At 57.1% G+C, this 57,671-nt stretch carries 49 protein-coding genes, 1 tRNA gene and 1 pseudogene (1 of these 51 running past the window's edge); 22 read left to right on the top strand and 29 right to left on the bottom strand.

The window, feature by feature from the left end:
* The 7 genes from GOV38_RS09870 to GOV38_RS09840 form a co-directional block, all read left to right on the top strand.
* On the top strand, window positions 1–882 hold the 3' portion of the coding sequence (locus GOV38_RS09870; RefSeq protein ID WP_171209982.1) for a TraB/GumN family protein. 99 nt of this gene lie to the left of the window's left edge; 882 of the gene's 981 nt are visible here — the last part of the coding sequence; its start codon lies off the left edge, out of view; it ends in the stop codon at window positions 880–882.
* Between the two features lie 111 nt (window positions 883–993).
* Window positions 994–1,914 carry a manganese-dependent inorganic pyrophosphatase gene (locus GOV38_RS09865; RefSeq protein ID WP_171209983.1) on the top strand — a complete coding sequence of 307 codons (921 nt, stop codon included), beginning with the start codon at window positions 994–996 and terminating at the stop codon, window positions 1,912–1,914.
* A gap of 233 nt (window positions 1,915–2,147) precedes the next feature.
* A complete protein-coding gene (locus tag GOV38_RS09860; protein WP_171209984.1) occupies window positions 2,148–3,023 on the top strand; it encodes a TIGR01459 family HAD-type hydrolase in 876 nt (291 codons plus the stop codon).
* A 100-nt stretch (window positions 3,024–3,123) separates the two neighbouring features.
* Window positions 3,124–3,567, top strand: coding sequence for a MaoC family dehydratase (locus tag GOV38_RS09855; RefSeq protein ID WP_171209985.1), 444 nt, complete (start codon window positions 3,124–3,126; stop codon window positions 3,565–3,567).
* 59 nt (window positions 3,568–3,626) lie between these two features.
* Window positions 3,627–4,559 (top strand): bifunctional riboflavin kinase/FAD synthetase, encoded by a 933-nt coding sequence (locus GOV38_RS09850; RefSeq protein WP_171209986.1) that lies wholly within the window; start codon window positions 3,627–3,629, stop codon window positions 4,557–4,559.
* Entirely contained in the window at window positions 4,556–5,029 is a 474-nt protein-coding gene (locus GOV38_RS09845) for a YcgN family cysteine cluster protein (RefSeq protein ID WP_171209987.1), read from the top strand. The genes GOV38_RS09850 and GOV38_RS09845 overlap by 4 nt, the downstream gene beginning before the upstream one ends.
* A complete protein-coding gene (locus GOV38_RS09840; RefSeq protein ID WP_171209988.1) occupies window positions 5,029–6,075 on the top strand; it encodes a low specificity L-threonine aldolase in 1,047 nt (348 codons plus the stop codon). The genes GOV38_RS09845 and GOV38_RS09840 overlap by 1 nt, the downstream gene beginning before the upstream one ends.
* Window positions 6,076–6,085: 10 nt before the next feature.
* Here the strand turns inward: GOV38_RS09840 and GOV38_RS09835 are convergent, their stop codons facing one another.
* Window positions 6,086–6,685, bottom strand: coding sequence for a 2-hydroxychromene-2-carboxylate isomerase (locus GOV38_RS09835; protein ID WP_171209989.1), 600 nt, complete (start codon window positions 6,683–6,685; stop codon window positions 6,086–6,088).
* Window positions 6,686–6,793: 108 nt separating this feature from the next.
* On the opposite strand from GOV38_RS09835, the gene GOV38_RS09830 reads away from it, so the two are divergent.
* Both GOV38_RS09830 and rpiB read left to right on the top strand, forming a co-directional pair.
* A complete protein-coding gene (locus GOV38_RS09830) occupies window positions 6,794–7,813 on the top strand; it encodes a ribose-phosphate pyrophosphokinase (RefSeq protein WP_171133283.1) in 1,020 nt (339 codons plus the stop codon).
* Between the two features lie 59 nt (window positions 7,814–7,872).
* Window positions 7,873–8,322 carry a ribose 5-phosphate isomerase B gene (gene rpiB / locus GOV38_RS09825; RefSeq protein WP_171209990.1) on the top strand — a complete coding sequence of 150 codons (450 nt, stop codon included), beginning with the start codon at window positions 7,873–7,875 and terminating at the stop codon, window positions 8,320–8,322.
* A 30-nt stretch (window positions 8,323–8,352) separates the two neighbouring features.
* Here the strand turns inward: rpiB and GOV38_RS09820 are convergent, their stop codons facing one another.
* From GOV38_RS09820 to GOV38_RS09790, 7 genes are all read right to left on the bottom strand, one after another.
* On the bottom strand, window positions 8,353–8,703 hold the full coding sequence (locus GOV38_RS09820) for an H-type lectin domain-containing protein (RefSeq protein ID WP_171209991.1): 351 nt from the start codon (window positions 8,701–8,703) through the stop codon (window positions 8,353–8,355).
* A gap of 115 nt (window positions 8,704–8,818) precedes the next feature.
* Window positions 8,819–9,229 (bottom strand): F0F1 ATP synthase subunit epsilon, encoded by a 411-nt coding sequence (locus GOV38_RS09815; protein WP_171133285.1) that lies wholly within the window; start codon window positions 9,227–9,229, stop codon window positions 8,819–8,821.
* Window positions 9,230–9,241: 12 nt separating this feature from the next.
* On the bottom strand, window positions 9,242–10,666 hold the full coding sequence (gene atpD, locus GOV38_RS09810) for a F0F1 ATP synthase subunit beta (protein ID WP_171133286.1): 1,425 nt from the start codon (window positions 10,664–10,666) through the stop codon (window positions 9,242–9,244).
* 20 nt (window positions 10,667–10,686) lie between these two features.
* Entirely contained in the window at window positions 10,687–11,565 is an 879-nt protein-coding gene (locus GOV38_RS09805; RefSeq protein ID WP_171133287.1) for a F0F1 ATP synthase subunit gamma, read from the bottom strand.
* A 12-nt stretch (window positions 11,566–11,577) separates the two neighbouring features.
* Window positions 11,578–13,116 carry a F0F1 ATP synthase subunit alpha gene (gene atpA, locus GOV38_RS09800; RefSeq protein ID WP_171209992.1) on the bottom strand — a complete coding sequence of 513 codons (1,539 nt, stop codon included), beginning with the start codon at window positions 13,114–13,116 and terminating at the stop codon, window positions 11,578–11,580.
* The gene (locus GOV38_RS09795) at window positions 13,117–13,677 is read right to left on the bottom strand and encodes a F0F1 ATP synthase subunit delta (protein WP_171133288.1); all 561 of its coding nucleotides are present in this window, start codon (window positions 13,675–13,677) and stop codon (window positions 13,117–13,119) included.
* A 302-nt stretch (window positions 13,678–13,979) separates the two neighbouring features.
* Window positions 13,980–14,714, bottom strand: coding sequence for a class I SAM-dependent methyltransferase (locus GOV38_RS09790; protein WP_171101741.1), 735 nt, complete (start codon window positions 14,712–14,714; stop codon window positions 13,980–13,982).
* A 61-nt stretch (window positions 14,715–14,775) separates the two neighbouring features.
* Between GOV38_RS09790 and gloB the strand changes: the two genes are divergently transcribed.
* From gloB to GOV38_RS09775, 3 genes are all read left to right on the top strand, one after another.
* Window positions 14,776–15,543: a hydroxyacylglutathione hydrolase gene (gloB, locus tag GOV38_RS09785; protein ID WP_171209993.1), complete on the top strand. Its 768-nt coding sequence runs from the start codon at window positions 14,776–14,778 to the stop codon at window positions 15,541–15,543.
* 172 nt (window positions 15,544–15,715) lie between these two features.
* Entirely contained in the window at window positions 15,716–18,043 is a 2,328-nt protein-coding gene (clpA, locus tag GOV38_RS09780; protein ID WP_171209994.1) for an ATP-dependent Clp protease ATP-binding subunit ClpA, read from the top strand.
* Window positions 18,044–18,127: 84 nt separating this feature from the next.
* Window positions 18,128–18,736 (top strand): DJ-1/PfpI family protein, encoded by a 609-nt coding sequence (locus GOV38_RS09775; RefSeq protein ID WP_171209995.1) that lies wholly within the window; start codon window positions 18,128–18,130, stop codon window positions 18,734–18,736.
* 9 nt (window positions 18,737–18,745) lie between these two features.
* Here the strand turns inward: GOV38_RS09775 and GOV38_RS09770 are convergent, their stop codons facing one another.
* The 3 genes from GOV38_RS09770 to GOV38_RS09760 form a co-directional block, all read right to left on the bottom strand.
* Entirely contained in the window at window positions 18,746–20,446 is a 1,701-nt protein-coding gene (locus tag GOV38_RS09770) for a peptidoglycan -binding protein (protein ID WP_171209996.1), read from the bottom strand.
* A gap of 3 nt (window positions 20,447–20,449) precedes the next feature.
* Window positions 20,450–21,628 (bottom strand): biopolymer transporter ExbB, encoded by a 1,179-nt coding sequence (locus tag GOV38_RS09765; protein WP_171101736.1) that lies wholly within the window; start codon window positions 21,626–21,628, stop codon window positions 20,450–20,452.
* 68 nt (window positions 21,629–21,696) lie between these two features.
* Window positions 21,697–22,227 (bottom strand): gamma-glutamylcyclotransferase, encoded by a 531-nt coding sequence (locus tag GOV38_RS09760; protein ID WP_171209997.1) that lies wholly within the window; start codon window positions 22,225–22,227, stop codon window positions 21,697–21,699.
* Window positions 22,228–22,294: 67 nt separating this feature from the next.
* Here GOV38_RS09760 and GOV38_RS09755 point away from each other — a divergent pair, with 67 nt between their 5' ends.
* On the top strand, window positions 22,295–23,296 hold the full coding sequence (locus tag GOV38_RS09755) for a DUF2125 domain-containing protein (protein ID WP_171209998.1): 1,002 nt from the start codon (window positions 22,295–22,297) through the stop codon (window positions 23,294–23,296).
* On the opposite strand, the gene GOV38_RS09750 is transcribed toward GOV38_RS09755, so the two are convergent.
* From GOV38_RS09750 to GOV38_RS09735, 4 genes are all read right to left on the bottom strand, one after another.
* Window positions 23,293–24,012 carry an extensin family protein gene (locus GOV38_RS09750; RefSeq protein ID WP_254430636.1) on the bottom strand — a complete coding sequence of 240 codons (720 nt, stop codon included), beginning with the start codon at window positions 24,010–24,012 and terminating at the stop codon, window positions 23,293–23,295. The genes GOV38_RS09755 and GOV38_RS09750 overlap by 4 nt on opposite strands.
* A 4-nt stretch (window positions 24,013–24,016) precedes the next feature.
* Complete coding sequence (locus tag GOV38_RS09745) at window positions 24,017–24,934, bottom strand: prephenate/arogenate dehydrogenase family protein (RefSeq protein ID WP_171210000.1); 918 nt, start codon at window positions 24,932–24,934, stop codon at window positions 24,017–24,019.
* Window positions 24,931–26,016 (bottom strand): histidinol-phosphate transaminase, encoded by a 1,086-nt coding sequence (gene hisC, locus GOV38_RS09740; RefSeq protein ID WP_171210001.1) that lies wholly within the window; start codon window positions 26,014–26,016, stop codon window positions 24,931–24,933. Before hisC ends, GOV38_RS09745 begins: the two co-directional genes overlap by 4 nt.
* A 65-nt stretch (window positions 26,017–26,081) precedes the next feature.
* Window positions 26,082–27,497 carry an aminotransferase class V-fold PLP-dependent enzyme gene (locus GOV38_RS09735; protein ID WP_171210002.1) on the bottom strand — a complete coding sequence of 472 codons (1,416 nt, stop codon included), beginning with the start codon at window positions 27,495–27,497 and terminating at the stop codon, window positions 26,082–26,084.
* Window positions 27,498–27,599: 102 nt separating this feature from the next.
* Between GOV38_RS09735 and GOV38_RS09730 the strand changes: the two genes are divergently transcribed.
* Window positions 27,600–28,061, top strand: a complete 462-nt coding sequence (locus GOV38_RS09730) for an Lrp/AsnC family transcriptional regulator (RefSeq protein WP_171210003.1) — start codon at window positions 27,600–27,602, stop codon at window positions 28,059–28,061.
* Window positions 28,062–28,185: 124 nt separating this feature from the next.
* On the opposite strand, the gene rpsD is transcribed toward GOV38_RS09730, so the two are convergent.
* The 3 genes from rpsD to GOV38_RS09715 form a co-directional block, all read right to left on the bottom strand.
* Window positions 28,186–28,806, bottom strand: a complete 621-nt coding sequence (gene rpsD / locus GOV38_RS09725; RefSeq protein ID WP_170392466.1) for a 30S ribosomal protein S4 — start codon at window positions 28,804–28,806, stop codon at window positions 28,186–28,188.
* A gap of 206 nt (window positions 28,807–29,012) precedes the next feature.
* The gene (locus GOV38_RS09720; protein ID WP_171210004.1) at window positions 29,013–29,531 is read right to left on the bottom strand and encodes a hypothetical protein; all 519 of its coding nucleotides are present in this window, start codon (window positions 29,529–29,531) and stop codon (window positions 29,013–29,015) included.
* 320 nt (window positions 29,532–29,851) lie between these two features.
* The gene (locus GOV38_RS09715) at window positions 29,852–30,379 is read right to left on the bottom strand and encodes a DUF2796 domain-containing protein (RefSeq protein ID WP_171210005.1); all 528 of its coding nucleotides are present in this window, start codon (window positions 30,377–30,379) and stop codon (window positions 29,852–29,854) included.
* A 219-nt stretch (window positions 30,380–30,598) separates the two neighbouring features.
* Here GOV38_RS09715 and GOV38_RS09710 point away from each other — a divergent pair, with 219 nt between their 5' ends.
* From GOV38_RS09710 to GOV38_RS09695, 4 genes are read left to right on the top strand one after another with little or no spacing between them, the layout of a single operon-like run.
* The gene (locus GOV38_RS09710; protein ID WP_171210006.1) at window positions 30,599–31,867 is read left to right on the top strand and encodes an imelysin family protein; all 1,269 of its coding nucleotides are present in this window, start codon (window positions 30,599–30,601) and stop codon (window positions 31,865–31,867) included.
* A 60-nt stretch (window positions 31,868–31,927) separates the two neighbouring features.
* Window positions 31,928–33,490 carry a di-heme oxidoredictase family protein gene (locus GOV38_RS09705; protein WP_371808539.1) on the top strand — a complete coding sequence of 521 codons (1,563 nt, stop codon included), beginning with the start codon at window positions 31,928–31,930 and terminating at the stop codon, window positions 33,488–33,490.
* Between the two features lie 3 nt (window positions 33,491–33,493).
* Window positions 33,494–34,492, top strand: coding sequence for an imelysin family protein (locus GOV38_RS09700; RefSeq protein WP_171210007.1), 999 nt, complete (start codon window positions 33,494–33,496; stop codon window positions 34,490–34,492).
* Window positions 34,493–34,495: 3 nt separating this feature from the next.
* Complete coding sequence (locus GOV38_RS09695) at window positions 34,496–35,578, top strand: DUF1513 domain-containing protein (RefSeq protein WP_171210008.1); 1,083 nt, start codon at window positions 34,496–34,498, stop codon at window positions 35,576–35,578.
* A gap of 6 nt (window positions 35,579–35,584) precedes the next feature.
* On the opposite strand, the gene GOV38_RS09690 is transcribed toward GOV38_RS09695, so the two are convergent.
* From GOV38_RS09690 to GOV38_RS09660, 7 genes are all read right to left on the bottom strand, one after another.
* Window positions 35,585–36,175 (bottom strand): HD domain-containing protein, encoded by a 591-nt coding sequence (locus tag GOV38_RS09690; protein ID WP_171210009.1) that lies wholly within the window; start codon window positions 36,173–36,175, stop codon window positions 35,585–35,587.
* Window positions 36,176–36,268: 93 nt separating this feature from the next.
* Window positions 36,269–37,405, bottom strand: coding sequence for an LPS export ABC transporter permease LptF (gene lptF / locus GOV38_RS09685; RefSeq protein WP_171210010.1), 1,137 nt, complete (start codon window positions 37,403–37,405; stop codon window positions 36,269–36,271).
* A gap of 69 nt (window positions 37,406–37,474) precedes the next feature.
* Window positions 37,475–38,887 (bottom strand): NAD(P)/FAD-dependent oxidoreductase, encoded by a 1,413-nt coding sequence (locus tag GOV38_RS09680; protein WP_171210011.1) that lies wholly within the window; start codon window positions 38,885–38,887, stop codon window positions 37,475–37,477.
* Between the two features lie 9 nt (window positions 38,888–38,896).
* Window positions 38,897–40,207, bottom strand: coding sequence for a radical SAM/SPASM domain-containing protein (locus GOV38_RS09675; RefSeq protein ID WP_171210012.1), 1,311 nt, complete (start codon window positions 40,205–40,207; stop codon window positions 38,897–38,899).
* Entirely contained in the window at window positions 40,204–43,635 is a 3,432-nt protein-coding gene (locus GOV38_RS22290) for a ferritin-like domain-containing protein (RefSeq protein ID WP_254430637.1), read from the bottom strand. The genes GOV38_RS09675 and GOV38_RS22290 overlap by 4 nt, the downstream gene beginning before the upstream one ends.
* Before the next feature lie 42 nt (window positions 43,636–43,677).
* Complete coding sequence (locus GOV38_RS09665; RefSeq protein ID WP_171210013.1) at window positions 43,678–45,237, bottom strand: FAD-binding oxidoreductase; 1,560 nt, start codon at window positions 45,235–45,237, stop codon at window positions 43,678–43,680.
* A gap of 123 nt (window positions 45,238–45,360) precedes the next feature.
* On the bottom strand, window positions 45,361–48,669 hold the full coding sequence (locus GOV38_RS09660; RefSeq protein WP_171210014.1) for an adenylate/guanylate cyclase domain-containing protein: 3,309 nt from the start codon (window positions 48,667–48,669) through the stop codon (window positions 45,361–45,363).
* A gap of 1,392 nt (window positions 48,670–50,061) precedes the next feature.
* Between GOV38_RS09660 and GOV38_RS09650 the strand changes: the two genes are divergently transcribed.
* Genes GOV38_RS09650 through GOV38_RS09640 form a run of 3 tightly spaced genes read left to right on the top strand, consistent with a single transcriptional unit; the run spans window position 50,062 to window position 53,146 of the window.
* Entirely contained in the window at window positions 50,062–50,292 is a 231-nt protein-coding gene (locus GOV38_RS09650) for a hypothetical protein (protein ID WP_254430638.1), read from the top strand.
* Window positions 50,292–51,689, top strand: a complete 1,398-nt coding sequence (locus tag GOV38_RS09645; RefSeq protein ID WP_171213002.1) for a sulfotransferase — start codon at window positions 50,292–50,294, stop codon at window positions 51,687–51,689. Before GOV38_RS09650 ends, GOV38_RS09645 begins: the two co-directional genes overlap by 1 nt.
* 59 nt (window positions 51,690–51,748) lie before the next feature.
* Window positions 51,749–53,146 (top strand): arylsulfotransferase family protein, encoded by a 1,398-nt coding sequence (locus GOV38_RS09640; protein WP_171210017.1) that lies wholly within the window; start codon window positions 51,749–51,751, stop codon window positions 53,144–53,146.
* Window positions 53,147–53,540: 394 nt separating this feature from the next.
* Here GOV38_RS09640 and GOV38_RS09635 read toward each other — a convergent pair.
* Window positions 53,541–53,616, bottom strand: a tRNA-Trp gene (locus GOV38_RS09635).
* 131 nt (window positions 53,617–53,747) lie between these two features.
* Here GOV38_RS09635 and GOV38_RS09630 point away from each other — a divergent pair.
* Entirely contained in the window at window positions 53,748–54,455 is a 708-nt protein-coding gene (locus GOV38_RS09630; protein ID WP_171210018.1) for a lysophospholipid acyltransferase family protein, read from the top strand.
* 22 nt (window positions 54,456–54,477) lie between these two features.
* Here the strand turns inward: GOV38_RS09630 and GOV38_RS09625 are convergent, their stop codons facing one another.
* The 3 genes and pseudogenes from GOV38_RS09625 to tuf all read right to left on the bottom strand — a co-directional run.
* Window positions 54,478–56,403: a DUF3604 domain-containing protein gene (locus tag GOV38_RS09625; protein WP_171210019.1), complete on the bottom strand. Its 1,926-nt coding sequence runs from the start codon at window positions 56,401–56,403 to the stop codon at window positions 54,478–54,480.
* Between the two features lie 259 nt (window positions 56,404–56,662).
* Window positions 56,663–57,367, bottom strand: a complete 705-nt coding sequence (locus tag GOV38_RS09620) for a hypothetical protein (RefSeq protein ID WP_171210020.1) — start codon at window positions 57,365–57,367, stop codon at window positions 56,663–56,665.
* A 158-nt stretch (window positions 57,368–57,525) separates the two neighbouring features.
* Window positions 57,526–57,671: pseudogene (tuf, locus tag GOV38_RS09615) on the bottom strand (elongation factor Tu); the annotation flags it as partial.

Below are 57,671 nucleotides of genomic sequence, written 5' to 3'. Positions count from 1 at the left end.
AAAGCTGAATTCGATGCCACATTGGCCACCCTACCCTTCCCGGAAGGGAACCACTGGATTGCCACCAAAGATCAGACGACACTGCATATCATAGGCACCCTGCACCTCAATTTTCCCCAGATGGACGCAATCGTCGACCGTCTGGCCCCGACCCTCAAACACGCTGACGCTTTCTATTTCGAAGTCACAAAAGACGAACTTGATGCCTGGGAAAAACGCCTGGCTGCGGATCCAAGCCCGGTTCTGATCACCTCGGGGCCCACACTGGTTGACCTGTTGCCAGAAGAGGACTGGGCCGATCTGTCCGCCATATTGGCCGAACGGGGCATCCCCTCCTGGATGGCGGCAAAGATGCGCCCGTGGTTTCTGGGCATGATGCTGGCACTTCCGACCTGCATCTTGCAAACTCCGCAACCGGAATTCGGCCTCGACACCCGGCTGACCGCGCTGGCCAAAGAACATGGGATTGCGCAACACTCACTCGAAAGCATCGATGACCTGATGCGCTTGTTTAACCGGTACCCTTTGGAAGATCAGGCGAAATCCCTGGCCCGCATGACAGCCACTTTCCAGCAAGGTGAAGATCAGATCACCACGATGGCAAACTCTTATTTCAACGAAAGGCACGCCGAGGTGCTTCTGTTCGGCCGCCTGTTCGGGCGAGAGCTTGCGGGCCTGCCCGAAGACGAGTTTGAAGAGGAATGGGTCAAGATCGAACAAAGCCTGCTGGTCGAACGGAACAACAGCTGGATGCAACGCATTCTGGCCATCGAGGACCAAACCGCCGTCATCGCCGTGGGTGCCGCTCATTTGGGTGATACTTATGGCCTGCTGAACCAGCTGCAGACTGCAGGCTACACCCTCACGCGCGCTCCGTTCTAGGCGCTGGTCAAGCAAACCCAGACCAACCGTCGCATTCGGCACAGGACGGCGTGACAAGCGTGCAGCACCACCCTATAAGGCGCGCAAATATACAATCCTCAGGACGCTGACATGACAACCCTTGTATTTGGCCACAAATCCCCCGACACAGATTCCACCGGCTCTCCGATCCTGTGGGCCTGGTATCTGAACGAAGTGAAAGGCGAGAGCGCCGAGCCCGTTCTGCTTGGTGAGCCCAACACCGAAGCAGCTTTCATGCTGCAGCGCTGGGACCTGCCCAAACCGCGCATCATCGGCGATGTCGAAGCGGATGCTCCGGTCGTTATCGTAGACACCAACAACCCCGCCGAACTGCCCGCCAGCGTCAACGGAGCTGATATCCGCGCCATCATCGATCACCACAAACTGGTCGGTGGGCTGGAAACCAAAGGCCCGATCGACATCACCGTGCGCCCTCTGGCCTGCACCGCCACAATCATGCTTGACCTGATCGGGGACGACGCAGCCCGTATGCCCGACGCGGTGAAAGGCGCCGCGCTCACTTGCATCCTTTCCGACACGCTGGAGTTCCGCTCGCCTACCACCACCCCGCATGACCGTGCCGTGGCCGAGAAACTGGCAGCCGATCTGGGCCTGGACGTATCGGCCTATGCGGCTGAAATGTTTTCGGCAAAGTCGGATGTCTCGTCCTTCTCGGACGCCGAACTGATCCGCATGGACAGCAAGGAATACGAGGTCGACGGCACCAAATTCCGCGTCTCGGTACTGGAAACAACCGCGCCGGGCGTTGTTCTGGACCGCAAAGACAGCCTCGCCGCTTCGATGGTTGACGTCGCCAGCGAGGACGGAGTGGACCAGGTATTGCTGTTTGTTGTCGATATCCTGAATGAAGAGGCCACGTTGCTGGTGCCAAACGACCTGGTAAAAACCGTTGCCGAAAAAAGCTTTGATGCGCAGGTCGATGGGGATGCCGTGGTTCTGCCTGGCATCATGAGCCGCAAAAAGCAGATTATTCCAAATCTCAAGGTCTGATCACCGACCTGAAGGCGCCCCAAACGGGCGCCTTTTTGCTTTATTGCGAGGCTCTGCCTCGCGCTCCGAGGTATTTGGAAACAGAAGAAGCAGAGGATCCATTCTTCTTCTGTTTGAAAGTACCTCGGGGGAGTCGCGGCCTGCCGCGGCGGGGGCAGAGCCCCCTCTGGCCAAACCGACCTGCCTCTGCCATAGGCTGAACCACCCTGTCATTCGCCCGGAAAGTAAGCTCCATGACCCAAATCGTCTCATCGCTGGCTGAAATTTCTGACCGATACAAAGCCCTGTTCGTCGATCTTTGGGGCTGTGTTCACAATGGCATCACCGCTTATCCTGAAGCTGTGGCCGCACTTCAAGCCTATCGCCAGCGGGGCGGTGTTGTTGTGTTGGTCACGAACTCTCCCAAACCGCGCGCTGGCGTGAGAGAACAATTGGTGCAATTTAACGTACCGATTGATGCCTATGACACCATCGCCACTAGTGGGGATTCGGCACGTTCCGCGATGTACCGGGGCGCAGTGGGTGAGAAGGTCTATTTCATGGGAGAATGGCAGCGGGATGCGGGCTTTTTTGAGCCGCTTAAACTGTTGCATCATCCGATCCATATCGAACGCGTTCCGTTGGACGAGGCGGAAGGGATTGTCTGCTGCGGCCCGTTTGATCCAATGGCGGATCCTGACGTTAATCGGCCCGACTTTCTCTATGCCAAGCAAAAGGGCCTCAAGCTGCTCTGCGCCAATCCCGATATCGTAGTGGACCGTGGTGAAGTGCGCGAATGGTGTGCAGGCGCCTTGGCGAAGCTTTACACCGAAATGGGTGGCGAGAGCCTTTATTTCGGCAAGCCCCACCCTCCGATCTACGATCTGGCGCGACGCCGGTTGCAGGAGTTGGGGCATGACATCCCCGACAGCGACATTCTGGTCATCGGCGATGGACCGCATACCGACATTCTGGGCGGGATGGGCGAAGGGATTGATTCCCTATTCATTTCAGGTGGATTGGCCGCGGCTGAAACAAAAACCGAGCACCATCCGCACCACGAATCCCTAACCGATTATATTGCAAGGGAAAACATCAACCCGACCTACACGATTGGTCGGTTGCGCTAGTCAGAAAAAGCTTGATTTTCTGCAGTTGCGAAGTAATAAAGTTGCCAAACTTGGGCATCTGCAGAATTTTTGTTGCCCGCCAAACTCGCATGAGGGTGACATGTTGGACAATCTTCCACGCGGTACGATCTGTATCGAAGACATCGAAATGGGCATAAGCCGGCATCTGCGCAAAGTGGTGACGGACGAGGATATCGAAATGTTTGCCCAGGTCTCAACCGACCGGAACCCGGTGCATCTGGACGATGACTATGCCCGGGATACGATCTTTGAAGGCCGGATCGCCCATGGCATGCTGACTGCCGGTCTGATCTCGGCCGTGATCGGTGAGCAGCTTCCGGGTCACGGCACAGTCTATATGGGGCAATCGCTCAAGTTTCTTGCCCCCGTGCGCCCGGGCGACATGGTTTATGCCGAGGTCAAGGTGATCGACATCGACTTTGCCAAGCGCCGGGTCAAGCTGGATTGTCATTGCGCGGTAGACGGCAAAAAGGTTCTGGTCGGTGAGGCAATGGTTTTGGCACCGTCTCGTAAATTCGACTGATCACGCCTTGCCCCGAACTGCTGCTTGAACCCGCTTGGAACTCCCGCTAGGCAAGCGTCATGCAGATCATTCGGGATTTCCAATTCGTTGAACCTGAAAACCGGGGCGCCAGCGTAGCCATCGGGAATTTTGATGGCGTCCATCTGGGTCACCAATCGGTTATTGAACTGGCCCGGTCTGCGGCCCCGGACCATGCGTTGGGCGTTCTGACATTCGAGCCTCATCCACGCGAATACTTTGCACCGGACGCCGCTGCGTTTCGGTTGATGCGCAGTGCGACGCGCGCGCATCGATTGGAAAAGCTGGGCGTTGAAAAGCTCTATGAGCTGCCCTTCAACGCGGCGCTGGCCGGACTGACGCCGGAAGAATTTGCACGGAATGTGATCCACAAGGGCTTGGGCCTGTCCCATGTGGTTGTGGGGGCCGATTTCTGCTTTGGCAAAGGTCGGTCAGGCACAGCCAGCGACATGCTGCGCTTTGGGCAAGAGATGGGCTTTGGCGTCACCATTGCACCGTTGATGGAAAAGTCAGAAAATGTGGTGTCCTCGACTGCTATACGCACCGCGCTGAGCGACGGACGTCCCCGAGATGCGGCCGAGATGCTGGGACATTGGCATCGGATCGAAGGCGAAGTGATCGGCGGCGAACAGCGGGGGCGCGAACTGGGCTATCCCACCGCCAATATGTCAATCGAAGGGCTGCATCCTCCTAAATTCGGGGTCTATGCCACTTTGGTTGATGTTCTGGATGGTCCGCACAAAGGCAGCTATTGCGGCGCCTCGTCGATTGGGACCCGCCCTATGTTCGATGGTGAACTGCCAAATATCGAAACCTTCCTGTTTGATTTCTCGGGTGACTTATACGGCGCGACCCTGTCCGTAGGACTTGTCCAATACCTCCGGCCGGAACTGACCTTTGATGGTCTTGACGGGCTGATCGCTCAGATGGACGCGGATTGCGCGAAAGCGCGCGAGATTTTGGCGGCTGTATGAGCGTCGATCCGATTGATCGCTCCGGGCTGTCGCCAAAGTTCTGGGAGCGCAAGCCGCTTCAGAAAATGAACCAGCACGAGTGGGAAGCGCTGTGTGATGGATGCGGCAAATGCTGTTTGAACAAGCTGGAAGACGAGGACACGGGCGAAGTTGCGTTGACCTGCGTGGCCTGTCGCCTGCTGGATGACGAGAGCTGCCGCTGCACCCAATATGACATTCGGCATCAATTTGTGCCGGAATGTATCGTCTTGACACCGCAGAATATTGACCAGCATGCCTATTGGCTGCCGCAGACCTGTGCCTATCGCCTGTTGTGGGAAGAAAAACCTCTTTACGACTGGCATCCGTTGATATCCGGTACACCGGACAGCGTGCATGCCGCAGGTGTCTCGGTGCAAGGGCGCACGGTGTCAGAGTTTGAAACCCCCATGGAAGAGTGGGAAGACCACATCATCGAGGAGCCATTGTAATGCATTTCGCCTCTGACAATTCCGGGCCGGTTCATCCCGAAGTTCTTGCCGTTTTGGCCGAGGCCAATGAGGGCTATCAGATGGCCTATGGGGCCGACACGTTGATGGACGAGGTGCGTGACCGCATCCGTGACATCTTTGAAGCACCCGAGGCCGCGGTTTATCTGGTGGCAACGGGCACTGCGGCAAATGCCCTGGCGCTGGCGACACTGTCGCAACCATGGGAGACGATCTTTTGCGCGCCGATGGCCCATATCCAGGAAGATGAGTGCAACGCGCCCGAGTTCTACAGCGGGGCTAAGCTGACCCTGGTCCCCGGTGGCGACAAGATGGCCCCCGAAGCGCTGCGCCAGGCGATCGAGAATGAAGAAACTCGAGGCGTGCATGGCCCGCAGCGTGGTCCGGTGTCGATCACACAAGTGACCGAGCGGGGATCGGTCTATTCCTTGGAAGAGCTGCAAGCCTTGGGCGCGGTCGCCAAAGAATTTGATCTGCCTGTCCACCTGGACGGTGCACGGTTTACCAATGCGCTGGTTGCCCTGAACTGTTCACCCGCGGAAATGACTTGGAAGGCAGGCGTTGATGTGGTCAGCTTTGGCGGCACCAAAAACGGGTTGATGGGGGTCGAGGCGGTGATCCTGTTCGATGCCCAGAAAGCCTTTGAGTTCGAGCTGCGTCGCAAGCGCGGGGCCCATCTGTTTTCCAAGCACCGGTACTTGTCGGCGCAGATGGCGGCCTATTTGCGCGACGATCTGTGGTTGCGCTCGGCCCGGCAAGCCAACGACAATTGCGCGCGCTTGGCTGATGGGCTGCGGGCCGCGGGCGCCAGTTTTGCTCATGAACCACAGGCCAATATGATCTTTGCCAACCTGCCGCGCAAGCAGCACAGGCGTCTGCACGATGCTGGCGTTGCCTATCACCTGTGGGGGTCCAACCTGGAAGGATCCGATGAGGATGAACTTTTGACCTGTCGGCTGGTCTGCGACTGGTCGATCAAACCCGAAGAGATCGACCGGTTTCTGGCCCTTCTGCAAAGGGCCAGATAGGGGCGAACCCCTATTTCAAAGTCGCCAGATGGCGGTCCAGATCCTCAAGCCGGTCCTGTCCCCAGAACCGTTGATCGTCGGGCGTGATATAGAACGGTGCTCCGAACACACCGCGCTCAACGGCTTCTTCCAGATTGGCAGCATAGGTCTCGGCCCCGGTCAGCAGCCCGCTATCGGCCAGGCTTGGATCGAACCCTGCTTTCTCGAGGCAATCACGCACAACCTCGTCTTCGGCAATGTCCTTTTCCTCGGCCCAAACGGCGCGCAAAAACGAATGGCACAGTTGACCAACATTCCCTGACCCGTCCTGAGCAGCCGCAATGATTGCATAAGAGGACGGGGCCGCATTGGTCGGCCAATGGGCGGGTTTCAAGTTGAAGTCCATCCCAAGTTTGCTGGACTGACGCAGCAATTCCTGCGCCCGGTATTCAACGCGTGAGATGTGTCGATCCTTGGGTGGCGTCCCCCCGGTCCGCGCGAACAGGCCCATGATATCCAGAGGCTTGTAGTTTATCGTCGCCCCGTGTTTTGCCGCCACTTCCTCAAGCCGTGTCCCAGCCAGATAGGCATAGGGCGAGAGTGTCGCAAAAAAGTAGTCGATTTGGGTCATATTCACTTTCTCCGCTGCGTTACCTTTGCGCGACGGTAAGGCCATGCTAAGCGGTGTCAACATCACGAATCTGTCACATTGCTCTTGCTGCCCGGGGAAAATCAGCCGATGCCGACACTCAACGAACCCAAGCTTATCGCTGGGAACGCAAACCTTCCGCTTGCCAAAACCATTGCCCGCCGTATGAGCCTGTATCGCGGTGTGGATCAGGGCCTGGTCGATGCCCGGGTCGAGCGGTTCAATGACGGTGAGATCTTTGTCGAAGTGTTCGAGAACGTGCGGGGTGAGGATATGTTCATCATCCAGCCCACATCGAACCCGGCCAATGACAACCTTATGGAATTGCTGATCATCGCTGATGCTCTGCGCCGATCATCCGCGCAGCGTATCACCGCCGTGATCCCCTATTTCGGCTACGCCCGACAGGACCGCCGCACCAAGGCCCGAACACCCATCAGCGCCAAGCTTGTCGCCAATATGCTGGTTGGTGCAGGGATCGAGAGGGTCCTGACAATGGACCTGCACGCCGCACAGATTCAGGGCTTTTTTGATATCCCCGTGGACAACCTCTATGCCTCGCCCATCTTTGCGCTGGATGTGAAAACCCAGTTCAAGGATCAACTGGACGAGATCATGGTGGTGTCACCCGATGTGGGTGGCGTCGCCCGCGCGCGCGAATTGGCCAAGCGCATCAACGCCCCTCTATCGATTGTCGACAAGCGCCGTGAGAAAGCCGGTGAAGTGGCCGAGATGACGGTGATCGGTGAGGTACAGGATAAGATCTGCCTGATCGTGGACGATATGTGCGACACCGCTGGAACACTGTGCAAAGCGGCCCAGGTTCTGATGGATAACGGCGCTAGAGAAGTACATTCCTATATCACCCACGGTGTCATGAGCGGCCCTGCCGTCGAGCGCGTGACCAATTCGGTGATGAAATCTCTGGTGCTGACGGATTCGATCCAGCCCACGAAAGAGGTCGCAGCCGCGAAAAATATCCGCATCGTTCCAACCGCCCCGATCTTTACACAGGCGATCCTGAACATATGGAACGGCACCTCTGTGTCCTCACTCTTTGAGGATAAGACCCTGACGCCGATTTACGAGTCCATGTACCATATGGACTGATCAGAACGGGCGACCTTCGGTCGTCCTTTTTTGTGATACCAACAAGGCAGGAGCTTTCCGTGACCGCCCCCAAACGCATTATTCTTTCCAGCGACCACGCCGCCATCGATTTGCGCCAGGCCATCGCCGACCATATCTCGGCCCAAGGCTGGGAGGTCGTGGATATCGGCCCCAAAACACCAGAAAGCACCCATTACCCGATCCACGGCAAGGCCGCTGCTGAGGCAGTCGCCTCTGGGGACTGCACTTTGGGGATCATCCTCTGCGGCACCGGGCAAGGGATCATGATGGCCGCGAACAAAGTGCCCGGCATCCGCTGTGGTGTCTGTTCCGATACCTTCTCTGCTCGGATGATCCGACAGCACAACAATGCCAACATGCTTGCGATTGGTGCGAGGGTGGTGGGCGAAGGAACCGCCCTGGACATTGTCGACGCGTTTCTGGGGGCCGAGTTCGAAGCTGGCCGACATGCGACCCGAGTGGACATGATCGAGGTTCAAGACGCCTGATCTTCGGTCTCAATCTACTTTGAACCGGAATTAGGATATCTGCCAATCATCCGCGTGCGCAACCTCGCCCATGGCGATCCAGGCCACGCGGATACGGGCAATTCGGGTATCGGACCATGTACGGAACACGGCGACAAAACCGTCACAGGTAATATCCGACGTCGTCACCTCGGCGCGCAGGGCAGATGAATTGTCAACGTCCCACAGGGAAATACCAAGCTGAACAACTGGTGGCGATCGGAACCGTTCGGCAAATTGGATCTCGGTGCGCCGCTCTCGGGGGCCTTCACCGGTCCACATCTCGCCACCGTTTCCAAATTCGGAAAACAGCACCTCTTCGCCCTGATCAATGCCGATGGGGTGAGTTAGAAATTTCTTCATACTTCCATCTGTTTTGTTGAATATGTGCTACTTACTCTGGCTTTTGGGCAAAAGCACGACAAAAAACGGCCCCGCTGCAAAGCGAGGCCGTCCAAATCTCGGAATGTAGACCGTTCTATAGGCTCATATGGGTGCCAAGGGCTTCCATATCCGCCAGCAGCTTGGCCGCCTCATCCACGATTGTCTGATCATCGCCGTCCTTGGCGGCCTCGTGCGAGGCACGGGCTTCTGCGATCAGGTCATCCAGATGCGCGCGGGTCACTTCGGCCACCGGAATGGCCTTTTCAGCCAGAACCGACATGCTGTCGCCGTTGATCTGAGCAAACCCGCCGGTAACCAGATATTCGCTGGCGCCTGCGGGGGCCTCGACCTTCAGCAGACCCGGACGCAGCGTGGTGATGGTGGGGGCATGATCGGGCATCGCCGTCATGTCCCCGTCCGCGCCGGGTATTTGGACCGCAGTGGCCTCAAGCGAAGCAAGGCTCCGCTCGGGGCTGACCAGGTCAAATTGCATTGTGTTTGCCATCAGGGATACTCCTTAGGCGGCTTCTGCGGCCATCTTTTCCGCTTTGGCGATCACTTCGTCGATGCCGCCAACCATCAGGAAGGCCGCCTCGGGCAGGTGATCGTATTCGCCAGCCACAACAGCTTTGAACGATGCGATGGTCACGTCCAGAGGCACCTGAACGCCCGGCGAACCGGTAAAGACTTCGGCCACGTCGAACGGCTGAGACAGGAAGCGTTCGATCTTACGCGCGCGGGCAACGGTCAGTTTGTCTTCTTCCGACAGTTCGTCCATGCCGAGGATGGCGATGATGTCCTGCAGCGACTTGTAGCGCTGGAGGATCTGCTGAACGTCAGTCGCAACCGCGTAATGCTCTTCACCCACGATGGCCGGGTCCAGCAGACGCGACGACGAGTCGAGCGGGTCAACAGCCGGGTAGATACCCTTTTCCGAGATCGCACGGTTCAGAACGGTGGTTGCATCCAAGTGTGCGAACGATGTTGCCGGCGCGGGGTCGGTCAAGTCGTCGGCAGGAACATAGATCGCTTGCACCGAAGTGATCGAGCCCGATTTGGTCGAGGTGATGCGTTCCTGCAGGGCACCCATGTCGGTGGCCAGTGTCGGCTGATAGCCCACAGCCGAAGGAATACGACCCAGCAGAGCCGAAACCTCGGAACCCGCCTGTGTAAAGCGGAAGATGTTGTCGACGAAGAACAGAACGTCGGTCCCGGACTGGTCGCGGAACTGCTCGGCCAGTGTCAGACCGGTCAGAGCAACACGCGCGCGCGCTCCCGGAGGTTCGTTCATCTGACCGTAAACCAGGGCAACCTGCGATTCTTCCAGATTGTCCGGCTTGATCACGTTCGATTCGATCATCTCGTGATACAGGTCGTTGCCTTCACGGGTCCGTTCGCCAACACCCGCAAACACCGAGAAACCCGAGTGCACTTTTGCGATGTTGTTGATCAGTTCCATGATGAGAACGGTTTTGCCAACGCCCGCACCGCCAAAGAGGCCAATCTTACCGCCTTTGGCGTAGGGGGCCAGCAGGTCCACAACCTTGATGCCGGTCACCAGGATTTCCGACTCGGTCGACTGCTCGTCGAACTCGGGCGCGGGCTGGTGGATGGCGCGGGTTTCCGACGACTTCACGTCGCCTTTTTCGTCAATCGGCTCGCCGACAACGTTCAGGATGCGGCCCAGGGTGGCGTTGCCAACCGGAACCGAGATCGGTGCTCCAGTGTCGGTGACCGCTTCGCCACGGACCAGACCTTCGGTCGCGTCCATCGCGATGGTACGGACGGTGTTTTCGCCCAGGTGCTGCGCAACTTCCAACACAAGGCGCTTGCCGTTGTTGGTGGTTTCCAGCGCGTTCAGAATTTCAGGCAGCTGATCTTCGAACTGCACGTCAACGACGGCCCCGATGATCTGAGTGACTTTGCCTTTTGCATTCGCCATGTTTCGTCTCCGGTATGTCTCTACAGCGCTTCGGCGCCGGAAATAATTTCAATCAGCTCGTTGGTGATCACGGCCTGACGCGAGCGGTTGAACTGGATCGTCAGCTTGTCGATCATCTCACCCGCATTGCGTGTTGCGTTGTCCATTGCGGACATCCTTGCACCCTGTTCAGACGCTCCGTTTTCAAGCAGAGCCGAGAAGATCGCAGTGGCAACCCCCTTGGGCAGCAGGTCGGCCAAGATGGCCTCTTCGCTGGGCTCATAGTCGAAAATGGCACCGCTGTCGTCACCCGCCGCATCGTCCTCGAACGAGGCAGGGATGATTTGCTGCGCCGTGGGGATCTGGGTCACAACGTTGACGAACTTCGAATAGAAGATCGTGGCAACGTCAAACTCAGCCCCGTCAAAGCGAGACAGGATGTCTTTGGCGATGTCCTGCGCATTGGCATAGCCGATACGCTTGACCTCGCTCAGATCGATATGTCCAACGAACAGATCGGCAAAGTCACGCTTGAGCGCGTCCCGGCCTTTCTTGCCGACGGTCAGAACCTTGACCGTTTTGCCCGCAGCTTTCAGCTCTTCGGCCTTGGCGCGCGCAAGTTTGGCGATGTTCGCATTGAAGCCGCCGCAGAGGCCGCGTTCGGCTGTCATGACAACCAGCAGATGCACATCCTCGCTGCCGGTACCCCGGAGCAGCTTGGGGGCGCTGTCGCTGCCCCCGACCGATGCCGCCAACCCTGCCATCACGGCATTGAACCGTTCGGCATAGGGGCGCGAGGCTTCGGCAGATTCCTGGGCGCGGCGCAGTTTTGCGGCCGCGACCATCTGCATGGCTTTGGTGATCTTGCGGGTCGATTTGACCGACTCGATCCTGTTTTTAAGGTCCTTCAGACTAGGCATCGGAACCCCCTATCAAGCGAAGGTCGCGGCAAATTCGTCGATCGCTGCCTTGATCTTGTCGGACGCGTCCCCTTTGATTTTGGGATCTTCGTCGGTGATCCACTTCAGCAGGTCGGCGTGCTTGCCACGCAGATGCGCCAGCAGACCGGCCTCGTACCGGCCAACGTCCGACACGTCGATCTTGTCGAGGTAGCCGTTGGTGCCCGCGAAGATAACGCAGACGATCTCGGCGTTGGTCAGCGGCGAGTACTGAGGCTGTTTCATCAGCTCGGTCAGGCGCGCACCCCGGTTCAGCAACTGCTGAGTAGCGGCATCAAGGTCGGAACCGAACTGCGCAAAGGCCGCCATTTCGCGGTACTGCGCCAGTTCCAGCTTAACCGGACCAGCAACCGATTTCATCGCATCGGTCTGAGCCGAAGAGCCCACACGCGAAACCGACAGACCGGTATTCACAGCAGGGCGGATGCCCTGATAGAACAGTTCGGTTTCCAGGAAGATCTGACCGTCGGTGATCGAGATCACGTTGGTCGGAATAAAGGCCGAAACGTCGCCACCTTGGGTTTCGATAACCGGCAGAGCGGTCAACGAGCCTGCGCCAAAGTCTTCGTTCAGCTTCGCCGAACGCTCCAGCAGACGGGAGTGGAGATAGAAAACGTCACCCGGGTAAGCTTCACGTCCGGGCGGGCGACGCAGCAGCAGTGACATCTGGCGGTAGGACACAGCCTGTTTCGACAGGTCATCATAGATGATCAGCGCGTGGCGGCCATTGTCGCGGAAATACTCGGCCATCGCGGTCGCGGCATAGGGTGCCAGGAACTGCATCGGCGCCGGGTCGGACGCGGTTGCGGCCACAACGATCGAATAGTCAATCGCACCGGATTCTTCCAGTTTCTTCACCAGCTGAGCAACGGTCGAACGCTTTTGTCCAACAGCCACGTATACGCAGTAGAGTTTTTTCGACTCGTCGTCGCCAGCGGCCTCATTATAGACCTTCTGGTTCAGGATGGTGTCCAGCGCCACGGCGGTTTTACCGGTCTGACGGTCACCGATGATCAGTTCCCGCTGACCACGGCCAATCGGGATCATCGCGTCGACCGATTTCAGGCCGGTCGCCATCGGCTCGTGTACCGATTTACGCGGAATGATGCCCGGTGCCTTAACGTCCGCAACACCACGCTTGGTGGCGTTGATCGGGCCTTTGCCGTCCAGCGGGTTGCCCAGGCCGTCAACAACGCGGCCGAGCAGCTCATCCCCGATCGGAACGTCCACGATCGAGTTGGTACGCTTTACGGTGTCACCTTCTTTGATGTCACGGTCGGAGCCGAAGATAACGACACCCACGTTGTCGCTTTCCAGGTTCAGCGCCATGCCCATGATGCCGCCGGGGAATTCGACCATCTCACCGGCTTGCACATTGTCCAGGCCGTATACACGGGCAATCCCGTCACCGACGCTCAGCACGCGGCCGATCTCGGCCACTTCGGCTTCCTGACCAAAATTCTTGATCTGGTCCTTCAGGATTGCAGAAATCTCTGCAGCTTGGATTCCCATTTATCCGACCTCTTTCATTGCATTCTGTAGGGAGTTGAGCTTCGAGCGGATCGAACTGTCGATCATCTTCGAGCCCACTTTAACGACAAGACCGCCGATGAGGCTTTCATCCACGGTCGCATTGATTGTCACGGTCTTGCCCACACGCTCGGACAGCGTTTTGGACAGTTTTTCCATTTGTGTCTTGGTCAGCGCCTTGGCCGAGGCGACATCAGCGGTCACTTCGCCGCGCTCATCTGCCAGCATGTTGCGCAGAACCTGCACCAGCTGCGGGACCACGAACAGACGGCGTTTTTGCGCCATCAGACCCAGCGTGTTGCGCAAAATGGCATGCAGACCCATCTTGTCAGCAATAGCGGTGATCGCGCCTTCTTGTTCGGCACGGGAGACCAGAGGCGAGGCGATCAGGTCGCGCAACTCGGCGCTTTCACCCAGTGCGGTTGCCAGATCGTTGATGCCGGTTTCCAGACCAGGAAGGTCATTATTCTCTTTGGCGATCTCAAAGATCGCGGTGGCATAGCGCTCGGCGATGCCTGTGGAAATCGAAGCTGGTTCGGACACGTCCACCCTTCCGATACTTTGGGCCCCGAATTCGCGTGTGGCAGCTAATCGGGGGCGTGAAGAAACCCCGTCCTGACAGGCCGGGGATCAAAATCACCGGGGATGTAGCAGAGCCGAACCAAGCTCGCAATATATTATCACGGGTTGTGCCTTATCCACAAAATGTTTGATTTCAGCCACTTAACAAAAGTGCGACCCTTTTGACCGGGTGAACCTCGAGAAAAATGTTACCAAACCGTAGTTTTTTGCGATTCCTGAGGCATTTTTTCCGCGATTTTTGCCTAAATCTGAGGCTTCTGCGGTCAGGCGGGTTTCAACAACCCGTCCAGCGCCTTGATCGGGCGTTTGGCCGAATCCTTGGTCACACTGCCGCCTGCCGGACGGATCTGTTTGGTGACCTCGACCATCAGCACGCCTCCTGCCATCACAGTTGGAATGCGCTGGCCGGTCTTTTCGATCAGGCTGCCAGACTTGAGCCAGAACCGGCGAAAGGACGGAGGTCTGTAAAGGGCCGAACAATGGCTTTCCGGGACAAAATGATGCGCGCGCAGCTGGCTTTCCAATTGCGAGGTCGAATAAGGACGGCCAAACCCGAACGGTGTGCGATCCGAACGCGACCAAAGCCCGGTACGATTGGGTACAATGAACAAGGCTCGCCCCCCCGGGCCCAGCACCCGCCAACATTCGTCGAGCAGTTGTTTCGGGCGCTCGGATGTCTCAAGCCCGTGCATAACGATCAGCTTGTCGATATGACCTGTCTCGATAGGCCACATTGTCTCTTCGGTCAGAACCGAGACATTTGGCATCCCCGCAGGCCAGGGCATGACCCCTTGCGGGCCGGGCATCAAACCGATTACGCGGCGCGACTGGGCCAGATAAGGCCGCAGCAACGGCACAGCAAAACCGAATCCCGCCACGGTTTGCCCCTTGGCCTCGGGCCACAGGTCGGTCACGCGCCCCCTGATCGCCGCTTGCGCCGCACGGCCCAGCGTGCTGCGATAGTAGAAGTTTCTGAGGTCTTGCACATCAAGATGCATTGCGGGCACTCGGTCAATCGGCTTAGCTGCGCGTAGTCTAGCAATGAAAGGGCAAAAGACCATGCCTCTTGAAATCGTTACAATCCCCTGTCTCAGCGACAATTACGCGTTTCTTGCCCATGACGCTGTCACCGGAGATACAGCTTTGATCGATGCGCCCGAGGCCGCGCCCATTCTGGCCGAGTTGAACCGCCGCGGATGGACGCTGAGCCACGTATTGCTGACTCACCACCATTGGGATCACGTTGACGGGCTGCAAGCCATTTTGGCAGAGCACCCTGCAAAGGTGGTCGGCGCTGCGGCAGACGCCCATCGCCTACCACCTTTGGACGTGCAGGTTGCCGAAGGTGATCGGTTCGACGTTGGCGGAGAGCCGGTCGAAGTGTTCGACGTATCCGGCCACACGGTTGGTCACGTGGCTTATTATATGCCGCAAAGCTCTGCCGTGTTCACAGCCGATAGCCTTATGGCATTGGGCTGCGGTCGATTGTTTGAAGGGACACCCGCGCAGATGTGGGACTCTCTCAGCAAGTTGGCCACGCTACCGGATGAAACAATCGTGTGTTCTGGGCACGAATATACGCAGTCCAACGCAAAATTCGCAGCGACCATCGACCCGGACAACGCAGATCTTCGGGACCGTATCGCGCAAATCAAGGCCGCGCGTGCCGCAGAGCAACCCACGGTCCCTTCGAAACTTGGGCTGGAAAAGGCGACAAACCCGTTTCTTCGGGCCACGGACCCGGCGATTCTTAAGCACTTGGGGATGGAAAAAAGCGACCCGACGTCAGTCTTCGCCGAAATTCGCGCCCGAAAGGACCGGTTTTAAGGGAAAAAATCAGGCAATACACGCCACGGTCACGACAAATGTGACTGTCAAGTGAAAGAAAACCCTTGAAGCTCGGCTCCGATCAACCAAACTCTAATAGTATGAGGACATGGTTGGGATGGGGATCCGGCCTGAAGCCGCCCCTTCCGACCCAAGGTAGAGGAGCACACACGTGCCTTCATTCTCGAGCACACTCGAACAAGCCATTCACGCGGCCCTGGCGGCTGCGAATGAACGGCGTCACGAATTCGCTACGCTGGAACATCTGCTTCTAGCGTTGTTGGAAGAGCCCGACGCGGTGCGCGTCATGAAAGCCTGCAGCGTCGATTTGGATGAGTTGCGTAGCACATTGGTCGAATTCATTGACGAAGATCTGTCAAATCTCGTCACCGATATTGATGGATCCGAGGCTGTACCCACAGCCGCCTTCCAGCGCGTCATTCAGCGTGCGGCCATCCATGTTCAAAGCTCTGGCCGGACCGAAGTGACAGGCGCCAACGTGTTGGTCGCGATCTTCGCCGAACGGGAGAGCAACGCGGCCTATTTCCTGCAGGATCAGGATATGACGCGGTATGACGCGGTGAATTTCATTGCCCATGGCGTCGCCAAAGATCCAGCATTTGGGGAAAACCGCCCTGTCACCGGCGCCGATGAGGTTGAAGAAGAAGCTCAAGCGTCAGGTGGTGGCGAAGGCGAGCAAAAAGAAAGTGCTCTGGGCAAGTATTGCGTCGATCTGAATGCAAAGTCGCGCGCCGGTGACGTCGATCCGTTGATCGGTCGCGCCGATGAGGTTGAGCGCTGCATTCAGGTGCTGTGCCGCCGCCGCAAGAACAACCCGCTGCTGGTGGGTGATCCGGGTGTCGGTAAAACTGCCATCGCGGAAGGACTGGCCCATAAGATCGTCGCAGGTGAAGCGCCTGACGTGCTGTCAAACACGACAATCTACTCACTAGATATGGGCGCTCTCTTGGCAGGCACCCGCTATCGCGGTGATTTCGAGGAACGCCTCAAAGCGGTTGTGACCGAGTTGGAAGATCACCCCGATGCGGTGCTTTTCATCGACGAGATTCACACAGTGATTGGCGCTGGTGCCACCTCTGGCGGTGCCATGGACGCCTCAAACCTGCTGAAACCTGCTTTGCAGGGCGGCAAGCTGCGCACCATGGGCTCGACGACCTATAAGGAATTCCGTCAGCACTTCGAAAAAGACCGCGCGCTGAGCCGCCGATTCCAGAAGATCGACGTGAATGAGCCTTCGGTCGAGGACAGCGTCAAAATCCTGCGCGGCCTGAAGCCGTATTTCGAGGAACATCACGCCATCAAATACACGGCGGATGCGATCAAAACCGCAGTTGAATTGGCGGCGCGCTACATCAATGACCGCAAATTGCCCGACAAGGCGATTGATGTGATTGACGAGGCGGGTGCTGCGCAGCATCTGCTGGCCGAAAGCAAACGTCGCAAGACCATCGGAGTGAAAGAGATCGAGGCCGTGGTGGCCAAAATCGCGCGCATTCCGCCGAAAAACGTCACTAAGGACGATGCCGAGGTTCTGAAAGACCTGGAAACTTCGCTGAAGCGGGTGGTGTTTGGACAGGACGAAGCCATCGAGGCGCTGTCGAGCGCCATCAAACTGGCACGTGCCGGTCTGCGCGAGCCTGAAAAACCCATCGGCAACTATCTGTTCGCGGGCCCAACCGGTGTCGGCAAGACCGAAGTGGCCAAACAGTTGGCGGATACGCTGGGTGTGGAACTGCTGCGCTTTGACATGTCGGAATACATGGAGAAGCACGCGGTCAGCCGCTTGATCGGCGCACCTCCGGGTTATGTCGGGTTTGATCAGGGCGGGCTTCTGACTGATGGCGTCGACCAGCATCCGCATTGCGTGTTGCTACTGGATGAGATCGAGAAAGCACACCCGGATGTGTTCAACATCCTGCTACAGGTGATGGACCACGGAGAGCTGACCGATCACAACGGGCGCACGGTGAATTTCCGTAACGTGGTGCTGATCATGACCTCGAACGCGGGCGCGCAGGAACAGGCCAAGGCCGCTATCGGCTTTGCCCGTGACCGTCGCGAAGGCGAAGACACTGCCGCAATCGAGCGCATGTTCACCCCGGAATTCCGCAACCGTCTGGACGCCGTGATCTCATTCGCACCGCTGCCAAAGTCGGTCATCCTGCAAGTGGTCGAGAAATTCGTCCTGCAGCTTGAAGCGCAATTGCTGGATCGCAACGTGACCATCGATCTGACTCCCAAAGCCGCCGAATGGTTGGCGGATAAAGGGTATGACGACAAGATGGGTGCGCGCCCCTTGGGCCGCGTGATCCAGGAGCATATCAAGAAACCGCTGGCCGAAGAGCTTTTGTTCGGCAAATTGGCCAAAGGCGGCGTGGTCCGCGTTTCCGTCAAGAAAGGCGAGTTGCATCTGGAGATTCTTGGCCCGGATCAACCGCGTTTGTCCGGCGACAAGCCTCCGCTGCTTACCGCGGACTAGACCGAAACGCGACAAACAAACCCAACGCCCGTCAACCCGAGTTGGCGGGCGTTTTGATTTGGTCTCGCAAAAAGGAGGACTGACATGCGCAGGATCGGCGCTTTGATTTTTCCGGGGTTTGAGTTGCTGGACCTTTACGGCCCGATGGAGATGTTCGGCCTGCTTCCCAACGCGTTCTCGTTGGATATTGTTGCCGAACGAACCGGCCCTGTCGAAAGCAATCAAAAGCTGAAAGGCTTTGCGGAAACGTCCCTGGACGAGGCCCCGCATTATGATGTGCTGTTTGTGCCCGGCGGCGCTGGTACACGGCGCGAGATTGCAAATTCGCGTTTGCTGGACTGGATTGCTGCACGTTCGGAAAGCGCAGAATTTACGCTTAGCGTCTGTACAGGTAGCGCCTTGCTCGCCAAGGCCGGTGTACTGGATCGGCGGCGCGCGACGACCAACAAAGCCGCCTATTCCTGGGTCAAGGAACAAGGTCCTCATGTCGATTGGGTCGCGCAGGCAAGATGGGTCGAGGATGGGTCGTTTCTCACCTCGTCCGGCGTGTCGGCGGGCATGGACATGGCCCTGGGTGCGATTGCTTTGATGTGTGGTCAGGCCGCAGCCGAAGACGTGGCCAAATGGTGCGAATACAGCTGGCACTCAGACAAGTCTCACGACCCCTTCGCGCAAATCCACGGGTTGACCTGACGACCTCGGTTACCGCTCGGTCAGCTTCAACTCGATCCGACGGTTTTGCGCACGCGCCTCGGGAGTATCATCGGTGTTGACGGGTTGGAACTCGCCAAATCCGTTGGCGGCCAGCCGTTCAGGTGGGATGCCCAGAGCGTCAACCATATAGCGCACGACAGACAGGGCCCGGCCCTGGCTTAACTCCCAATTGTCGCGGTAGCGGCCTGTGCTGACCAGCGGGATATTGTCTGTATGGCCATCCACCCGGATCACCCAGTTCAGGCCATCAGGGATTTCGGCGGCCACGCTGCGCAGGATATTGGCTACCTTGGCAACCTCGCGCCGGCCTTCGATGGACAGTTCTGCAGATCCGATATCGAACAGAACCTCGGATGAGAACACGAACCGGTCGCCTTCGATCCGCACACCTTCCTGATCGCCCAGAACATCCCGCAATCGGCCAAAGAACTCTGACCGGTACCGCTGCAGATCCTCGGTCTGCTCTGCCAGGTTCTGATTCTGCCCCGCCAAAGCTTCGGCCTCGGCCTCAAGCCGCTTGCGTTCGGCCTCTTCCAAAAGACGGCGGCGGCGTTCTTCTGACGCCGCGCGGGCAAGGGCTGCGTTCAGGTCTTGTCCCAAGGTCTGGATCTGAATATCGGCGGCTGAATTGCGTTCCTCATAGTCATCCAGGAGCGCCTGCAACGACCCCAACTGGTTGCGCAAAGCAGACATTTGCTGGTTCAATAGCGCGGCCTGCCGCTGCGCCTCGGTCGAAATCTCTTGTTCCTCCGAAAGTGTGTCGCGTGCGATGGCCAAAAGCGCAGCACGCTCTTCTGCCAGCGTGCGTTGACTGTCTGCCTCGGCTTGCGCCGCGATTTGAGCATCCAGTGCTGCCTGCAGTTGAGCTCTCAGCCCTTCGGCGTTCAGCTCGCCAAACTGTCGTTCCAACTCAGCCCGCGCGGCTTGTGCTGCGGCCAGCAATGTCAGGGTTTCCTCGGCTTCCTTGCGCTGCGCCTCGAGAGCAAGCGTCATCGCCGTCAACTCGGTATCTGCGTTCAACAACCGTTCGCGCAAAGCTTCAGCCGCTGCCGCTTCGGCCAGACGAGCGGATTCCTCGTCAGACAGTTGCCGCTCCAAATCCGATATCTGAGCCGCCTGATCCGCACCGCTTGTTTCAAGATCGGAAACCAACGCTTCAAGCGCCTCTCGCCGGGCCGCAGCCAAGCGCGCCGCTTCGGCCTGAGCGTCGATCTCTTGCCGGCTTTGGGCGAGCGCAAGGTTCAGCGCATCCTGCTCTGACAGTAGTTCATCTTGTTGGGACAGAAGGTCATCCCGCAACGCTTGCAAAGAGGCGATCTCTCCCTGGGCGCGGTCCTGATCCGCCAACAAAGCTGCTACCTGGGTTTCGAAATCCGTAATACGCCCTTGTGCTGCAGCAAGGCTGTCCTCGGTCTCTGCCAGAGTCGCATTCAATGCGCCCAGCCGGGCTTCCAGTCTGCTGTTTTCACGCTCTTCCAGACCCAACGCCCCGACAAGTGCCGCAACTTCATCCGACAAAGCCGTCAGTTCATCTTCCTGCCCGGAAATCGTTTCACGCAGAACAAATTGCACAACCATGAAAATGGTCAGCACAAATGTCAGAACCATCAAAAGGCCGGTGATCGCATCCACGAAACCGGGCCAGACCGAGCCCTGAAACCGTTGACCTGTGCGACGGGACAGGGCCATGGGTTATTCTCCTGCGGGCGGCGTCCGCACGGCCCCGCGCGGCAAGGTCAAAGCTTTGACAAGCAGTTCGAAATCCTTGCGCAACTCATTCATGCTGTCCTGGCGACCGGCCGAGATCTCTTCGAGAATACGCAGCAATTGTACGTCCATCGACCGCAGGCGCATCCGGCTTTCAGCATCCAGCCCCTCGCCTGCCCCATGTTCGCGCATATGATCCAGCAGGGCATCCTGCCCCAAAGCCACCCGTTCCAGCGCGGCAGATACGCCTTCGGACTGGCTTTGGCGGCGGTTCATGTCACCAATCTCGATGATCAACTGGCTCAGTTTGTCCGAGACGTCACTGCGCTCTTCCTCCTGCGCGGTGAACATGGCTTGCAACGCATCCATCTGTTCGGCCATCGTGTCCAGAACCGGTGTTAGAACGGCTAGTTCCGCCCCACCTTCTTCCGAGCCACCAAAGCCCACGCGGGTGATGGTCGACAGCCATTCTTCCAGTTCGCGGTAGAACCGGTTCTGCCCGTGGCCAGCAAACAGTTCCAACAGACCGACAATCAGCGACCCTGCCAATCCCAGCAGCGAGGATCCAAAGGCGACGCCCATCCCCTGCAACTGAGATTCCAGACCGGTCATCAGGCGATTGAACACCGCCAGGCCTTCTTCGCCTTCCTGCGGGTTCAGACTGCGGATCGTGTCCACGATCGCAGGCACGGTGGTCGCCAAACCAAAGAATGTGCCTAAAAGGCCGAGGTAAATCAGCACGTTGGTGATATAGCGCGTGATCTCGCGTTCTTCTTCGATCCGTTCGGCCACCGAGTCCAGGATCGACCGGCTCGAGCTGGAACCGATATGCGAGCGTGCGCCACGCGACCGCAACAACGACGCCAACGGCGCCAAAAGTTGTGGCGGACGTGTGTCCGGGCGCTCGAACCCTCCGATAAAGGCTTCGATCCAGCGGACCGAACCGATCAGCTGTGTGACCTGCAAGAAACACGCCAGAACACCGATTGCGAAAACCATAAGGATGAACCCGTTCAGATACGGGTTCGCCTCGAATACCGGCAGGACATAGGGCAAAGCCAAAAAGACACCGAGCCCGGATAAACCCAGTGCAATCAGCATCATAAGGATCTGACGGATCGGTTGCGAGAAATGGGGTTTCACGCCTTGCTGTGCCTGCGCCATGCGCGTTCTTTCCGCTTTAGCCTGCTCTGGGCCGAATCTATCGAAATTCCACCGATGACGCCAAGGGTTTATGCGCTGATTGTGCGCACCCGTTGCGACAACCACTCAAGATCAGGGTCTTTCAGCCCGATCTCGGCCAGATGTTGGGCCGTATTGAAAAGGTATTCCGTGTTTGGCCCGCGCCCGCCAACGGCATGGGCGATGATGCGGGCCTGCTCTTCGAGAGGCATACCGCCGCAATATTGCACGTGGTCGGGGTCGATCACGTATGTGACGGCATTCACCACATCGCCTGTGTCCAGATGCACGTCGAGCATACGTTCCAGATACGCCGACGAGATCAACTCGCGTTCACGCAGCTCTTCTAGGGTTCGGTCTTCGTGGCCCGGCTCGACCAGCAGGGCCAGACCAGTGCAGGCTGAACCTGATTGTTCATCCAGCGCAAGCACCAGTCCGGGATCATCCTCGGTGCCGCGATGGTGAATCGAACTCATGCAGAAAGACCGGGCATAGCCATGCAGCGTGGCTTTCTCGGTGCGTGCCACCGGAAAGCCCGGGTTCCACAACAGTGATCCATATCCGAAAACCCACATCGTCATTGCTCTGGTCCTTGCCCGTTTGCGTCTATAAACATCAATTCCAACGCAGGAAAAAGGGCCATTTGCGATGCGAAGTCTGATCCGCATATTCATTTTGGTTGCCGTTGCATGGAGTGGCTATTGGTTCATCGCCGGGCTTGGCTTGCGCAATGCGCTGACCGCGTGGTTCGACAATCAGCAGGAACTGGGCTGGCAGGCAGATTACTCGAACGTATCGACCGCTGGCTATCCAACCCACCACATGACCCGGCTCGACAATCCGGCGCTGGCCGATCCGGTCAACGGCACGGCCTGGAGCGCGGATTGGATTGAATTCCAAAGCCCCGCGATCTGGCCCGGCCGGCAAATGCTGCGTTTCGCCGATACAGCACAGCGTCTGTCCTATTTCGATCAGACCGCGACCATTCTTGCCCAGGACCTACAGGCCGAGCTTCATCTGAAACCCGGTGTCGCTTTGGTGCTTGAGAAGATGTCTCTGACCTCTGACGCCTGGACCATTTCCGAGAATGGCAGTGATGTCGTCGGCGGGGATACTCTGGGGCTGACCATGGAACAGACCACCATGCCCGAGACCTATACGATCACCGCGCAGGTTGACGGGTTCACACCGGGCGTCGATCTGCGCAACCTGATGCGTTCGGCAACCTCTCTGCCTCAGACCTTTGAAACGTTGGAACTGGACCTCGAAGCCACATTCGACAAAGCGTGGGATCGGTCTGCCATTGAACAAGGCCGACCTCAACCGGTCTTGCTGGATCTGCGCCTGGCCGAAGCGCAATGGGGCGCGCTGCGTCTGTTCGCAACCGGAACGCTTGAAGTTGACCCGCAAGGTATCCCTATCGGAGAGATTGCGATCAAGGCCGAGAATTGGCGCGATATGATTGCCATGGCGAACGCCGCCGGGGCGATACCCGATCAGGCTGTGGATCCGGTGAACCGCGCATTGCGGTTCATGGCCGGGCTTGGTGGAAACCCCAATGCATTGGATCTGCAGTTGAACTTCAGGGACGGCCTGGTCGCGCTTGGGCCCTTGCCTCTGGGCCCTGCTCCGCGCTTGATCCTGCGCTAGCGGCAGTATGGTCCCCGGCGATAGCGCGCCGTATCCAGATGGAAATGGTCGCGGTGAAAACGATCTGAATTTGGCCCCAAAACTGTGCCAAAGGGTCCGCAAGCGCCGCGCCAGATCTTGATCAATTGCGATTGAGACGGGTTCTTTCGCCAGCCCTTCAGTACCGTGACCACCTCGCCATCCGCCATTTTGAAACCTGAAATATCGATGGCCCGCCCCTTGCCATGCTCGGATATCCGTGCGCCCTTACGGTTGTTACGCGTTCGGCACGCATAATGGGCCGCCACTTGCAGCTCGACCACTGGCCCGCGCCGTTTGAATGTGGGTTTGACAGTCTCTTCGACCCATTCGTTCAAAGCAATCGCTGTGCCACATTCCATAACAGACGGTCGACTGAGGGCCACGCCCGCGATCGAGGTGATCTCGACCGCGTCCTTAACCCCACACGCTTTGACTTTGCTGGAAACATTGCCGACGGGCTTGCCTTGGATATTGATATCTCCACAGACAGACCCTTTGCGCAGTTTGCGCTTTTTGAACAGGATCGGCTCTGCGCGCGTATAGGGCTCGATCTGCGGCCATAGCTTGTCTGGGGTGGTGATAGGGCGCGCGGCGGCGGCTGTCACTTGCGGTGCAGAAAGCAGATTGGTTTCCTCGGCAACAGCAGCCGTGGCAAGAACACTGAACGCAGCGATCAGAACAACTCGAAGCCACATCCTGCTAAACCTTTGTGCCGCGGCCGAAATCAGGTGCATCCGTATCCTGCCCGGCGTCGATAATGCCACGCCGTATTTCACGCGTGCGGGTGAAATAGTCGAATAACTGCTCGCCGTCTCCAGTCCGAATGGCACGCTGAAGGGCAAAAAGCTCTTCGGTAAAACGGCCCAGAATTTCCAGCGTGGCGTCCTTATTCGTCAGGAACACATCGCGCCACATGGTCGGGTCTGACGCCGCGATCCGCGTAAAGTCGCGAAACCCGGCGGCCGAGTATTTGATCACTTCACTATCGGTCACCCGGCGCAGATCGTCTGCCACCCCAACCATGGTATAGGCGATCAGGTGTGGGGCATGGGACGTCACAGCCAGCACCAGATCATGGTGATCGGCGTCCATCTCATCGACGTAAGACCCCATCCCCTCCCACAAGGATCGCAGCCGCGCAACCGCGTCGCGATCTGCCCCTTCGGTCGGAACAATCAGGCACCACCGGTTGTCGAAAAGTTCGGCAAAGCCGGATTCCGGCCCCGAATGCTCGGTTCCGGCGACGGGGTGGGCCGGCACAAAATGCACACCTTCAGGCAGATGCGGCTCAACGGCCTGAACAACGTGGCGCTTAACCGAGCCCACATCCGTAACTGTGGCCCCCGATTTCAAAGCGGGTGCGATGTCTTGGGCAACACTGCCCATCGCGCCAACCGGCACACAAAGCACGACCAGATCGGCACCTTCAACTGCGTCTTGCGCAGTGTCGCAAACCCGGTCGCACAGCCCGATACGGCGCGCGGTGTCGCGGGTTTCAGAGGACCGGGCAAAGCCGGTCACTTCGCCCGCCAAGCCCGCACGCTTGATGGCCCAGAACATCGAGGACGCAATCAGCCCCAACCCGATCAGAGCAACGCGGTCATAGATCTGGCTCATGCTGCGCCCTCTTTGAATTCGGCGATGGCCTTGACCACGCGCCGGCACGCCTCTTCGTCGCCGACAGTAATCCGCAGCGCATTGGGCAGGTTGTACCCGGCGACGCGACGCACGATGATGCCTTGGGTTTTCAGATAATCGTCGCAGGCTTCAGCCTCGGCCTGATCTGCGAACCGGGCCAGGATAAAGTTGGTGCAGGACGGGTCCGAATGCACCCCGACCTTGGCCAGTTCTTCAGCCAGCCAAACCCGCAAGCGTGCGTTTTCGCTCTGGCAGAAGGTCAGAAACTCTTGATCCTCAAGCGCGGCTTCGGCTGCAGCCAATGCGGTCAGAGACAGGTTGAAAGGCTGGCGCACTCGGTTCAACACATCGATGATGTCCTGGGACGCATAGCCCCAACCGACACGCATACCGCCAAGCCCGTATATCTTGGAAAAGGTCCGGGTCATGATCACGTTGGGGTAGCGATCGACCAGCGCCGCACCACCATCGAACCCATCCACAAACTCGGCATAGGCCCCGTCCAGCACCAGAAGGCAGTGATCGGGCAGTTGATCTGCCAGCCGCTCCAACTCGGGCTCCGAAATCATGGTCGAGGTTGGATTACCCGGATTGGTCACAAAAACAATTTTGGTCTGCGCAGTAACCGCAGCCAAAATGGCATCGACATCAACCTTCCGTTCCCGCTCGGCCACCATCACAGGGGTAGCACCTGCCATGCGCGCGATGATCGGGTACATGGAAAACCCGTGCTCGGTGTAAATCACCTCATCCCCCGGCCCGGCATAGGCCTGCGCCACAAATTGCAGCACCTCGTCGCTGCCGACACCGCAGATGATCCGAGCCGGATCCAACCCGTGACGTGCCCCGATGGCCTCACGCAAGCTGGCGTGATCAGTATTGGGATAACGATGCAGATTGGCTGCGCTATCGCGCACCGCCGCAATCGCCTTGGGGCCCGGACCAAATGGGTTCTCATTCGAGCTGAGCTTGATGACATGCGCTACCCCGGACAGTTTCGACTGGCCGCCCTGATACAGGGCTATGTCCATAATGCCAGGTTGCGGGGTGATCTTGGTCATGACGGGCTCCGTTAACTGGGGCCCCTCATACCCGTCTCAACGCGTTGAGAAAAGCGGCAATTCCCTCAGGCTGCTTTGAAGCGCGCTGTTGCCGGATCCACGGCGTAACAATGCGCAAACTCTTCGACCCGGCGTGACAGGTCGTTCACACTTTCGATGATGAACTGCGCGGTCTCATCGCTCATGAGATACGAGAAGTTAAGCCGTACCCAACCTGGTTTTTGCAATTCTTCACCGGCGGATAGCTGCGAGAACAAAACCTCGGACATCGCCTGATCGATCCCCAACAAGCGATGCGCATAGGGCCCGGCACAGGCGCAACCGCCGCGGGCCTGAATCCCGTAGATATCGCTGAGCATTCGGGTAAACAGCTGCTGATGCACAGGCTGACCTGACCTGTCGCGCACAAGAAACGAGAAGATCGGCAACCGGTGCGAGTTGTCGCCCGCCAACAGCGTCAGATGCGGATTATCCGCCCAGCCTTCACGCGCCATTTGGTTGAAACGCGCCTCACGGCGGGCGATCTCATCCGTGCCAACGGCATCCTTAACGATGAAGGCCAGAGCAGCGCGGATGTCTCCGATCACGTTAGGCGTGCCGGCTTCCTCGCGCGTGGCCAGATCATCGCTATAGTCGTGCCGCCAGGGTGAGACAAAGCTGACCGTACCGCCACCGGGCCAGCTTGGCGCCTGACGCCGCACCGCGTGTTTGTTCAGTATCAAGACTCCTGACGCCCCTGGCCCGCCAGGGAATTTGTGCGGCGAGACAACAACCGCATCTTTTTTTGTGTCGCCCGAACTCATGTCGATGGGCAGGTACGGCCCACCCCCGGCATAGTCCCAAACCGCCAACGCGCCATGCTGTTTCAACAGCCGCGTCACCGGGTCTGGATCAGTGATGATCCCCGTCACATTGGACGCCGCAGAGAAAGAACCGATCAGCAGGTCTGATCCGGCATGGGCGCGCAGCGCGGCCTCGAGCGCGTTCAGATCGGGCCCTCCTGCGGGCCCTTCAGGGATTTCAACCACCTGCGCCTTGCTCTCGCGCCAGGGCAGGATGTTCGAGTGATGCTCGTAAGGCCCGATCAGAACAACCGGCTGGTCGGCCTCTTCAACTCCCAATAGGCTGACCAACCGGTTGAGACCCGCTGTGGCGCCCGATCCGGCGAAGATCACCGCATCGTCTTCCTTGGCGCCAACACAGCGAGCGATTTCAGCGCGCGCTTCACGCCGCAGGCGGGTCATATACGATCCGCAATAGGAGGCCTCGGTATGGCTATTGGCGTAGAACGGCAAAATCTTCTGCGACACGAAATCCTCAACCTGCTGCATCGCACGACCCGAGGCGACATAATCGGCATAAACCAACGGCACATCCCCGTTCAGACCCGGGATCATGACACCGTCGCCGATAACGCCCTGACTCAGCGTTCCTGCTTGGGCAGCTGTTTGGATCTGGGTACGGAAGTCAGTCAGCGTCATAGGGTTTCTCCTGTGGATTGAACCAAATATGACCCCTGTGACTTCCAATAACTTCCTCGTTTTCCGTTTATTTTCCTTTGTTTTTGTGTCATTTGATTGAAAATGAGTGATATGTTAGATCAAATAGACACAAAACTCCTCAGAGAGCTTCAAAAGGATGCAACGCTGTCCCAGCGCGAGTTGGCAGATCGAGTCGGTCTGTCGCAGAACGCATGCTGGCGACGACTGAAGGCACTGAACGACACAGGCGTCCTAAAAGGGTCAACCGCCCGGATCGCGCGTGAAAAACTAGGTTTGAACCTTGTGGTTTTCGTCATGCTGCGCACCCGCCACCATTCCACCGAATGGCTGCACGCCTTTCGCAGCCATGTCCTGACCATTCCCGAGGTGGTTGATTTCCATCGTATCGGAGGAGACTATGACTACCAGTTGAAGGTGGTAACGCAGGACATGGCGTCATTCGACGAGGTGTACCAACGCCTGATCAGCAAAGTCGAGTTGGATAGCGTGACCTCGTATTTCGCGATGGAGGCCATTGCCGAAGGGCGGCCTTTGCCGATCTGATCCGCCCTTTGCCTGGACCTAAAGATTCCTGTGGGGATAGCGGCTTGCCGCGATTGTGCAGAGAACCCCAACAAAAAAGACCGCGCAAATGCGCGGCCTTTGGAATTTTGGTGTCGGCGAAGAATTAGTTCTTCGCGTAGAATTCAACGACCAGGTTCGGCTCCATCATCACCGGGTAAGGCACATCGCTCAGACCCGGGGCGCGCACGAAGGTGGCAGTCATTTTCGAGTGATCCGCGTCGATGTAGTCAGGCACATCACGCTCGGCCAGCCCAACGGCTTCCAGAACAACAGCCAGTTGCTTGGATTTGTCGCGCACCTCGATCACATCGCCTTCTTTGACGCGATAGCTGGGGATGTTGACCCGCTTGCCGTTCACCTTGACGTGGCCGTGGTTCACGAACTGACGCGCAGCAAAGACAGTCGGTACAAATTTGGCGCGGTAAACAACTGCATCCAAGCGACGCTCCAGCAGACCGATCAGGTTTTCACCGGTGTCGCCTTTGACACGCTCGGCTTCGGCATAGATGCGACGGAACTGCTTCTCGGTCAGGTCGCCGTAATAGCCTTTCAGCTTCTGCTTGGCGCGCAGCTGCAGACCGAAGTCCGACAGTTTGCCCTTGCGGCGCTGGCCGTGCTGACCGGGGCCGTATTCGCGGCGGTTGACCGGGGATTTCGGACGACCCCAGATGTTTTCGCCCATCCGGCGGTCAATTTTATACTTGGCAGACGTGCGTTTGGTCACGGCTGTTCTCCTTCGTTTGTTCGATGCCCTGATGGGCAACTATGAAGGGCGTTGTCCTCTTGTGGTTTCCCACATGACAGGCATCCCCTTGCGGGGGCCACCAACACCAATGAAGCCGCGCTTATATTGGTCGAAACACCAGAGTCAACAGGTTTGTCGATGGACAGAAGGCTTTTCTTGGGCCGTAACGGCGAAGAAAACCTATGCTATTCGGCTGCGATCGCTGCAGGCACCCGAGGCTCCGCCTCTTTCGAATGACCGCGATCGGGAAAAGAAATGATGTTGTCGAATTCCGAAACCAAACCGCTCACGTCAGATTCAACTTCAAGCGCGCTGATCCAAAATTCCTGATCACGCAGCGGGGAACCATTTTCGAATACCAAAACCGGCATTTCATCTGACGATATTTGTATCAAAACCGCTTGGAAACGCTGAGCACCGTTTGACAATTCGATGCGTAAACTCGGGCGCGCAAACGGCTGGTGTTCGCCCGTTACATCCGATGTATCTTGCGACAAGACTGCGTTCGCATGATGGATATTGGCACGGCTGGCTTCACCAAGCGATGCCAGCTTGGCACCGACACCGCGCCACGACCAAACAGCGCCCAAGGTCAAATCCTCCAAAGGAGCCGCCTCAAGACCGTTTATCTCTGTTTGTTTCCAACGAATTACCGCTTGACCGATTGTTCCGGTTCTCATTTTCCCGCCCGCACTGATCAGCAACTACACCACCGACACCTCATGTCTATCAACCAAAAAATTGACCGAAAAGAGACAGAATTGCAGCGAAGTTGGAATTGTTGCTTCCACGCACTTCCAATCGCGCCATGGCCAACGCGTCAGGACGTTACGTCCACGTCAAGCCAAGCAATTTCCATTGCTGTTTCATTCGTGTGGAGACCAGCCAATTACCGAGGCGGCGCGTTTCGACGATTGGCCAGGTGTCAAACACCACCAATTTGCGGCAAGCGCATTTGCGCTTCTCATACCTGGAGCACTTTTCGGGCTGGCTGCATGGGGACCTGAACAGAGGTACGCTGACCTTATTCGAAGACCAGAACCGGTTCCGTGCGTTTTATTTCGAACGCCCTTTCACCGGTTTTCAACTTTACGCCCGCACGCAACACGTTCGTCGAAGGGAAATGAGAGAAAAACGGGAACTGCATGGTGGTTAATGCATCAACTGAATCGCATCGAAAATGATACTCTGCCCGGATCTCGAGGTGATCAGGTTCAACAGTCAGGCCTTTCCCAAAAGCTTCCCCGTTCAAGACAACATTTGCGGCCCAAGCTGTGCACCCTGCATCGTAAGGGATGGCCAATACGGTCTCGGGTTTCGAAAGCTCGGAAACAGCAGCGGCTACCTGCGCCCGCTCTTCGTCGCTACGTGCCGGGTGATCAAATCCCACAATCGCATCGCCGGGTGCTTTCAAGGTTACCAAGAAATCGGAACCTGAAAACTCTATGGCTAGATGTCCGACACCCGGGGTCCAGATTTCTGATCCGGGGGCAGACTGTGCCAACGACTCCGCTGTGGGAAAACAGATCAGCGCAAACCAAATTCTTTTCATTCCCACATCACTCGAACGCAAACTCAAAATCTATTCTTATTCCTTCGCCCAAAGCAGCCCAAGCACAAACTCACCATAAATGGGGGGATCGGCCTTCATTAATCTGACTAAAAAACTCAGGTTGACTTAACTTAGTATTTCACTAAGAAATCTGACGCGGCTGCTTCGGATCTGTTTCGACGCACGTGCACAAGACTTTTTGAAGGAAAGAAACCTCTCATGATTCGACTTTTGACTGCTACAAGCGCATTGGGCTTGTGCTTTGTCGGGGCGGCTTTCGCCGAAGCTCCGACCAGAGCTGATGTATTGAACACCTATGCAAATATTGCTGAGGCAAAATTCGAGGACAGCCTGATCGCGGCTCGGAGATTGCAAACTGCGGTGAATGCGCTGATTGCTACCCCTTCTGACGCGACATTGGCCGCCGCACGCGCGGCGTGGATCACTGCACGAGTGCCCTATCAACAGACCGAGGTTTTCCGGTTCGGCAACCCCATCGTTGACGACTGGGAAGGCAAAGTGAATGCTTGGCCGCTGGATGAGGGTCTGATCGACTATGTCGACGCCACCTATGGCAGGGCAACGGATGAAAACGAATTAGCCGCGCTGAATGTCATCGCCAACCCAAGCTTCACACTGTCAGGGCAAACGATTGATGCCACCCAGATCACGCCCGCGCTGTTGTCCGACACCCTGCACGAGGCGGATGGCATCGAGGCCAACGTCGCAACCGGTTATCACGCCATCGAGTTTCTTCTGTGGGGTCAGGATCTGAACGGTCATGGTCCGAGTGCCGGGGATCGCCCGTGGACAGATTTTGCACAAGACGAAAGCTGCACCCATGGCAATTGCGACCGGCGTGCTCAGTATCTAACGGCCGCCACCGATCTGCTGGTCAGTGATCTGCATTGGATGGTCGCCCAGTGGGCCGAAGACGGTGACGCCCGTACCGCGCTGAACGCAGATGAAACGGTAGGCATCAGTGCTATCCTGACAGGGATGGGATCGCTGTCTTATGGCGAACAAGCCGGCGAACGGATGCGCCTTGGTCTGATGTTGAACGACCCCGAGGAAGAGCATTCCTGTTTCGCAGACAACACCCATAACGACCATTACTATGACGGATTGGGCATTCAGAACGTCTATCTCGGTCACTATACCCGTATCGATGGCAGCTCGGTTTCGGGCCCATCGCTGTCGGATCTGGTTGCAGCGTCAGACCCTGCGCTGGACACAGAGATGAAGACCAAGCTGGCCAATACCATGCAGGCTTTGGGCCGTATCAAATCGACCGCTGAAGCCGGGTTTGCCTATGACCAGATGCTGGAACGCGGCAATGCAGCGGGTGAGGCCTTGGTTATGGGTGGGGTGAACGGCCTTGTTGATCAGACCAAAAGCATCGAGCGGATTGTGACAGCGCTCGACCTTGAGCAGCTGGCGTTCGAAGGCTCGGACAGCCTAGATAATCCAAACGCTGTTTTTCAGTGATCTCAGTGGTTGAGCGTATCGCGCATACGCTAACCTTGCACAGCTTTGACGGCATAAACCATGTGGAACCTGACCTTTCTCGAGCCGAGGACACCCTGCGTTGCCCTCGTGTTCTCGCTGGCTGCCCTGACGGCCACCATGGCCATAGAGGATGAGGCTAACTGGCCCGCGCTGCAAGACCATCACCTCAACACGCAACCCAGAACAGCAGCCGAGCAGGCGCGGATCAAATCCGCCACCGCAACGCCCCAGGATTACAGCGCCCCACAACCGTTCGAAGCCTTGCCAGCGGGGGCCGCCACGGTGCGCCTGCGGGCAGATGCCGATGCGTTTTCGCAACCTTCCGCCAATCTCAGCTTCGAGCAAGAGCTGGATTTCAAGGTGGGCAACGGGCTGTTCAAGAAGATCTGGGTGTCGTCACCGTCGTCGACCCTGGCCTCCGATGGGCTGGGGCCGCTTTACAATGCGCGGTCCTGCCAGCGCTGCCATATCAAGGATGGGCGCGGGCATACGCCTAACGGGCCCGAGGACAGCGCTGTGTCGATGTTCCTGCGCATCTCGATCCCCGGCGCACCCACCGACGGGCCGTCCGAGATCGCCGATTACATCGCCACCCTGCCCGATCCCACCTATGGCGGGCAGTTACAGGATTTCGCGCTGCCCGGGCATCCGGCCGAATACCGGCTGGACGTGACTTACGAAGACCTCACCGTCCAGCTGTCAGATGGCGAGGTCGTAACACTGCGCAACCCGACCTATCGTGCCGCTGATCTTGGCTATGGCCCGATGCACCCCGATGCGATGCTCAGCCCACGCGTGGCCCCGCAGATGATCGGCCTGGGTCTGCTTGAGGCGATCCCGGTGCAGGATCTGCTGGCAAAGGCCGACCCGGCGGACAATGATGGCGATGGTATTTCGGGCCGCCCCAACATCATCTGGTCCACCGAGTTCAACACACCCATGATGGGCCGGTTTGGCCACAAGGCTGGGATGCCAACGGTGATGGAACAATCTGCGGGCGCCTTCGCTGGCGACATCGGCATCTCAAGCCCGCTTTTCCCCGCAGCTTATGGCGATTGCACAACGGCTCAGCTCAACTGCACCAGCGCGCCGCATGGCGACGGGAACGCGCGCGGGTTCGAGATCGATCAGACCGGGTTGGACCTTGTCACGTTCTACAGTCGAAATCTTGGCGTCCCGGTTCGGCGCGACGTTGATGATCCTGAGGTTCTGCGCGGCAAAGAGGTCTTTCACGCCTCAGGCTGCGCCGCCTGTCACACGCCGGCCCATGTAACCCATCGCATGCCGGACCGGGCTGAACACAGTTTCCAACTGATCTGGCCCTATACCGACCTGTTGCTGCACGATATGGGCGAAGGTCTGGCGGATAACCGCCCCGAAGCCCGGGCCACCGGGCGCGAATGGCGCACGCCGCCTTTGTGGGGTGTTGGATTGACCGCGCAAGTCTCGGGCCATACCCAGTTTCTGCATGACGGCCGCGCGCAGTCGCTGCTGGAGGCCGTCCTCTGGCACGGCGGTGAGGCGCAAGCGGCGCGCGATGCTGTTGTGTCACTGGCCAAGCCCGACCGTGACGCTCTTATCCAGTTTCTGGAAACCCTTTGATCCATGCGCCTTGCCACCCTGACCGCTTCGCTTTTGCTGCCCGCAACTCTTTTCGCACAGGATCTAGAACAGGTAACACGCACGCATATCCTGCCACGTTTCGCTCAGCTGGCTACGGCAAGTGATGCGTTGGCCGATACAGCCCGCGCGGAGTGTGATCCTCAAGCTCCCCAGCTGCGCCAAGCCTACCACGCGGCGTTTGATGCCTGGATATCGGCCAGTCACCTGCGCTTTGGCCCGTCCGAAGTTGAAGACCGCGCCTTCGCGTTGGCCTTCTGGCCCGACACCAAGGGTTTTACCGGCAAAGTCCTGTCGCAACTGATCGCCACTGCCGATCCGGTCATCCACACGCCCGAAGATTTTGCCGAAACCTCTGTCGCCGGACGGGGTTTCTTTGCGCTGGAACGGCTGCTTTATGATGAAGATTTGGCCGCGCAAGCTGAGGCCGATTACCGCTGCAGCCTGATCCGCGCCATATCCGTCGACATCGACCGAAACGCCGATGCCATCAACGCGGATTGGCAGAGCTATGCTTTGCTGCTGGAACAGCCCGGCGAAAACAGCCCCTATCGCAATACCGATGAGGCCACCCAAGAGATCTACAAAGCTCTGATCACCGGGCTGGAGTTTACCGGAAATACGCGTTTGGGCCGCCCATTGGGCAGCTTTGACCGCCCCCGCCCCAACCGGGCCGAGGCACGTCGGTCCGAGCGATCCGCGCGTCATGTTGTGCTGTCCCTGATCGCGCTGCGAGATCTCGCGGCGCATCTTGCATTGGATCATCCCGATGTGGCCACCCCGCTTGAGGCCGGTTTCGCGGATGCGATCGAGCGGGCACAGGCGTTGGATGACCCCGCCTTGGCCGGGGTCGCCGATCCTGCCGCACGGTTTCGGATCGAGGCGTTGCAACAGGCGGTTTTGGATATCCACGCCACAGCCTCAGGCGCGCTTGGCCCGAAACTGGGTATCAGCGCGGGGTTCAATTCTCTGGACGGAGACTAAGCCATGCCAACACGCCGCGCCTTTCTGACCGGTCTGGCAGCCGCCACTTTGGCGCCCACGCAAGGATGGTCGATGGTTGGCTCACCCGAATTTCTCGCCGCAGCGCTATTTCCTGACGACAGCTACCGCCTTGTTGGTCTGAACGGCGATGGCACGATCCTGTTTGCGCTGCCCCTTCCCGACCGCGGACACGCGGCGGCGGCCCATCCAACCAAGGCGCAGGCCATCGGTTTTGCGCGCCGTCCCGGAACCTTTGCCCTGGTGATCAACTGCGCCCGGGGCGTGATTGAAAAACATCTGCACGCACCGCAAGGGCGCCATTTCTATGGTCATGGCGTGTTTTCACAAGATGGCAGCAGGTTCTTCACAACCGAGAATGATTTCGACGCTGGAGAAGGCGTGATCAGCGTCTGGGATGCCGAAAGCTATGTGCGGCTTGCAGAGTTCCCCTCCGGGGGGATCGGACCGCATGACATGCTGCTGATACCCGATGGTCAGACACTGGTGGTCGCCAATGGCGGGATCGAAACCCATCCTGACAGCGGTCGGACAAAGCTGAACCTGCCCACGATGCGCCCCAATTTGACTTATCTGGATCTGAACGGCCAGATCCTGGAACAGGTTCACTTGGCACCGGAATTGCATAAGAACTCGATCCGGCATCTGGCGGTGCGACAGGACGGTCTGGTTGGTTTTGCGCTGCAATGGCAAGGCGATCAGGCAGCACATCCGCCACTTCTGGGGCTGCATGCCCGTGGACGCACAGCGCAGCTGATCAGCGCCCCGGATCACTTGCAACGCGACCTACAAGGTTACGCTGGCAGTATCGCCTTTAGCGCCAAGGGTGACATCGTTGCCATCACCTGCCCGCGCGACAACGCACTGCACCGTTTTGATGTGTCCACAGCCACCTTTCTGGATGCGTTTACGCTGGAAGATGTCTGCGGCCTGGGCACAGGTCCTCAGGGTCTGGTCTTTACCACCGGCACTGGCGCTTTTGGAACGCTGTCCGCTCAGCCTGAATTAAGCGCACAAGCTAATTGCCAATGGGACAACCACTTGATCCCGATCCGAGCCAATGGATAACGCAGGTCAATCCGCCGCGGTTTCGTTCAGCTCCATATGGCCTTCGCCCTTGTTCAGGACGCGGCGCAGCATCGGCTCAAAGAACTCCAGAGGTTTGGTCGGGTAATCCGGGTCAAACGCCTTCTGATCATATTCGTGGCAAAAATACCGGCAGTCTTCCCAATACGGGCTGTCGCGGTACTTGTCGCGGGCGTTCCTGTCGCCGCCCAGATGGTGGTTATAGTAATAGCCCTGAAACACGCAGTGATATTTGAGGATCCAATAGGTCTTTTCGCTGACATAGGGCTTCATCATCGCAGCCGACAATTCGCCATGATTATAGGGAGACAGGATGTCACCGGTGTCATGGATCAGCGCGGCAACCACCAGCTCTTCCTCGGCCCCGTCTTCATAAGCGCGCGTAGCGGCCTGCAAACTGTGCTGATAGCGGTTTACCGGATACGGCGTCCACTCTTCGTCGAGCGACCGGATCGCGTCGAGTATGCGGTCGGGCAAGGCGGCGTTATAGGTCTCTTCATAGGCCATGACCGCATCCCAATCGGCTTTGGTCGCCTGTTCAAAACTGGTCCAGGTGGGTTTGCGGTTTTTGTCCAGCATCCTGCAGTCCTCGGTTGTGGGCTGGAATTTACGCTAGACCAATGCGCGCTGTTGGAAAAACAAAATGAACGTGCCGGCCCAAAAAATTGCAGCCTAACCGGTGGTCGGCACCGGTTCCGGGCGTGTGCGAGATCGCAATAGGGGCCGACCCGCAATAAACAGGAACAGGCTTGAGATCATGATGCCCAGACCCGCAGGGGTATAAAGCAGAGCCCAGGTAGCGGGATCTTTGACCACAATTGGCGCAACAAATCCACGGATCCCTTCAAGGAACACCAGCAGCGTGAAGGCCGCAAATATCTGTGGCCACAGGCCAAAGCGCGAGAAACTGCCCAGCATCAATGTCGCATGCCCGACCAGTGCGACAGCGATGCAAATTGCAATCCACGAGAAGCGCTGATGCAGTTCCTCCACGATCTCACCTCGGGTATGGCCCTCGGCTGCGGCCACATCCGCCTGATGATACAAAAGCTCGCGCGTGGGAATTGCTTCGAGGCTTCGCTGCTCAAGATCCGCTTGATTGGTCAACTCGGAAATGTCGTAGGATGCATCTTCGAACAAAGTCGATGACAGGGTCCTGCCGTCGCGCGTGTACCTGAGCGCGACGCCTTCCAGCATAACCAGATTGATGCCATCCCCATCATTGACCAGATAGGCGGTTTTGCTGGAATAACTCGTGGGGTTTTGACGGTCACGACGGTCCGAGACAAAGACCTCGTGCAATGTACCATCCAGATCAACCCGTCCGATATACACGGTCACACCTGGCGCGGGGTGCAGAAACTCACCTTCGTTCAGCAATTGTGCCGTGACATCGCCAGCAACCTCGGCTTGGCGCCGCTCAAGCTGGTCGACAGAAGCTGGGCGCAGAAACACGCTGATGACCGCCATCATCAACCCGGTGAATACCCCAAACAGCAAGACAGCCCGCGCCAAGCGCCAGGGGCTGGAGCCGGTGGCCAGCATGACCGTCAACTCGCTTTCGCGGCTGAGCCGGTTGGTCGTGTAGACAGCAGCAGCAAAGACCGACATTGGCATTACCGTTCGGATCAATGTCGGCAAGGTAAGCGCGGTGAATTCCAGAAACACGATAGCCGATTGCCCACCGCTGATTACGCGATCAAACAGGCTGACCGATCGGGTAATCCAAAAGACGCCCACAAGCACCAAGGTGAAAAAGCCGAAAATCACCAGCAATTGCCGCAGGAAATACCCATCAAATCGCGACATGTGACCTCTTTCCGGCTGGTGGTATCGTGGCGCGACATTAGGGGATTTGCAGACCCGAGGAAACCGCGATTAATCCGCCACAACCAATATGCGATAGGTCCAGAGCCAATGCACCACACGCTCGGCCAGATCGGGCGGCAGGGTCTTACGGAACCGCCCACGAAGGTCGTCCGCACCGGTCGGATTCTGACAGGAAGCGATCAGAGGTGGCAGGGCGATGCCGTCCAGATTGGCAACGGGTCGTGGCAGATTTGGGTGGCTTAGAACTTGCCCGGGCTCGATCAGGGTTTCGGTTTGAACCCCCGCCTCATGCAGATGCGCCTTGGTCGACAAAATCAGTTTGGCCTGTGTCGGAACGGGTGCGGTTTCCAGTTCGATTGCCCCTGTTTGCAGCCATTCGGGTGCTTGGGACCGGTTCTGCCAGAACGGATCGGATGAGATTTGCAACTGACGCGCATAGTATTCCGCAGCCAACTGTGCGTGCACCTGCACCCGCTCTTGCTGACGGTCCGCGTAGAAATCCAGCGCCTGCGCCGCGTGATCGGGGCGCGTTAGCACGGTATTCACAACTGCCGCCGCCTGAAGCGCCTGCCCCATCGCCAGTTGCACCCCTTGCGAAGACAGCGGATCGACACAAAAACTGGCCTCACCCACGCGCAGAAAATCTGCTGTGGGCGGCGTCATTTCAATCTGACTGGTCGCGTCGGCTTGGCGAACCGGACCCATCCGGCGCTGTTCAAGGCAGGGGGACAACAGGGGCGACTGCGCCAAGAGGTTCAGATACAGATCGCGGCGGTCCGCCGGTGTAAGACCCGTGCAACGCGCCGGATCGACAAAGACCATCGCGTTGACCAACCCGTTGGGCAGCAACGCCGCCCAAACCCAATGCGCTTCGCCCGCCTCGACCCGAGCTTGCGCCCCAAACCCTGGTGGGGCCTGCCAATAGGCGTATAGCGCCAACAAAGGTGGCGCGCATTGCCGATACCGCCGTCCAAACCCGGCCTGGCGCCCTGCTGCGTCGATCAAAACATTTGCCCGTAACTGACGCGGGCCCTGTTCGGATCGCAAAGGAATACACCACCCATCGGCACTATGGTCTGGTCGATAGGCGCGCGTTTGGGTCAGCACCTGCGCACCTTCGCGTTGAGCCGCGTCCAACAGGATCGCGTCGAACGGACCACGATCTACTAGAAGCCCCGGTTGCCCTGCTGTCGGGCCGCGACGTTCGAACTGACCACCCCAATGCAACACCGACCCAGTGGCGCGCAGAAAGCCCGCTGCTTCGACTTCAGGGGCAACGCCCAGCAGATTCAGGATAGGCCAAACAGATGCAGGCAGAGACTCACCGATATGCGGGCGCGGCACGGCCTGCCGCTCGACCAAGCAGACCTTTCGCCCAAACTGCGCCAGCCGCGTGGCCAGAGCGGCCCCGGCAGGTCCGCCGCCTATGATGCAAATTTCGGTCTCGATATCGCTGGACATGCCTGTCCGTCAGGCCTGCACAGCTTGCGGTGGCAAACCAAAATAGTCCGGGCGCGCCTCGGACAACCTCACATAAGCCCCCAGGCAATAGTCCAGCCAGCCACGGATATAGTCACAGGCGGGCCGCCCCCGGTGAATAACCTCGTGATGACATCCGCCGCCACACAAGTACCGGGCCCAACATGTGTTGCAAGGCGATTGCGTGTGGACATGGCGATCTTTCAACCAGCCGTCCCGACGCAAATCAGGCCCATCATAAACGCTGCCCATCGCGCCGGCATCATCTTCGACAAAGCGATGGCAGGCAAACAAACCGCCATCCGCAGACACCCCGAAATACCCCGCTCCGGCCCCGCAGGCATAGGGGCGGTGCGTTCCACGATGAATTTCCTGCATCGCTGCCGACATGTTTGAAAACGGATAACGGTGGCCTGCCAGCACGGCCTCTTCAAAGGCCTGACCGCAGGCGATCATCTGATCCAGCATCTCTTGCAGGTGATCCTGATCCAACTCGTGCTGCCCATTCGGAGAGGCCAGCATCGGCGAAAAGCCAATCGAGTGGAATCCCATTTTGACGAAATGATCCAACGTCGCGGGCAGGTTCATGTTTTGCGGCGTAACGGTCACCCGGGCACCGACCTGCATCCGGTTCTGTGCGGCCAACAAGGGTTCAACCCGTTTCAGGATCATGTCGAAACTGCCCCGCCCGCCCCGTTGCGGCCGCAACTTGTCATGGGTCGCGCCGACGCCATCCAGGCTGATCGTCACTGCAAACCCATGCTGTTCAAAGAAAGCCGCATCCTCGGCCCGCAGCAAGGTGCCGTTGGTGGTGATCGAAAACCCCACGCGCAATCCGTTCGCCTGTGCCTGCTCGACCGCATACTCTGTGGCCCGCTGGATCAGGGGTCGATTGATCAAAGGCTCGCCGCCCAGAAAAGCCAGGTTGATTTTCACACCCGGCTCGGCTTCGGCCACCAGCCTGTCGACCGAAGCCTTGGCGACCTCCCATTCCATATTGCGCGCAGGCGCTCCAAAATCGCCGCCGGAGGCATAGCAATAGGTGCAGGCCAGATTGCATTTCTGCGCTACCGCCAGAGACAGCGACCGTACCGGCATATCCTGAGGCGGTGCGTCGTCGATCATAGGCACCCCGTCCAGGCCCATCGACGCCAGGAAAGCCGCCTGACCGTCAGCCTTCAGCGTCGCAAAACGCTCTGCCGTCCCAGCAGGCACGTCAAACACACGCGAGCCATCGACGGCCAGCATATGATGGCCATGGCCCGTTTCTAAGAAATGCACCTGCGCCCAGGGCGGGGTCACTTTTTCTCCTCCGGCCAGAAAGGGATCCCGATGCCTTTGGCCGCCAGTTCCTCGCCCTTGACACGCAAGGTTTTCATCGTCTCGCGCACCTGATCGATATGCTCTTGCGACGCTTCATACTGTTTCTGGGATTCCAAAAGATACGCCTCATGCAGACCCTTTTTGAGCTGCTCGAACAGTTCAAGCGCGGCTTTGGCATTGGTCTTGTTACCCGGTTCGACAGGGCGCAGATAAGCCGGTGACTGTCCTTCGATATCGTATTGCGCCAACACCTCTTTCATCTGTTTGAAGCGCAGGAAGTGTTCGTCGCCATCGGTGTCAATCCGCACAGCCAGCGCATAAAGCCTGCGGTCAACGGTTTTGTCCTGCTCAAGCGTGGCCACACATTGCGCATAGGCCCGGTCGATATACCCTCCGGGACGTTCGATTTCGATGAAATCATCAATTGCTTCAGGTGTCAGCGGGCGCAGCGCGCGGTGATGTTCCAGAACCCGTTGCGCGCCAAAGCGTAGCGTTTTGGCCGGTGTCAAAACGGGTTTGTACGCCTCGCCCTCAAGCTCCCACAACAATTGGTTCGCCCAGCGCATATGCGTCATCTCACCAATCGCGACCTCGACCAAAGACCGACGGGCAAAGATCAGATCGTCTTTCAATGTAGGCCAGCGTTTGTGATCCACGGTCTCAGGGTCGGCCAGCGAGAAATAAGCATAGAGATACTGAAGACTCAGCGTCATCTCCATCGGAGCAAGACGTGTCTTCAGATCATCCACCATTTCCTTGATCGAGCCATAGGGTTCGACATCGTGCAATTCCGGGTCGACCCCATAGGTTTCGCCGGTTTCGCGTCCTTCAACCACGATGGGCAGCTCGCTCCACATCCGGTTCACTTGATAATGGTCGATCTGATAGGGACGGTTCTGTTCCACCGTGTTCAGCGCCGCCACGTTCCCGGACGGAGATTTGTCCGAGCGCAGCCAATCCAGATAGGTTTCGGCCGCAAGCGGGTTATCTGACTGCCCCGTCGGCAGAGCCGCGTCATGGTCTACCTCGGCCATAACCACATCAGGGTGGTTTGACGGCCAATAGTGACAGCCACAATCCCGGAAATCATGAGACCACGGGTTGCACAGGCTTTGTGTCAGCTCGCCAGGGTCATAGGCGTCGCTGAAAACACCGTCTTCTGTTCGGTATTGCCGGCGATAGCCGTGCAGCACAACCGGTTCGGTATCCACGACGCCTTCGTGGTTGCGCCGCTCCAGCGCGATGGTCACCGGCTTATCGTCACCGCATTCCAGGCTGCGAATAAAGCGCCAGATTTTCAGCCCATCATAGGGCGTTCCGTCTTCTTCCTTGAAGGTGATCTTCTTGCCGTTCTGTTCGACCCAGGACAGGAACCACCGGCCTCGGCTGAGTTTGGTCCCGACAGCGCCGCTATAGTCGGTCAGCAGCTTTTGCACCCATGCCTCGGGGCTGTTGTCGGGCAGCATCGGATCATAGAAATAGTCAACAAAGACCAGATGAAAGCCTTCTGAATGCTTGGGCGCTTCGGGGAACGGATCCAAAGGCACGCGCACCGCGTTGAAAACCAGACCCGGAAAGAACCGGCGATCCAGATCCCGGACATCCATTTCAAGCCCCGGAAAACAGTTGCCGACCGATCCATCAAGGCGTGTGTTATCCGGGTTGCCCGGGACTTTGAACGCCGCACGCGCGGTCAGGTTGCGGGGTTTGAGATGGCTCGGGTCCGGCGCTTTTGGCGCGGGGGGCGCTTCGGGCGCGTGTTCAACCAGATAGTCGATGAATGAGAGGATCAGGTGATACTGCCGCCGCGACAGAGACAGCGGGAAATAGTTGGAATCCCGCATATAGGGCGGCATCCGGGCGTCGTGCATCATGTCGCGCACGATCCGGGGATCGCGGAAGCTCGGGTTCGGCGTCTGATCAGGGCTTGGATCAGTTTCCAGCTCGGACAGGATACCAAAGGGCGGGCGCAGCAGGTTTTTGACAAAATCCGGTCGACGCCGCAGGAAATCCAGCAGATTTTCTTCGTCAATCAGCTGTTCATGTACAAATTTCGTTGCCACCGTATAGGGCAGCCTTTCGTTGGGAACCGAGTTTGAGAAGACCGAGACCGGTTGCGGGCGGATCAGGTCCGGTATCTTGTCCGGCGGCATCTGATCTTCTTCGGTCATCGAGGCCGCATCGGTGGACGGCATTTCCGGGAAATCGGGCATTTTAGTTTGGGCTTGCAGCGTTGCGTTGTCCTTAAGCCCCTGCGCCCGGATGTCGTCCAGATTGACCAAGCTGTTGGTCTCAAACGCGCGGCGGAAGATGTCGACCACCTCGTCCTTGGCCTCGACATAGTTGTCTTTGGTCACGGACATCAAAGACAAATCACGATCCAGCAAATCGTCTTCGATGCTATAGAACGGGCGTGCGTCGGGTGCGAAATCTGGGGGGCCGGTAAAGATGCGGGCCCGCGCGGTCAGGCGTTCCCCGCGCACGTTCAGCGTGGCTTCGATCGTGCCGTCGCTGGTGTCGTCGGCCACACCCCAGGATTGGTTATTGCCCACCCGCGCACCATCATAGCTGTCATGCGGTTCGGGGTCGTCTGACATGCCGGACATCATGATCCAGCGTGACCACGGTGTATCGGGGTTCAGGATGCGATTCTGTTCGGGAACGATCTCATGAATGCGACCATATTCCGACTTTGGCGGATCGTTCTGATAGGCCGGTACCGCCAGCGTAGCCGGGCCAAAAGCCGCGTCAGGTGGGCCATAAACCTCGCCCTTGGGTGGGGTAAAGCGCAGGCGCAGAATGCTGCGGTCAACCGGTTGACCTTCGACCGGCTCATCCTGCCCGCGCACCGGGTGCATGGCACGGATGGTGCCCAGAGGAATCGGGCTGTGCTCATATACCATCGGCTGTTGTTCCGAGGTGTGCGGGCTGAAGGCCAAAAGCGGCTTGGGCGAAAAATCCTGACCCGCAATCTCGACCCGAGCGCGGAAACCGCAGGCCGCGTCGCCCGTACGACGTTCGGCCTTTTGGTTGCCGACAGTGACCGAGTAGCGGACGTTTTGCAAAGACAGCCCCTGCCCGTCCAACAGATCAAGCGTAACCGGCGTTTCATAATCTTCACCGGTTTCAGCATCATGCATCTTGGCCCAGAGCTCAAAGAACGGCGCGACGGGACGCAAGGCCCCGCCTTCGTCGCGGAACCGTATGGTTTTAGGGTCGGGCAAATAAGCGCGCACGCTGCCGTCCTCGACCTCTCGCAACGTCACGTTCGAGCGGATGACCGTTTTGTTATTACCATGGGCGTCCATGTCCTGCTGCCACTCATAGCTTTCAAGCGGCGTCTCACCAGGCCCAAGCCGGGCCACGGCCATCGGTGGAAGAAAGAAGATTTCCTGGATCGTATCCATGCTGGTTGCTTCCCTGTTTTTCGGCCGCAGCCACCCTGCTGATCAGGGCTTTGAATAGAATTGGTAGGTGATCGTCTTATCGCTGAAGAACGACTTGGACGTATCCCGAATGATGTCGCGCGGGGCGTCTTTCGGTACGGGCGAAATACTCTGCTGATAGTGAAAGAAATTATGCGGATCGAATTTGTTTTTCACAAAGAGCAACGAGTTGAAGTTATCGCCCCAATAGAGCCAGCGGTAATTCAATTGCGAACGACGCGGATAGTTCTGATAACACCGGTCGATAAAGAACCCCTGTTCTGTCATCAGGTTCATGAACCCATCCAGCCACGGAACTACGGTTTCCTTTTCCTCTTGCGACAGCCAGAACACATCGACGTAGAAGTTCAGTGACACGTTGCGGTGGATAAAGGCGTTGCCCTTTTTGCCCACCGGCACCTTGTTGATCGCCCCGCCATAGGGCTCAATCGCTACCGCGCCATATTCATTGGGCGTGCTGTCCAGATAATCGACCACCATCTGCCATTCGCTTTGGCTGAGCTGGCGTTCGATATAACCACCCTGCTTATCTTCACGCGCCTGATCAGGCACCACCGGGATGTCGTATTTCTCGTCGTAAAGCCACGAGTTGATTTGCTGGTAGGTGCCGGATTTGTCGTTTTCGAGATGCCCTCCAATCGGCTTGTCCAAAAGCGGTTGGATCAGCTTCATGCCTTCTTTCTTGGGCCCGTGATACATCCCCGAAACCAACAGGACCTTTTCCTTGCCCTGATAGGCGATGAAAATATAAGCGCCGAATTTGTCGCTTAACCCGTCTTTCATGTAATGGGCTTGCAGGTACTCCAGCGCCTTGGCAGCTTTCTTGAGCGGCCATTTGATGTGGAAACCCCACACTTTGTAGAGCTTTTGCAGCTTGTACCGCACCTCAAGCAGAACGCCGAAATTGTTGCCGGTGCCGCCGCGGATCGCCCAAAATAGATCAGGGTTCGTGTCTGCGTCAGCGATGACAATGCTGCCATCCCACAGCATCACGGTGACGCCCAGAACGTTGTCGCAGGCCATACCGAACATGCGCGAGGTAAAACCATACCCGCCGCCCATCATGAAGCCCGCAACGCACACATCCTGACAGGCTCCACCCGGGACATGCAGGTGATAGGAATTCAAAACCGAGTTCAGCTTTCTGAACGGTGTGCCGGGCCCGACATAGGCCATGGGCACGTCTGGATCGACCGTGACGTAATCCAGCTTGCTGGTGTCCAGCACCATGGCGTTGTTCACCGAATAGCCCGCAGTGCTGTGTCGACCCGAGCGGCTGACAACCCAAAGGCTGTGCTTGCGCGCGAAGGCCAGGCTGGCGCGAACATCTTGGATCGTTTCGCAATAGACGATGATTTCAGGGTAATCCTGAAACGCCGGATTCCAGACCTGGCGATCATTGTTATAGTTCGGATCCGTCGGCAGTACGACCGAGCCGATCAGGCTTTGCTCGAACGCGCGTATCTGCTTGGGGGTGATTGGATGAAACCGCTGCAACAAAAGGTCTGTGCGGCTTTGAATAAGGCTGTCTTTGGCCAGAAGGGATTTGCTGAGCTTGCGCATTGGCGCTCCTTGAAACGTGCAGGATCACAGCGCGAAACCACCAGATTTCGCACGCATATTTTAGATTTTAGGTATCAACCCCAATCTGCCCGCAGACAAGCTGGCAGCAATTGACCCCATCGGTCAAGTCATCGTTGCAAACAAAGCGCGCGCGTTTTTCAGATCGTGCAAAGAAGTATCCGGATCGAACCGTTCCAAAACCTGCTCCAACGCCTTGCCGACAGGTTTTCCACTGATCTGGCGCGCTTTTACCAGATCGACCGCCGCACGCAATTCGTATAAGTGTGCGCCTTGCTTTTGGGCGATCTCAATGGCCCTTAGCAGCAAAGGTTCGGGATCCTGACCCGTTTCCGAGGCCAGCTGTGCCTGAATGCGCAATTGGTCTGCCATACCCCATTTTTCATCTGACTGTGCCAGAGCATGATCAGCCTGCAACAAGGCCGCATGGGCGGCGTCATGTGCTCCAATCTGTGTGTGGGCTTCGGCAATTATCGATGGGAAAAAGCTTTTGTAATTACCCGCGCCGGCCGACCACCAATCCCGGGCTGCTTGCTCCAGCTGCGCTACGGTTTCTGGGCTGGGATGGGTGAGCGCATCGCTCCACGCGGCCCAAAACCGCGCGACGGTTGCCATAAACACCAATGAATGCTCTTCGGTCAATGCACGCAGAGGCTGCAACGCTTCCTGAAACGCCGGGATATCTCTGATCAGCAGGTGGGATTTGCAAATGTAGACCAGAACCTGAGCGATGCTGTGGGCATGGTTCAACTCTTTGACCCAGCTAAGAGCCTTGTTTTGCACATCGCGCGCCGCGTCGGGACGCCCCATAAGGCAATAACACATACCCAGGAAACCTGCGGTTATCGCCGCATGGTCGGTTCCATAGACGTAAGCCAGCTTGCCATGTTGTTCAAAATCATAAAGCTCGAAAGCCCGTTCAAGATGGCGACACGCCTCGTTCAAATTCCCCAGATGCAACTGCACAGCCCCCATGGCCCGATGGCCAACCATGCAGTGTTCAGTCTGCTTGGTCTCAGCGGCCAACTCAAGGATCTGTGCCGCAACGACCTCGGCCTTCCGGTACTCGGCGCGCACAAGATGAAAGGCGTAAAGGCCATTCAGAACCGGGAACAAACGCTCAGTCTCTTCCACGCGGTTGCACAGATCGCGCAGACGGCCATAGGCGTCGCCCGTCGCATCACCTGCAATACCTTCGGTCGACCGCAACACCCCCGCGCGCAACACCTGCAAGTCGATCTCTTGCACATCCCGATCCCTGCTCTTGGGAAGTGTCGCAAGCTGTTCCAAACCGGTCGACAGATGTGCCAACGCCTCTGCCAACGCCGAACGTTCGATGGCCCGCCTCCCCGCAATCTGCCAATGTTGCACCGCATCGGTCTTGCGATTGGCCAGGCTGAAGTGCTGAGCCAGAACCTCTGGCTGGGTCTGAACCATTTGCGGGCGAAGCTCGATCAGCGCCTCTGCTGCGCGGTCATGCAACATCTGACGTTCGGTGCGCAGCAGGCTGTCATAAGCCATGTCGCGGATCAGCGCGTGACGAAATATGAACTCGTCCTCGTCACCCTCTGGCACCTGCATAACGATTCCGGCCGAGGCCAGCTGCGCCAGCCCCGCCTGCAGCACCGACGGTGACAGGATCGAAACCGATGTCAGCAAAGCGATCGAGAACTGACGCCCAAAAACAGCGCCGGTCTGCGCCACCTCTTTCGCGGTTCCAAGGCGATCAAGCCGCTCCATGAGCGAATCCTTGAGCGTGCTGGGAACCGAAAGCGATGGCAAGGGGCCGCGCAGCGCATAGCCCTGATCCGTCAAGCGCAACTGACCCGATTCCAAAAGGCCGCGTGTGACTTCTTGAACATAAAGCGGAATGCCATCCGTTTTCGCGGCGATCAGATCGCACACTGCATCGGGAACCGATGTTCCACCCGCCACATCCGTTACGATATCCGCCACATCGCGATTGGTCAGACGTTTGAGCGGTATATGAAGCGTGTTGTGGTGATGTCCCCAACCTGGATCGAATCCGGGCCGCGCCGTGACAACGATGAGAACAGGCAAATCCCGGATACGCTCGATCACCCGGTCGGTCAGCGACAGTGTCGTAGGGTCGACCCAATGCGCGTCTTCGAACAGCAGTAGAACAGGCCTTTCATGCGCCATCGTTACGAGTTGCTCGACAACAGCCTCAAGCGTCATTTCAAGCTTGGCCTGTGGCGGCAGGTCCAGTGGCCCCAAAATGTCGTCCGCATCTACGCTTAGCAAATCCGCGATCAGGCGCAGATGCTCAGGCGACTGATTGCGCAGAAGCTGCGACAGCTTTTCAAGCTTTTCCGCATCGCTGTCCGCAGTCGTAAACCCTGCCGCCCGTTCAAGATGCTGAATAATGGGGTAAAGGGCACTGTTTGCGTGAAACGGTGAACACTGGAAGTTTAGCCGCAGAACTTCCTTATCCTTTATCTGCTGGCCCAACCCTTCGATCAGGCGCGATTTGCCGATCCCCGCCTCGCCCGAGATCAGGACCGACTGACCAGCCCTTTCCCTGGCTTGCTCCCATCTCGACAGCAACTTTCGAAACTCTGTCTGCCGCCCAACCAACCTGCTTGCGCCTGCTTCAGATGTGACGTCGAAACGCCGCTCCAATTTGGCCTGACCAATGACGGACCAGGTCTGAACCGTCTCTGAAAACCCTTTGAGAGCAAAGCTGCCCAGGTCTTGAAGCTCGAACGCATTCCCAATCAGTCGACGGGTCGACGGGCTGATGACCAGCGTATTGGGTTCAGCCAGTGTTTGCAGCCGTGCCGCCAGGTTCGGAGTGCGCCCCATGACCACATCATGTTCCCGCAGACCTTCGCCATGAATGGTGCCAACCACAACCAACCCGGTCGAAATACCGATGCGGGCCCGATACGGGGTCTCACCCTCGATGCGGCCCAGCCCCTCCAGAATCTCGAGACCCGCATGAACAGCGCGCGACGCCGCATCTTCCAGCGCGTGGGGATAGCCGAAATAGATCATCGCCCCATCACCCATGAAACTGGCCACATGACCACCAAAACGAGCCACCGAGGTCGTACAAGTCTCTTTGAACCTGCGCAGAAGCTCGCCCAGATCTTCGGGGTCCAACTGTTCGGATAAGGCGGTCGACCCGACCAGATCAACAAACATCACGGTCAACTGACGGCGTTCCGCGACGATTTTGCCACTGCCTTGCACCGGTGCTGCTGGCATAGCAAAGCCCGAATGTCCCAACGCAGCCATCAAGCGGCGCCGCGGGCCCAGCGGCAGCCCCATATCGATCAGATCGTGCTCGGACAGATAGGTCAGATCGGAAAGCTCAATCTCATTGGACGCAAAGACCGGAGCAAATTTGCCCAGCCCATTGTCGTTCAGAAATGAGATGATGTCTGTCATTTCTCCCCAAGTCCCCTTTGACGCCGATCGCAGATCGACCGATCGGGTTTTCCGCAAGCTTTGTGCCTTATCAGAAAACCACGCGCCATAGTCTGTTGTCCAAACAGACTTTTTACTCTTTACCTGCACGTCAAGCAAAATACCATCTGCGCTGCATCACGGTTTCTTGCGTAGAAGGAACAATTTCATTGAAATGGCAAGGGCAGCAGGGTTCGAACCCGTGACCTACGGTTTTGGAGTTCGTGGGCTCTAAAATCTACAAATACAAGTTCATATCTAAGCTTATGTATTTACAAGTTTTGCATAACTCAAGATGTAAAGACGTATCCTTGGCTATCGCTCAAAATTGAATCTTCGTCTGATTGAAAGTAAGGCCGCTGACGTTAGTCCAAGGATAATGGCCATGAGCTCTGCGATGCAACTGCACGAAGCCTTGTATTGCGCGTCAACAAGCGGGTCTTGAAAGTGCGCGAGGTTGTGATTCTGCGCAGCAAGCCCCTTGTAATCGACAACGAGACGGAGATGACATCTTACGACGTCCTTTGATGGTGCTAGGATACCGGCATCAGCCGGCATTCTATCACATGTGCTATGCCCGTACGGAACGCTTCCGTCGAGTGCTTGAATGGCAGGCTCCGCGACGAACACCGCAACGAATGCATGTTCAACGATCTGGCCGAGGCCCATCGAAACATGGAGGGTCGATTACAACACCAACTGACCAAACGCGTAGTTGGTAGGCAGACACCGCGCGAGTTCTCCTGAAGCCTTAGTTCCATTCGCCCGACTTGGTTTGAACTCGGCAATGGCTCCGCTAAGCCAGGGTTGATCGCACTCCAGTCGACAGAAAGAAATAGTAATAGATTCTAGAGTTGCGCGGCCCGGACCCCAGAGCAACGTCAACACTCTCTTATCAAATCGACCCAACCTACCAGATTGTTGCCGATTTCGGACAAATGAATTCTTCTTGGACAACTGAGATTATTGGAGAAGGGGTACAAAGCCTTGAAACGAGCCAGCGCTTGCTCCCAAGTTTACCGGACTACCTTCGAACACTCATTCACCTTTCTATCGGACAACATTCTGAAGATGCCGTTTCTTTGTCACCCACTACCCTATTATGCCAGAAAACCGACTAATAGTTGCGTTGCAGCGCATGACGCACCGAACTCCTAAGCGTCGTTTGGCCCATTCAATCGGCTTTGAAGCGTGCACATCACTCGTTAGAAGGTAGCAAAAACTGACGAAGAAGCCCTTGCTTTTAAGGTATGCAGTTGAGCAGCCTCAGCGCTGTTGACGGTGCCGGATAGCCAATCGGTCGCTTCTTTCGCGTAGTATTTGTCCCAATATTCATGTAATAAATGAGACTATGTTTTTTTGTTGGGTGCGAGAATGTTAAGTTTAAAAGTTATGGCGATTGCCTCCCTAGCAATCGTTTTTCCACAAGCGGCATTTGCTTATATTGGACCGGGACTGGGCGCTGGGGCGTTGGGCGTTGTCCTGGGAGTCATCGGTTCAGTTTTATTGGCGCTTTTTGCTATTCTCTATTACCCTGTCAAACGCATGCTCAAGAGACGACGCGCCAAAGCTAGCGCAGACGGGGAAACTGAAAAGTCGTCCTGATGGATTTGATAGTCCTGGGGATATGCGGTTTGGTCGTCGCCGAATTGCTCATGCGACTACCTCTGGTTGCTTCGGTGCGCACTATCACGGCGACGGCTGGCAAGGCCGTACAAACAGTGTCGTGCAAGTCAATTTCCGACCACTGGAAAGAGCGTGTGCTGCCGATCTATGCCCTGCGCATGGGACTGACGTCGATAAAAGCGTTCGCATGGCTGCTTCTTGCCTTTTCTCCGTTCTTGCTGCTGGATCTGGTGTGGCCTGGGGAGGCCGAAAACGGAATGATGGCTCGGTTGCTGGATTGGCGGGTGATGCTGGGCCTGACAGTCCTGTGCGGTGGCTACGCAAGCTTGCGGGCGCGGGCCTCGCGTTATTCTGATGCAGCCGCCGGTGTCAACTCTGACTATTCAGCGCTCGATCGCTTCTTACACAAGATGGTTCTGGGCGTTCCGTTTGTCTCTGAGATGGTACATGATATCGAACGAGGCGCGTTTCTTAAATCTGCTCCGGATATTTCCGGTCAACCCCATGTTTTTATCGCAGGGCTGGCGCGGGCAGGTACGACGGTTCTGTTGCGTGATCTTCATCTGACGGGGCAGTTCGGAACGCTCACTTATTCCGACATGCCTTTCGTTCTAGCCCCTAATCTATGGTCGCGATTGCGGGGCCAATCTGATCCTGGAGCGTTACGCGAACGGGCACATGGGGACGGTATCCAGGTAAATGCGGAAAGCCCCGAGGCCTTTGACGAAGTGTATTGGCGTGTTCAGGATGGCGAGGCCTATATCAGGCCCGACCGATTATTGCTCCATACGCCCAGTAGCGATGTTGTATCAGGCTTTACTGACTATATGGCCCTGATCTTGAAGCGGCGAGGCAAAACACGGTATCTGTCCAAAAACAACAATAATATTCTGCGGCTCGAGACTCTGACGCTCGCCTATCCGGCCGCGCATTTTTTGGTTCCGATCAGGGACCCCCTGCAACATGCCAACAGTCTGTTGCGCCAACACAGACGCTTTGCAGATTGTGATGCGTTCACTGCTGATTACATGGACTGGCTGGGCCATCACGAATTCGGGCGCACCCATCGGCCATTTGTATTTGATACGCCGCCGGACGGAGATCCGAATACGATGGATTACTGGTTGCAGGTCTGGATCGACGCGTACCGCCATATCTCTAGAATCAGTGCGGAAAATCTCACCGTGGTCGAAATTGAGAAATTGGCAACTGATCCTTCGGTTCAGCGTAAACTGGCCAAGAAATTGGATCTGCCTATGCTCGACATGACCGAAATGCGACCGATCCCACGAAAAGAAGTGGAACCTGTCGACCAGGACCTTGTTGCCGAAGCGATGCGCATCTTCAACGCGTTGCGCTCCGTTGACGGGTTCTGACATTGGAAACACCTAAATGAAGAATGAATTAATCGCATCAAAGCTTTAAGGAAACGCAAGTGGAGAAATTACTGTTCAAGAAAGTAGAGCTCTGGGTGTTGGGGCTCTTCATTATCGCCGGCTGCGTCGGGACCGTCATATTTGGTGCAATCGTCCTTGATGAAGAGCGTGGAAACGAAGAATTGGGCGGTGATCATTTTGGCGCGGTTGGTGACATTGCCTTGGCGGTCGCTGAAATTCCTGAAAACGCGCGGCAGTTACTGAAGACTTTAGGCAAAAGCGACTCCACCATGATCGCCTGGCTCGCACAGCGATCTGATCAGCAAGGCGGCTGGTCGTGGCAAAAAGACCCTGGCACAGATGGATTGGACGGTTTTCTGCTGTTAAGTCGATACGATGGTGATCAATCGAGACACGTCATCGAACTGGTATCGTTGAAAACGGGAGAGGTGGTTCATAGCTGGCGGCCAGACCCGGAAGCCTTGCTGTCTAATGTCACCCGAAAGGCAGAGTTTGAAGGTACGGCGCAGTACGAGCTTTGGAACAACGCATATTTCCGCTTCATCCACCCGTATCTGAACGCAAATGGCGAGCTTTTATTGAAAGACCACCAATCGCCGCTTTTTCTGATATCGGCCTGCGGGGATCTGAAGTGGTTCGAGGACATACATCTGTTCCACCATTCCACGGAACCAGATGGCGAAGGGGGATACTGGATTCCAAGTTACATCCTTGAAGATCAAGAAAACTTGTCCCGTGAGTTCACAAATGATGCATTGGCCAGAGTGTCTGCAGACGGCGAAGTGGTGTTTCTGCAGTCAATGATCGACATTTTCGACAACAATGGCCTGCGCCACCTGATGTTTCCGGCAGCTCATTTTTACAAAGATCCAATTCATTTGAATGATATCGAACCAGCCATGTTCGATGGACCATATTGGCGCAAGGGTGATTTGTTCCTGAGCTTTCGCAGCCCGTCATTGGTTGCGCTTTACCGCCCATCGACCGGTCAAATCGTGTGGTCTAAATCTGGACCCTGGCAATCTCAGCATGACGTGGACATCCTTGATGAAAGCCGGATCGCGATTTTCAACAACAATGCCTATGACAGCGGTCTGGGTGCCCGCATCGATGGCGTAAGCGAGACCGTAGTCTACGACTTTGCGACCGACACAGTGAGTTTTCCCTATCGTGATGTCATGGAAACTGTGAACTCCGGAACGATTTCGGAGGGCTTACAAGATTTCACGCCATCAGGGCATTTGGTGTTTGAAGAGGAAAACCGAGGCCGATTGTTCGTGATTGATGCAAGTGGTGATATCGTTGCGCTGTTTTTGAATAAGGCGCAAAACGGTTACACCTATCGAATGGGCTGGTCACGATATATGACGCAATCGCATGGTGAGGCGGCCCTGAAAGCCATTACTGACAGTGGCTGTCTAACTCCCGAAGGCTAGCCTGATCTGAATCGTACAGTTCGACCGTTGCTACATGACTGGTCTCTAACCAATCGCGACAAGGGTTTGGGTTGCCGGTAGACGGTAAGCCATTGAGTTCGACAGCCTCATGATGTTGACCCTGCCCATCGAAATCAGGCCACAGCTTTTTCTATCGTCGCCGGATCAATTCAGTGGTTGCTTGCTACCATGACCGTAACAATGCAAAGGATCAGGATTTTCTGCCACTCCCACCTCATTGTCGGTTAGTGGAAGTGAAGCAGGACTTGTAACCCGATCCAATGCTGCATGCTAACCAGCGTGATAGTTCCACCCTCATCAGGCGCTTTTTGCAGAAAACGCTTCCTGATTCTTGCACCCAATCGCGCGATATCATCAATAGCAGTGATTTTTTTGGCAGGGGCAGCAGGGTTCGAACCCGCGACCTACGGTTTTGGAGACCGTCGCTCTACCAACTGAGCTATACCCCTGTGGTGCGCCCTCAGATATGCCAGCGGCGCAGCGGACTCAAGAGCCTTTTTCACATTCTATCAAAGACAAACGGTTTGCACTTGGCCCCGTGTGTATTATGAGCGGCTTTGCCTGACGTAAGGAGCCCGTTTTGAACCTGCGCAAGAAGATCGCCGATAGTGAAGCCGTCCTGAACTGGGTCGCACGGCGTATTGCGTGGTATATCCGGCTGGTCCATCGCAACACACACTGGCAACGCATCGGCTATGAAGAGCTGGATCAGTTGGCCGCGCAGGGGGAACCTGTGATCGTTGTGCTTTGGCACCAACGGCTGGCACAGTCGCCCTATTTCTTTCCGCTGGACAAGGGGCGCATTTGCTCGATCACTTCGGCCGCGCGCGCCGGTAGCATGGTTGGTCGTGTGCAAGAGCTTTTCGGCATGGATACGATCGCCATGTCCAGCCACAAGCGCCACGTCGCGCTGTCGCGCGAAGTTTTGGGAAAGATGAAACAGGGGATCTCCATCGGGATTGCCGCCGACGGACCGCGCGGACCTGAACGGATTGCTTCGACCGTGCCTCTGATCTGGGCGCGCACCTCAGGTAAACGGGTGTTCGGTATTACCTATTCCGCGCGCCATGGCCGCGAAGCGGGCACATGGGACCATCTTTTGATGCCTCGTCCTTGGAAGAACGAAGGCGTATTCCTTTGTCGCGAATGGACAGAAACGGTTCCACGTAAAGCGACCGAAGAGCAGATCGAGGCCCTGCGTCTGAGCCTTGAGCAGCATATGAACGATATTACGGCTGAGGCCGACAGGATGGTAGACCGCCAACCCTGGAGCGGCGGGGCCTCGTAGACACAAGACCGCCACCCAAGGATCACTCTGAGTCTGGAGTGTACCAGATGGGCGAGGAATACGCTCTTTCTTGATGGGTCAGTTGCGCCTCGGGAGGCAACTCAATACCAAACCGCAGCTTGTCGTAAACCACCCAGCGCGGTGTTGGTATTTCGAGCACCCGCACATAGTAGAATGCCCGTTCTGAAGGATCGAAGTCAGGATCGCTCCACACAGTAACGAACTCGGACGCGCCGATACTGTTGGTCCAGCTTGCGCTCTCAATGTCCACCGTATTGCCAACCTCGGGAATTTTTCCGTTACCATCAGGCTCGCGACCGTCAGACCATGCGACGTCATAGACCTTTTCCTGCAGAGTTCCGTCAGCGTCCAACCAGCCCTTCACCACTTGAACGCGGTCGAGGTTTGCCCCAATTGGATCGCGCAGCGCCGCTATCAGGAAATTGGGCGCGCCATCGCCCTCCCGCTTGCGCAAATCGCTGCCCATTGGAACGCCTTTGACATATCCAACATCAGCGACGGCCCGCGTTTGCAGGTCATTTTCGTCAAAGTCCCAGCCACCAAAGAAACGCAACCATATCCTCGGGCCGGTCGTGGCATAGGTCTCGCGGCGCTTGAACGCGTCGAAAATGGCTGATCGGGTATTGTCGGTAGCCCAGACAGCGGTGTAGCCGGAAGCAACCAGAGTGTGCCCTTCAAAGGCGCCAAGATCGCTGCTTACGAATGGATGCAGGACACGGGTTGCTGACGGCTCTGCACTGACACTCTTGCCGAAATAATTGTCTTCTTCTGCAGTTGCCAAAGACGTATGGCTGTCCGTTGCGCCCCCCATGCCGAATTTATAAGGGTTTACACCAAATTTCTCTTCCAGCATCAAACCGCGCTTAAGCGCCTCGCGAGCGTATTCACCCGCCAGCATCTGATCTGTTTTCAGCTCGGTGATGTCCAGGTTGCCAACGTCCCAGTTTTCGTAATCTGCAAATTCGTCATCAGGGCTCAGGAATGGATGCGCCTCACCATCGCCCTTGATTTGGGTAACCTCGTAATGCGGCTCCCACTTTGCCCGGTTCAACACATAATCTTCGTCGACTTTGCCACCGTGATAGGTGTCTTCCGTTGGAAACATCCAGCCGTTCGAGAGGTTGCCGTTATGGGCAAAAGCGATTGCGCGACCACCGGTTTCCTCTTGGTAACGCGCGAGCCACGCATAGAGGCTTTTCGGATCTGTATCTCCAAAAGGAGGTTGAGTGACGGGCGGTACAAATTTCAACGCACGGATCGGTCCATCGCGCAACATCACGTTGCGATGCAGGTTGAAGCCCTTGGGCACCGAAGTCCATTCAAATCCTATGAATGCGGTGAAACGGCCAGGTTCGTTGTGACGTTCCGCCGCCATCACGATATGTTCCCACGTGAACGCAAAAGCATCCGCACCGGGGCTGTAGGAATTCAGCAGAATTTCGGGCAAGGTTCCCTGGGAAAAATTGCCGATGATGTCAAAGGCCGCCCGCCCAGCGGCGTCGCCTCCAGCCTTGTAGCCTTCATACCATTCAAGCCCTTTGGGATCAGACAACACACCCGGCTTGCCCGCCTGAAGATCCGGAGCAAACCCCATAAGGTCGGTGTGATCGGTCAAAACCATCCAATCCAGGGGCCGCGCCAGCCGGACCGGTTGCCCTGTCGAGGATATCACCTGTTCCCCTTTGGCAAAGCGCCAGGCTTCGTCAGGAAGCAAAGTGTTCCCAAAAGCACCAGCATCCAGCGACAACCCGGTATGAAGATGCGTATCCCCCCACAGCGGTCGTTCTGGAATCGTCCGGTTCGCATAAGGAGAAAACGGTTTTTCAGGAAAGGTCCCTTCCGCAGCCTCTGGGCTGGGCACGCCATCTGCAGATGCAGACAAAGCAAAGACAAGACTCAACGCGGATGAGACGAGTAACCGGATCATGTGTTCCTCCCAATAACAGACAGCTTTTTTGGCCTGCAGCTTTTCTAGGAACCTCAATATTCGCTTCGTTTATATTTTTTGTTTTGAATATAATGAGATATCTTTTCGATTCTGCCAAGTCCAGGGTTCACCTGAACCATTGGCCTTTGAGGGCAGACGTCGAGCCGAGAGATAACGTGCTTGCGCGGCGGCAGTGGGGACAGGCAAAAGGGGAGGCGAAAATCCTAGGCCTTTAGGGCTCTCCACAGATGCATTTTTCCTAGATAAGCCTCAAGCTGGGTTCCATCCGATTTGCAGGAAATCCCGTATTGCTTTCAACAATCGATGTCATGCATTTCCAAACATCGGCGTCACTCCATCTACCACCTAGCGAAACTAGCTTTCCAAAATTGGTCTCAACTGCCTTATTGCAAAGATCTTCGAAACTTCCTTCAAATTGCCAGACCCAACCGTCGGAATTCGCTGCAAAACGCCAAAGGGTATGCGTTAGGCCAAAAATTAGAATGACTGCCAGAACGGCATTGAACCCGGAAAACAAAAACAGTGCCACGGTCCAGGAAACAAATTGCAGGGAAGCTAATGCAACCACCCAGGCACTAGGCCGCGTTAAAAAATCTAACTTCAAATCGCTCACGCTTTCGAGCTGTTTTTGGAACTCCTTGGGAGTTAGATCTATTGGGGCTGCGAAAAAGGTCTTTGGGGGAGTCTTACCAGTTTCGCGTATAGCACGGTTCAATCTGTAGTAGGCCATCGCCCCAAGACACTTAGTCTGCATATCGCGATCAACCGTTAGTTTGGAACATATAAGTCTTTTTACATCTCCGAGATTCAGGAGGCTCTCTGCATCTTGCTCAGAGAAAGTAATCTGAAAGGCGGCTTCAAAGTCTCCGAGTAAGTCTATTTCATCCCCGTCGCCGACAAGTCCAACGGGCTTTGGCTGCCAACTCTTTGACTTCAAAAACATTATCAATTCCGCCGAAATCTAGGCTTTCTCAAGCGATTAGCAGGATAAGAGTGACACAAAAAGTGCTTATTCTCAACACTGTAAGAAAAGGCCGCCCCGATTTGGGGCGGCCTTCATTAGTTCAACGGTGCGTCGGGCTGAAGCCCGGCCTACCGTGATTACTCGATGATTTTCGACACGACGCCGGCGCCGACGGTGCGGCCGCCTTCGCGGATTGCGAAGCGGAGGCCGTTTTCCATCGCGATGGGTGCGATCAGCTCAACGCCGAACGACACGTTGTCGCCGGGCATGACCATCTCGGTGC

Source organism: Ruegeria sp. HKCCA5839 (assembly GCF_013035585.1).
Taxonomy (GTDB): Bacteria; Pseudomonadota; Alphaproteobacteria; order Rhodobacterales; family Rhodobacteraceae; genus Ruegeria.
This window is presented reverse-complemented; position numbering and strand designations above follow the sequence as displayed.

Excerpts from the sequence above, each read along its gene's own strand:
- GOV38_RS09835 (WP_171209989.1), bottom strand. The coding sequence starts at position 6,685 with ATGACCCAAATCGACTACTTTTTTGCGACACTCTCGCCCTATGCCTAT.
- GOV38_RS09760 (WP_171209997.1), bottom strand. The coding sequence starts at position 22,227 with ATGACGATGTGGGTTTTCGGATATGGATCACTGTTGTGGAACCCGGGC.
- GOV38_RS22290 (WP_254430637.1), bottom strand. The coding sequence starts at position 43,635 with ATGGATACGATCCAGGAAATCTTCTTTCTTCCACCGATGGCCGTGGCC.
- GOV38_RS09855 (WP_171209985.1), top strand. The coding sequence starts at position 3,124 with ATGTTGGACAATCTTCCACGCGGTACGATCTGTATCGAAGACATCGAA.
- GOV38_RS09680 (WP_171210011.1), bottom strand. The coding sequence starts at position 38,887 with ATGTCCAGCGATATCGAGACCGAAATTTGCATCATAGGCGGCGGACCT.
- gloB (WP_171209993.1), top strand. The coding sequence starts at position 14,776 with ATGCCTCTTGAAATCGTTACAATCCCCTGTCTCAGCGACAATTACGCG.
- GOV38_RS09860 (WP_171209984.1), top strand. The coding sequence starts at position 2,148 with ATGACCCAAATCGTCTCATCGCTGGCTGAAATTTCTGACCGATACAAA.
- GOV38_RS09840 (WP_171209988.1), top strand. The coding sequence starts at position 5,029 with ATGCATTTCGCCTCTGACAATTCCGGGCCGGTTCATCCCGAAGTTCTT.
- GOV38_RS09850 (WP_171209986.1), top strand. The coding sequence starts at position 3,627 with ATGCAGATCATTCGGGATTTCCAATTCGTTGAACCTGAAAACCGGGGC.
- GOV38_RS09705 (WP_371808539.1), top strand. The coding sequence starts at position 31,928 with ATGTGGAACCTGACCTTTCTCGAGCCGAGGACACCCTGCGTTGCCCTC.
- GOV38_RS09625 (WP_171210019.1), bottom strand. The coding sequence starts at position 56,403 with ATGATCCGGTTACTCGTCTCATCCGCGTTGAGTCTTGTCTTTGCTTTG.
- atpD (WP_171133286.1), bottom strand. The coding sequence starts at position 10,666 with ATGGCGAATGCAAAAGGCAAAGTCACTCAGATCATCGGGGCCGTCGTT.
- GOV38_RS09805 (WP_171133287.1), bottom strand. The coding sequence starts at position 11,565 with ATGCCTAGTCTGAAGGACCTTAAAAACAGGATCGAGTCGGTCAAATCG.
- GOV38_RS09710 (WP_171210006.1), top strand. The coding sequence starts at position 30,599 with ATGATTCGACTTTTGACTGCTACAAGCGCATTGGGCTTGTGCTTTGTC.
- lptF (WP_171210010.1), bottom strand. The coding sequence starts at position 37,405 with ATGTCGCGATTTGATGGGTATTTCCTGCGGCAATTGCTGGTGATTTTC.
- GOV38_RS09865 (WP_171209983.1), top strand. The coding sequence starts at position 994 with ATGACAACCCTTGTATTTGGCCACAAATCCCCCGACACAGATTCCACC.
- GOV38_RS09775 (WP_171209995.1), top strand. The coding sequence starts at position 18,128 with ATGCGCAGGATCGGCGCTTTGATTTTTCCGGGGTTTGAGTTGCTGGAC.
- GOV38_RS09790 (WP_171101741.1), bottom strand. The coding sequence starts at position 14,714 with ATGCATCTTGATGTGCAAGACCTCAGAAACTTCTACTATCGCAGCACG.
- GOV38_RS09745 (WP_171210000.1), bottom strand. The coding sequence starts at position 24,934 with ATGAGCCAGATCTATGACCGCGTTGCTCTGATCGGGTTGGGGCTGATT.
- GOV38_RS09765 (WP_171101736.1), bottom strand. The coding sequence starts at position 21,628 with ATGGCGCAGGCACAGCAAGGCGTGAAACCCCATTTCTCGCAACCGATC.
- GOV38_RS09830 (WP_171133283.1), top strand. The coding sequence starts at position 6,794 with ATGCCGACACTCAACGAACCCAAGCTTATCGCTGGGAACGCAAACCTT.
- GOV38_RS09735 (WP_171210002.1), bottom strand. The coding sequence starts at position 27,497 with ATGACGCTGACTGACTTCCGTACCCAGATCCAAACAGCTGCCCAAGCA.
- GOV38_RS09750 (WP_254430636.1), bottom strand. The coding sequence starts at position 24,012 with ATGTGGCTTCGAGTTGTTCTGATCGCTGCGTTCAGTGTTCTTGCCACG.
- GOV38_RS09650 (WP_254430638.1), top strand. The coding sequence starts at position 50,062 with ATGTTAAGTTTAAAAGTTATGGCGATTGCCTCCCTAGCAATCGTTTTT.
- GOV38_RS09700 (WP_171210007.1), top strand. The coding sequence starts at position 33,494 with ATGCGCCTTGCCACCCTGACCGCTTCGCTTTTGCTGCCCGCAACTCTT.
- GOV38_RS09730 (WP_171210003.1), top strand. The coding sequence starts at position 27,600 with ATGAGTGATATGTTAGATCAAATAGACACAAAACTCCTCAGAGAGCTT.
- GOV38_RS09715 (WP_171210005.1), bottom strand. The coding sequence starts at position 30,379 with ATGAAAAGAATTTGGTTTGCGCTGATCTGTTTTCCCACAGCGGAGTCG.
- GOV38_RS09665 (WP_171210013.1), bottom strand. The coding sequence starts at position 45,237 with ATGCGCAAGCTCAGCAAATCCCTTCTGGCCAAAGACAGCCTTATTCAA.
- GOV38_RS09770 (WP_171209996.1), bottom strand. The coding sequence starts at position 20,446 with ATGGCCCTGTCCCGTCGCACAGGTCAACGGTTTCAGGGCTCGGTCTGG.
- hisC (WP_171210001.1), bottom strand. The coding sequence starts at position 26,016 with ATGACCAAGATCACCCCGCAACCTGGCATTATGGACATAGCCCTGTAT.
- GOV38_RS09755 (WP_171209998.1), top strand. The coding sequence starts at position 22,295 with ATGCGAAGTCTGATCCGCATATTCATTTTGGTTGCCGTTGCATGGAGT.
- GOV38_RS09820 (WP_171209991.1), bottom strand. The coding sequence starts at position 8,703 with ATGAAGAAATTTCTAACTCACCCCATCGGCATTGATCAGGGCGAAGAG.
- GOV38_RS09690 (WP_171210009.1), bottom strand. The coding sequence starts at position 36,175 with ATGCTGGACAAAAACCGCAAACCCACCTGGACCAGTTTTGAACAGGCG.
- GOV38_RS09845 (WP_171209987.1), top strand. The coding sequence starts at position 4,556 with ATGAGCGTCGATCCGATTGATCGCTCCGGGCTGTCGCCAAAGTTCTGG.
- atpA (WP_171209992.1), bottom strand. The coding sequence starts at position 13,116 with ATGGGAATCCAAGCTGCAGAGATTTCTGCAATCCTGAAGGACCAGATC.
- GOV38_RS09645 (WP_171213002.1), top strand. The coding sequence starts at position 50,292 with ATGGATTTGATAGTCCTGGGGATATGCGGTTTGGTCGTCGCCGAATTG.
- GOV38_RS09660 (WP_171210014.1), bottom strand. The coding sequence starts at position 48,669 with ATGACAGACATCATCTCATTTCTGAACGACAATGGGCTGGGCAAATTT.
- GOV38_RS09620 (WP_171210020.1), bottom strand. The coding sequence starts at position 57,367 with ATGTTTTTGAAGTCAAAGAGTTGGCAGCCAAAGCCCGTTGGACTTGTC.
- GOV38_RS09815 (WP_171133285.1), bottom strand. The coding sequence starts at position 9,229 with ATGGCAAACACAATGCAATTTGACCTGGTCAGCCCCGAGCGGAGCCTT.
- GOV38_RS09695 (WP_171210008.1), top strand. The coding sequence starts at position 34,496 with ATGCCAACACGCCGCGCCTTTCTGACCGGTCTGGCAGCCGCCACTTTG.